Annotated in this window: 47 protein-coding genes and 1 pseudogene (2 of these 48 cut by a window edge); 16 read left to right on the top strand and 32 right to left on the bottom strand. The window is 41.2% G+C overall.

Annotated features, from left to right (window positions below):
• The 13 genes from nuoN to ndhC form a co-directional block, all read right to left on the bottom strand.
• Positions 1-1520, bottom strand: partial view of an NADH-quinone oxidoreductase subunit NuoN gene (gene nuoN, locus MWG72_RS00525; protein ID WP_005247890.1) — the 5' portion only. Its footprint begins 25 nt before the window's first position; the window shows 1520 of its 1545 coding nt (coding positions 1-1520); it begins with the start codon at positions 1518-1520; its stop codon lies beyond the left edge, outside the window.
• Between the two features lie 3 nt (positions 1521-1523).
• Complete coding sequence (gene nuoM, locus MWG72_RS00520) at positions 1524-3137, bottom strand: NADH-quinone oxidoreductase subunit M (protein WP_247143022.1); 1614 nt, start codon at positions 3135-3137, stop codon at positions 1524-1526.
• A 1-nt stretch (position 3138) separates the two neighbouring features.
• On the bottom strand, positions 3139-5034 hold the full coding sequence (gene nuoL / locus MWG72_RS00515) for an NADH-quinone oxidoreductase subunit L (RefSeq protein WP_247143021.1): 1896 nt from the start codon (positions 5032-5034) through the stop codon (positions 3139-3141).
• Positions 5031-5339, bottom strand: a complete 309-nt coding sequence (nuoK, locus tag MWG72_RS00510; protein WP_004280769.1) for an NADH-quinone oxidoreductase subunit NuoK — start codon at positions 5337-5339, stop codon at positions 5031-5033. The genes nuoL and nuoK overlap by 4 nt, the downstream gene beginning before the upstream one ends.
• Positions 5339-5857, bottom strand: coding sequence for an NADH-quinone oxidoreductase subunit J (gene nuoJ, locus MWG72_RS00505; RefSeq protein ID WP_171054322.1), 519 nt, complete (start codon positions 5855-5857; stop codon positions 5339-5341). The genes nuoK and nuoJ overlap by 1 nt, the downstream gene beginning before the upstream one ends.
• The gene (gene nuoI / locus MWG72_RS00500; protein ID WP_004280771.1) at positions 5857-6399 is read right to left on the bottom strand and encodes an NADH-quinone oxidoreductase subunit NuoI; all 543 of its coding nucleotides are present in this window, start codon (positions 6397-6399) and stop codon (positions 5857-5859) included. Before nuoI ends, nuoJ begins: the two co-directional genes overlap by 1 nt.
• Positions 6400-6417: 18 nt before the next feature.
• Positions 6418-7434, bottom strand: coding sequence for an NADH-quinone oxidoreductase subunit NuoH (nuoH, locus tag MWG72_RS00495; protein WP_004280772.1), 1017 nt, complete (start codon positions 7432-7434; stop codon positions 6418-6420).
• Positions 7435-7437: 3 nt separating this feature from the next.
• Entirely contained in the window at positions 7438-10116 is a 2679-nt protein-coding gene (gene nuoG / locus MWG72_RS00490) for an NADH-quinone oxidoreductase subunit NuoG (protein ID WP_247143020.1), read from the bottom strand.
• Between the two features lie 11 nt (positions 10117-10127).
• Positions 10128-11459 (bottom strand): NADH-quinone oxidoreductase subunit NuoF, encoded by a 1332-nt coding sequence (gene nuoF, locus MWG72_RS00485; RefSeq protein ID WP_247143019.1) that lies wholly within the window; start codon positions 11457-11459, stop codon positions 10128-10130.
• Positions 11456-11965 carry an NADH-quinone oxidoreductase subunit NuoE gene (nuoE, locus tag MWG72_RS00480; RefSeq protein ID WP_005247901.1) on the bottom strand — a complete coding sequence of 170 codons (510 nt, stop codon included), beginning with the start codon at positions 11963-11965 and terminating at the stop codon, positions 11456-11458. Before nuoE ends, nuoF begins: the two co-directional genes overlap by 4 nt.
• A 14-nt stretch (positions 11966-11979) precedes the next feature.
• Positions 11980-13767: an NADH-quinone oxidoreductase subunit C/D gene (gene nuoC / locus MWG72_RS00475; RefSeq protein ID WP_004732074.1), complete on the bottom strand. Its 1788-nt coding sequence runs from the start codon at positions 13765-13767 to the stop codon at positions 11980-11982.
• Between the two features lie 91 nt (positions 13768-13858).
• Positions 13859-14539, bottom strand: coding sequence for a NuoB/complex I 20 kDa subunit family protein (locus tag MWG72_RS00470; RefSeq protein WP_004280778.1), 681 nt, complete (start codon positions 14537-14539; stop codon positions 13859-13861).
• 6 nt (positions 14540-14545) lie between these two features.
• Positions 14546-15091, bottom strand: coding sequence for an NADH-quinone oxidoreductase subunit A (ndhC, locus tag MWG72_RS00465; protein WP_004280779.1), 546 nt, complete (start codon positions 15089-15091; stop codon positions 14546-14548).
• A gap of 572 nt (positions 15092-15663) precedes the next feature.
• Between ndhC and MWG72_RS00460 the strand changes: the two genes are divergently transcribed.
• Positions 15664-16020, top strand: coding sequence for a hypothetical protein (locus MWG72_RS00460; RefSeq protein ID WP_180180503.1), 357 nt, complete (start codon positions 15664-15666; stop codon positions 16018-16020).
• A gap of 66 nt (positions 16021-16086) precedes the next feature.
• Here the strand turns inward: MWG72_RS00460 and bfmS are convergent, their stop codons facing one another.
• Positions 16087-17760: a sensor histidine kinase BfmS gene (bfmS, locus tag MWG72_RS00455; RefSeq protein WP_005104083.1), complete on the bottom strand. Its 1674-nt coding sequence runs from the start codon at positions 17758-17760 to the stop codon at positions 16087-16089.
• 42 nt (positions 17761-17802) lie between these two features.
• Positions 17803-18519 carry a response regulator transcription factor BfmR gene (bfmR, locus tag MWG72_RS00450; protein ID WP_004280782.1) on the bottom strand — a complete coding sequence of 239 codons (717 nt, stop codon included), beginning with the start codon at positions 18517-18519 and terminating at the stop codon, positions 17803-17805.
• A 567-nt stretch (positions 18520-19086) separates the two neighbouring features.
• On the opposite strand from bfmR, the gene MWG72_RS00445 reads away from it, so the two are divergent.
• From MWG72_RS00445 to MWG72_RS00430, 4 genes are all read left to right on the top strand, one after another.
• A complete protein-coding gene (locus MWG72_RS00445; protein WP_247143018.1) occupies positions 19087-21924 on the top strand; it encodes a ribonucleoside-diphosphate reductase subunit alpha in 2838 nt (945 codons plus the stop codon).
• Positions 21925-22067: 143 nt separating this feature from the next.
• A complete protein-coding gene (locus tag MWG72_RS15615; RefSeq protein ID WP_257225578.1) occupies positions 22068-22196 on the top strand; it encodes a hypothetical protein in 129 nt (42 codons plus the stop codon).
• Between the two features lie 329 nt (positions 22197-22525).
• Positions 22526-22762, top strand: a complete 237-nt coding sequence (locus MWG72_RS15645; RefSeq protein WP_218208867.1) for a CRISPR-associated protein Cas2 — start codon at positions 22526-22528, stop codon at positions 22760-22762.
• 111 nt (positions 22763-22873) lie between these two features.
• Entirely contained in the window at positions 22874-24157 is a 1284-nt protein-coding gene (locus tag MWG72_RS00430; RefSeq protein ID WP_114541022.1) for a ribonucleotide-diphosphate reductase subunit beta, read from the top strand.
• 184 nt (positions 24158-24341) lie between these two features.
• Here the strand turns inward: MWG72_RS00430 and MWG72_RS00425 are convergent, their stop codons facing one another.
• From MWG72_RS00425 to MWG72_RS00415, 3 genes are all read right to left on the bottom strand, one after another.
• The gene (locus MWG72_RS00425) at positions 24342-25211 is read right to left on the bottom strand and encodes an HNH endonuclease (RefSeq protein ID WP_247143017.1); all 870 of its coding nucleotides are present in this window, start codon (positions 25209-25211) and stop codon (positions 24342-24344) included.
• A gap of 1 nt (position 25212) precedes the next feature.
• Positions 25213-27126 (bottom strand): AbiJ-related protein, encoded by a 1914-nt coding sequence (locus MWG72_RS00420; RefSeq protein ID WP_247143016.1) that lies wholly within the window; start codon positions 27124-27126, stop codon positions 25213-25215.
• Between the two features lie 81 nt (positions 27127-27207).
• On the bottom strand, positions 27208-27444 hold the full coding sequence (locus tag MWG72_RS00415) for a helix-turn-helix domain-containing protein (RefSeq protein ID WP_247143015.1): 237 nt from the start codon (positions 27442-27444) through the stop codon (positions 27208-27210).
• 118 nt (positions 27445-27562) lie between these two features.
• On the opposite strand from MWG72_RS00415, the gene MWG72_RS00410 reads away from it, so the two are divergent.
• Positions 27563-27805 carry a transposase gene (locus tag MWG72_RS00410; RefSeq protein WP_087551231.1) on the top strand — a complete coding sequence of 81 codons (243 nt, stop codon included), beginning with the start codon at positions 27563-27565 and terminating at the stop codon, positions 27803-27805.
• Between the two features lie 57 nt (positions 27806-27862).
• Here the strand turns inward: MWG72_RS00410 and MWG72_RS00405 are convergent, their stop codons facing one another.
• Complete coding sequence (locus tag MWG72_RS00405; protein ID WP_247143014.1) at positions 27863-28720, bottom strand: hypothetical protein; 858 nt, start codon at positions 28718-28720, stop codon at positions 27863-27865.
• 147 nt (positions 28721-28867) lie between these two features.
• Between MWG72_RS00405 and MWG72_RS00400 the strand changes: the two genes are divergently transcribed.
• From MWG72_RS00400 to MWG72_RS00380, 5 genes are all read left to right on the top strand, one after another.
• Positions 28868-29134, top strand: coding sequence for a hypothetical protein (locus MWG72_RS00400; RefSeq protein ID WP_247143013.1), 267 nt, complete (start codon positions 28868-28870; stop codon positions 29132-29134).
• Positions 29135-29372: 238 nt separating this feature from the next.
• Entirely contained in the window at positions 29373-30074 is a 702-nt protein-coding gene (locus MWG72_RS00395; protein ID WP_247143012.1) for a Tn7 transposase TnsA N-terminal domain-containing protein, read from the top strand.
• A 4-nt stretch (positions 30075-30078) separates the two neighbouring features.
• Positions 30079-31959, top strand: a complete 1881-nt coding sequence (locus MWG72_RS00390; protein ID WP_247143011.1) for a Mu transposase C-terminal domain-containing protein — start codon at positions 30079-30081, stop codon at positions 31957-31959.
• On the top strand, positions 31946-32896 hold the full coding sequence (locus MWG72_RS00385) for a TniB family NTP-binding protein (protein ID WP_247143010.1): 951 nt from the start codon (positions 31946-31948) through the stop codon (positions 32894-32896). The genes MWG72_RS00390 and MWG72_RS00385 overlap by 14 nt, the downstream gene beginning before the upstream one ends.
• A gap of 2 nt (positions 32897-32898) precedes the next feature.
• Complete coding sequence (locus MWG72_RS00380) at positions 32899-34857, top strand: TniQ family protein (protein ID WP_247143009.1); 1959 nt, start codon at positions 32899-32901, stop codon at positions 34855-34857.
• Between the two features lie 25 nt (positions 34858-34882).
• On the opposite strand, the gene MWG72_RS00375 is transcribed toward MWG72_RS00380, so the two are convergent.
• Complete coding sequence (locus MWG72_RS00375) at positions 34883-35818, bottom strand: hypothetical protein (RefSeq protein WP_247143008.1); 936 nt, start codon at positions 35816-35818, stop codon at positions 34883-34885.
• A 109-nt stretch (positions 35819-35927) separates the two neighbouring features.
• Between MWG72_RS00375 and MWG72_RS00370 the strand changes: the two genes are divergently transcribed.
• Positions 35928-39869, top strand: coding sequence for an NACHT domain-containing protein (locus MWG72_RS00370; RefSeq protein ID WP_247143007.1), 3942 nt, complete (start codon positions 35928-35930; stop codon positions 39867-39869).
• Between the two features lie 351 nt (positions 39870-40220).
• Positions 40221-40349, top strand: a pseudogene (locus MWG72_RS00365) (arsenical resistance protein ArsH); the annotation flags it as partial.
• Positions 40350-40458: 109 nt separating this feature from the next.
• On the opposite strand, the gene MWG72_RS00360 reads toward MWG72_RS00365, so the two are convergent.
• The 3 genes from MWG72_RS00360 to MWG72_RS00350 all read right to left on the bottom strand — a co-directional run bounded on the left by MWG72_RS00360 (position 40459) and on the right by MWG72_RS00350 (position 46839).
• Positions 40459-42633, bottom strand: coding sequence for a TonB-dependent receptor (locus MWG72_RS00360; RefSeq protein ID WP_247143006.1), 2175 nt, complete (start codon positions 42631-42633; stop codon positions 40459-40461).
• 391 nt (positions 42634-43024) lie between these two features.
• Positions 43025-45427, bottom strand: a complete 2403-nt coding sequence (locus tag MWG72_RS00355) for a glucose/quinate/shikimate family membrane-bound PQQ-dependent dehydrogenase (RefSeq protein ID WP_247143005.1) — start codon at positions 45425-45427, stop codon at positions 43025-43027.
• A gap of 170 nt (positions 45428-45597) precedes the next feature.
• Entirely contained in the window at positions 45598-46839 is a 1242-nt protein-coding gene (locus tag MWG72_RS00350; RefSeq protein WP_247143004.1) for a carbohydrate porin, read from the bottom strand.
• A gap of 482 nt (positions 46840-47321) precedes the next feature.
• Between MWG72_RS00350 and MWG72_RS00345 the strand changes: the two genes are divergently transcribed.
• Positions 47322-47930, top strand: a complete 609-nt coding sequence (locus MWG72_RS00345) for a DUF805 domain-containing protein (RefSeq protein ID WP_247143003.1) — start codon at positions 47322-47324, stop codon at positions 47928-47930.
• A gap of 24 nt (positions 47931-47954) precedes the next feature.
• Positions 47955-48470 carry a hypothetical protein gene (locus tag MWG72_RS00340; RefSeq protein ID WP_338149380.1) on the top strand — a complete coding sequence of 172 codons (516 nt, stop codon included), beginning with the start codon at positions 47955-47957 and terminating at the stop codon, positions 48468-48470.
• Between the two features lie 148 nt (positions 48471-48618).
• Here MWG72_RS00340 and MWG72_RS00335 read toward each other — a convergent pair whose 3' ends face one another.
• Positions 48619-49266, bottom strand: a complete 648-nt coding sequence (locus tag MWG72_RS00335) for an HAD-IA family hydrolase (RefSeq protein WP_247143001.1) — start codon at positions 49264-49266, stop codon at positions 48619-48621.
• Between the two features lie 98 nt (positions 49267-49364).
• Here MWG72_RS00335 and MWG72_RS00330 point away from each other — a divergent pair, with 98 nt between their 5' ends.
• The gene (locus MWG72_RS00330) at positions 49365-50132 is read left to right on the top strand and encodes a hydroxymethylpyrimidine/phosphomethylpyrimidine kinase (protein ID WP_035341206.1); all 768 of its coding nucleotides are present in this window, start codon (positions 49365-49367) and stop codon (positions 50130-50132) included.
• Between the two features lie 79 nt (positions 50133-50211).
• Here MWG72_RS00330 and MWG72_RS00325 read toward each other — a convergent pair whose 3' ends face one another.
• The 8 genes from MWG72_RS00325 to MWG72_RS00290 all read right to left on the bottom strand — a co-directional run.
• A complete protein-coding gene (locus MWG72_RS00325) occupies positions 50212-51270 on the bottom strand; it encodes a DUF1176 domain-containing protein (protein WP_247143000.1) in 1059 nt (352 codons plus the stop codon).
• 3 nt (positions 51271-51273) lie between these two features.
• On the bottom strand, positions 51274-53712 hold the full coding sequence (locus tag MWG72_RS00320) for an AI-2E family transporter (RefSeq protein ID WP_247142999.1): 2439 nt from the start codon (positions 53710-53712) through the stop codon (positions 51274-51276).
• 121 nt (positions 53713-53833) lie between these two features.
• A complete protein-coding gene (locus MWG72_RS00315) occupies positions 53834-54274 on the bottom strand; it encodes a YybH family protein (protein WP_005252710.1) in 441 nt (146 codons plus the stop codon).
• A 429-nt stretch (positions 54275-54703) separates the two neighbouring features.
• Positions 54704-55066 (bottom strand): 5-carboxymethyl-2-hydroxymuconate Delta-isomerase, encoded by a 363-nt coding sequence (locus MWG72_RS00310; RefSeq protein WP_247142998.1) that lies wholly within the window; start codon positions 55064-55066, stop codon positions 54704-54706.
• A gap of 134 nt (positions 55067-55200) precedes the next feature.
• The gene (locus MWG72_RS00305; RefSeq protein ID WP_004645911.1) at positions 55201-55539 is read right to left on the bottom strand and encodes a zinc ribbon domain-containing protein YjdM; all 339 of its coding nucleotides are present in this window, start codon (positions 55537-55539) and stop codon (positions 55201-55203) included.
• Between the two features lie 123 nt (positions 55540-55662).
• Positions 55663-56109 (bottom strand): SRPBCC domain-containing protein, encoded by a 447-nt coding sequence (locus MWG72_RS00300; protein ID WP_004732106.1) that lies wholly within the window; start codon positions 56107-56109, stop codon positions 55663-55665.
• Between the two features lie 243 nt (positions 56110-56352).
• Positions 56353-56742, bottom strand: a complete 390-nt coding sequence (locus MWG72_RS00295; protein ID WP_004281735.1) for a ribonuclease E inhibitor RraB — start codon at positions 56740-56742, stop codon at positions 56353-56355.
• A 261-nt stretch (positions 56743-57003) separates the two neighbouring features.
• Positions 57004-57671, bottom strand: partial view of an SNIPE associated domain-containing protein gene (locus tag MWG72_RS00290; protein WP_247142997.1) — the 3' portion only. The gene runs 265 nt beyond the window's last position; only the last 668 of its 933 coding nucleotides appear in the window; its start codon lies off the right edge, out of view — the gene reads right to left on this strand; the stop codon is at positions 57004-57006.

The following is a 57671-nucleotide window of genomic DNA, read 5'->3' as shown; positions in this document are numbered from 1 at the left end:
GTGAAAATGAACTGTTGCAATTCAGGTGACATGGCAAAGAATGCATATTTAGATACTGCAATCACTGGATCTGGGTAGACACCAATCACAAGTACCGCAAGCGCAGCAAGAAGTACCATGATACCACCCACTTTTTGGCCCCAATGATTCACCGCATCTAGACGTGGTGTTTCAGGTGGTGTCATGTAAAGCACAACCATCACACGCAGGTAGTAGTACAGACCGATACCAGAACCCAAGATGACCATCGCAGTCAGGAACCAGGCTTCGCCTGCAACCGCAGTTTTTATCACCAGGAACTTACCGATAAAGCCGGCAGTTAATGGAATACCTGCAAGAGACAGCATCATCACCGTCAATACAGCAGTCAATACTGGACGGCGCCAGAACAGACCACGGTATTCAGCCAGACTACCCGCTTCATCCGTATTGTTATACGGACTAGACATCAGCGTAACAACACCGAACGCACCGATCGTGGTTAATACATAGGTAATCACGTAGACGTTTACACTTTCAAAAGTCGCGAAACCTTGAACCTGTAAGAAATCCGTATTACGTGAACTTACGATGGCAACCAGCAAATAACCAAAGTGTGCAATTGAAGAGTATGCCAAGATACGTTTCAAGTTCACCTGGCGAACCGCCAGCAAGTTACCTGCAAGGATAGACAGAACCGCAATAATCGAAATGATGGTGACGAAGCTGTCTGCCAAAATTAAACCTGAAGACAATGCATAACGAACAAAAAGACCAATCATCGCCACTTTTGCAACTGTCGCAAGGAAAGTCGCGATTGGCGCTGGTGCACCAGCGTATACGTCTGGTGTCCATTTGTGGAATGGTGCAAGCGATAATTTAAATGCCACAGCAAATACAATTAAAGCCAGACCAATCACGACAGCCGGTTGACTGAATACGGTAAACAGTTTGCCTGGTTCAGCAACGAAACTTAAAGTACCTGTATATGCATAAATATATGCCATACCCATGAGCAGCATTGCAGACGCAGTTGCTGAAAGCACCAGATATTTCACACCCGCTTCAAGCGATTGAGAACGTTGATGTGTATATGCCAACAAGCCATATACAGGAATCGACATTAACTCAAGGCTAATAAAGAATGATGCATAGTGTGAGCTAGCTACCATTAGCATAGCACCCGCAACGGATGTCAGCATCAGGATATACAGCTCTTCACGGTTATCTTTATAGGTTTCGATATACGCGTGAGATAGCGTTGCACATGCAAGTGCAGCAACCAGGATCACAAACTGGTACAGCATCGTAAATGGATCTACGATGAACAGATTCATCACGTTGGCAGGTGCAAATACGCCCGCCAACAAAACGAAAATGATATAGAACGCAGCAAGGTTTAAACCAATCACCGTGGTGGTAGCCACTAGGTTATGGTTACGCTTGATTGCGGTCAGCAACATCACGACGATCGCAGTTAACGACACGATCATCACAGGTGCTAGAGGCATAAGCTCAGAAAAAGACATTGTGAAGTTCATGGCTTATTGGATCTCCACATTTTCAAGTTGAGTCGTTACTTGATCAGCAACTTCAACCACTTCTTGAACTGGAATGTAGCTATTCGCTAACCACGCCATGCTTGAGTTAGAAACGTCAAGGAAGCTTTGTGGATATAGACCAAGCCAAAGTAGACCAAACGCACAGATCAACAATAATGCGATTTCACGTGCATTTAGATCTTTTAACGGATTTGTATAGTGCTGCTGTTGTGCTTCATTTGGTACACCAAACAAGGCTTTGTGAATCAGGATCAGACCGTACAGACCTGCAAATACCAAGCTGATTGCCGCAAGAATGGTAAACGCCGGAAATTTCGCATAAGCACCCATCAGGATCAGGAACTCACCAATGAAGTTACCTAGACCTGGAATACCAACCAACGCCGCAACGAAGAACATCAGGAAGAATGCAAGATACGGGAATTGACCACGCATACCACCCATCAAACGCATATCACGCGTATGCACACGCTCATATACCTGACCACACATAATGAACAGTGCAGCAGATGAAATACCATGTGCCAACATCATGATCATCAGACCTTGGAAGGTCAGGATGTTACCTGCGTAGATCGCAAGTAAAACGAAGCCCATGTGTGAAATAGAGGTATAAGCCAACAGGCGTTTCATGTCGGTTTGCTGGAAAGCACACCAAGCACCGTAGAAAATACCGATTAAACCAAGAATGATTGCGAAGTCTGCAAACTGTGCAGACGCTGCCGGGAAGAACGGAATCACGAAACGTAATAAACCGTACGCCGCAGTCTTAATCAAGATACCTGCAAGATCGACAGAACCCGCTGTTGGTGCTTGCGCATGCGCATCTGGTAACCAGCCGTGTAATGGGAAAACTGGAAGTTTTACCGCAAAACCGATGAATAAACAGATCATGAATGCATAAGCCACCGCTGGCGCCTGAGCGTCAAGCGTATTCGCCACACCTAATAGATAGTTGTAGTCGAAACGGATTTCGCCAGTCATGGTATAGCCCACAGTCACCAGACCAAGGATACCAATCAGCATCACCAAACCGGCAACCTGCGTGTAAATGAAGAACTTGTTAGCTGCATAAACACGTGACTTGCCTTCTGCCCCTTTATGACCCCAAAGGGCAATCAGGAAGTAGATCGGTACCAGCATCATCTCCCAGAAGAAGAAGAACAGGAACAGGTCAATCGCAAGGAAGACACCGATGACGCCACCCAACGACCATAAAAGGTTCAAGTGGAAGAAACCAACGTTCTTTTGAATCTCGCCCCATGAACAGCCTACTGCCAGCACACCCAGGAGTGCAGTCAAGCCAACCATAAGAAGTGATAAACCATCCACTGCCAAGTGAATGTTAATGCCTAGAGTTTGAATCCAAGGCAATTTGAATTCGGCAGCCCACGAAGGTGCAGCACCGCCTAATTCATAGTTATAAGTACCAGTCTGCCAAAGGACGATGGTCAAAACCAAGGTCACCAGCATACCGATCAGCGCGATATAACGCGGCAAGTGTTGGTCGAGTTTATCGACCAACCAGCATATGAAACCTGCAATGAACGGAATGAGGATCAGAGCCGGCAAAATAATATTGTTTGGAGCTTCCATTTTATTTCCCCACAACCTGAATCACGATCAAGATCATCAGTAGGACAACTACACCGAGCCCCATACTAGATGCATATTCACGCAGTGAACCGGTTTGACGTGAACTTGTAAAGCTGTGACCACCTTTAACAAGTGCAGGAAGTACCAGCCATAGGCCATCAATTGGATCACGACCAAAGATCTTCGCGAACAATAAATATGGCTTCACGAAAATGATGTCATACAGCGTATCGAAACCTAATGCATTACGGCAGATGTTGACCAGGCCAGCACCTACAGAAGTGGCTGCAAAACGTTTGACTGCATTGTAAGCAAAAGCGAACAGCACGACACCCACTGCAAGACCTGTCAAAGCAACAGCAATTGCGATGTATTCAGCACCATGTGCACCTGCTTCAAGCGCTTCAGGAATAATGAAGGCTGGAATTTGTGCAGCATCCAGAATGCTCATTACCGGTGCTTTTAGGACGATCGCCAGACCTGTTGAAAGTACAGCAAGAATTGCCAGTGGCGCCCAGTAAGTTACACCTTGGATTTCATGATAAGGTGTGTTTTCTTTGCCAAAGAATACAACCCAAATTAAACGGAATGTATAAATAGAGGTTAAGAATGCACCTGCAACACCGACCCAGTACAGCGTGTTATACACTGGTAAACCAGCAATATGACTTTGCGTCCAGACTGCAGCAAGAATCGCATCTTTTGAGAAGAAACCAATCGTCAGGAATGGAATCGCTGCCAATGCACCGCCACCAATCGCGAAACATGCAAACAGGAATTTGTTCTTGTAGAACAGACCGCCCATCTTGAAGATGTTTTGTTCGTGATGGTAAGCCAGAATCACCGCACCAGACGACAAGAACAATAATGCCTTGAAGAATGCGTGAGTCAGCATATGGAACAGACCCGCTTGGTATGCTTCAGCACCTACCGCCATAAACATATAACCGAGCTGACTCATAGTTGAGTAAGCCAGAATACGTTTGATGTCGGTTTGAACCAGTGCAGCAAAACCAGCCACAAGCAAAGTCACCGCACCTGTGATCGAAATAAATACCATCACTTCTGGCGCAAGTTCAAAGACTGCGAACAGACGGCAGCACAGGTAAACACCCGCTGTTACCATCGTTGCAGCATGGATCAATGCAGAAACAGGTGTCGGACCTGCCATCGCATCGGCTAACCATGTTTGCAGTGGAATCTGTGCAGATTTACCTGCCGCACCCAAGAATAAGAGCAATGCTGTCCAGATGGTCAGAGATGAACTTTGCATCATTACAGTCGCCGCATTTTCGACGATGTACTGAATGTTCAAGGTACCGAATTGCTGGAAGATCAGGAACATGGCAATCAGCAGGAATACGTCACCAATACGGGTCACAGTAAATGCCTTGATTGCCGCCAGACCGTTTGCCGGGTTCTGGTAGTAATAACCGATCAACAGGTATGAACACAGACCTACGCCTTCCCAACCCAGGAATAACAACGCCAGGTTGTCACCCAATACCAGCAATAACATGCTGGCAACGAACAGGTTGAAGTAAGAGAAGAAACGTGCAAAGTCTTCTTCACCGCGCATGTACCATGATGCAAAGATGTGAATTAAGAAACCCACACCAGTGACCATGCCCAGCATCAATAAAGACAAGCCATCCAGCTGCAAGCTGATGCCCGGAGCAAAACTGCCAACACTGAACCAAGTCCAAAGATGTTGTACTACTGCAGTTGAACCATTATTCACAAAGTCCATACCTGCAATCAGTGCGAACAGTGCAGATAAACCGACTGCACCCACACCAATCATCGCTGCAACAGATTCCGGAAGCTTGTTGCGCCCCGCCGCTAACAGGACAAAACCAATGAGCGGAAATAAAATTGTTAGATATAAATAACTCATCCGCGCATCTCACTAGCAGCATCCACATCCAGGTGATGGAAGCGATGATAGAACTGAAGGACGATCGCAAGACCAATACAAGCCTCTGCCGCAGCAAGCGTCAGGATCAGGATAAACATGATCTGACCATCTGGCTGTGCCCATGCACTGCCCGCCAGGACGAACGCCAAAGCAGCAGCGTTCATCATGATTTCAAGGCTCATTAAAATAAATAGTAGGTTGCGTCGCACCATTACACCGTAAAAACCCAGTGCAAAGAGAATAGATGCAACGATCAAACCATGCTCTAAAGGGATGTTGCCCATTATTCTTTTTCCTCTTCTGCATCTGGTTCACGTTTACCCAAATGGAATGCAGCTACCAAGGCAGCAAGCAATAACATCGCGGCAACTTCAACCAACAACAAGTATTGCGTAAAGAGTGCTTGACCCACTGCTTTCGGGCCCACCATTTCTGTACCCATTACCAGTGAAGCTTGTGTGTAATCAGAGTTTAATACCCATACCAGCACCAAACCGATCAGGAAGCTCATCAACGCCGGATAAGCCCAAGCCGATGAAGTCAACCATTTACGTTCTTGTTCAACGGTCTGCTCACCCAGGTTCAGCATCATTACCACGAACACGAACAACACCATGATCGCGCCCGCATAAACGATCACTTCCAGCGCACCAGCGAATGGCGCACCGACGATCAGGAACATGCCTGCGACTGCAAGCAATGACACGATCAGGCTTAATAAAGCATGTACCGGATTCGCGTTAGTAACAACGCGAACCGTAGAGACAATGGCCACAAGGGCCATTAAATAAAATGGCCACATCATGGTAATAGACTCCGTACATCAACAGGTGCACTTTCACGCTGTGCTTGACCTTTGTCCTTGCCTGCAACTGCCATACCGGTTACACGGTAGAAGTTATAGTCAGGATATTTACCAGGACCAGAAATCAGCAGGTGTTCTTTTTCATAGACCAGGTCTTGACGAACATATTCACCAAGCTCGAAATCCGGGGTCATCTGAATCGCAGTGGTTGGACACGCTTCTTCACACATACCGCAGAAAATACAACGCGAGAAATTGATACGGAAAAATTCCGGATACCAGCGACCATCTTCACGTTCTGCTTTTTGTAGTGAAATACAGCCTACCGGACAGGCAACCGCACACAGGTTACATGCCACACAGCGTTCTTCGCCATCAGGGTCGCGCGTCAATACGATACGACCACGGAAGCGTGGTGGCACGATTTCTTCGGCCGGCACTTCCGGATATAAAATGGTGTCACGTTTACGTGTTGCGTGGCTGAACACCATCCACAACGAACGAACGATTGACCCGAATCCAGCTAGAAATTTAAACATTTTGTTCTCCCTGCTGTCTTAGGCCTGATTCATCAGAATCACAGCACCAGTTACCAAAAGGTTAACCAACGCCAATGGCAAGCAAATTTTCCAACCAAAGTTCATTACCTGGTCATAACGTGGACGCATTAAAGAACCACGCGCCAGTACAAACATCATTACAAAGAATGCTGTTTTGATAATGAACCAGAATGCTGCTGGAAGGAACGGAATATCAAGGTTGAATGGCGCAAGCCAGCCACCGAAGAATAAAGTCACGATCAATGCAGAGATCAGTACCACGTTGACGTATTCCGCAACGAAGAACATCCCCCATTTCATACCGCCGTATTCGACATGGTAACCTTCTGCCAGTTCCTGTTCTGCTTCTGGTTGGTCAAATGGGTGACGATGCGTTACCGCCACACCTGCAACCACGAAGATCAAGAAACCTAGGAACTGAGGAATCACAAACCAGACATCTTTTTGCGCTTCAACGATTTCACGCATGTTGAATGAACCGGCAATTGCCACCACACCCATCAACGAGATACCCAAGAACACTTCATACGAAATGGTTTGAGCTGCAGAACGTAAACCGCCCAGTAAGGCATATTTGTTGTTTGATGACCAGCCACCGAACAGGACTGCATAAACTGCAATACCCGCCATTGCCATAAAGAACAACAGGCCGATGTTCATGTCTGCTACACCTAAATAAGGTGATACAGGAATAACCATGAACGACAGCACCGCAGTTGCCATCGCAACTGCTGGCGCCATACGGAACGTCAATTTGTCAGCAAACTTAGGTGTCCAGTCTTCCTTGAACATGATTTTCAGCATGTCGGCAACAATCTGGAACATACCACCCGGACCAACACGGTTCGGACCGTAACGGTCTTGCCACAAGCCGAGTAAACGACGTTCAATAAAAGACATCAACGCAGCGATCAGTACTACAACCAGCAAGATCACAATCGCTTGAATGACTGAATAGGCAATTGGCCAGTTTTCAGCCCACAGCGGCGTTTGACGGATTAATTCTTGTTCCATGAATTACACTCCTACCGCGACTGAAACAGGCTCTGCAAGAGATACCGTCGGTGCCAGACCGATTGGGTAGCCAATATAACCTGTTGGTAAATATTCAATCACTTGAACTGGAAGAACGATTGACGTCTCACCTGCTTTCACCGTGATTGTCTGACCATCTTGAACATTCAGGCGCGCTGCATCCTGCTCACCCACTGCAAATACCGCTTCAGGAATACGTGTTTCCATCGCTGGTGTTTTTACCGTGAATTCACCTGAACCAAAGATATGGTGCATTGGTACCAGACGGAAGCTTTCAGCATTGACCAGAACAGGTGCCGGTGCAACGAATGTACGTGCCGGACGTTTTGCCAAACGGTCGAATAAACGAACGCCTGAATCACCACCTTTCAGTGAACCACCTACAGTTTCCTGGAACTTGTTCCAAGCTTGTGGCGAGTTCCAGCCTGCAGACCATGCAAATGGAACCAGTGGAGATGGCGTCTGGTCTCCTACATAACCTTCCATCGAGAACGTTAATGCAGAGTCTTTATCTGTAGGCTGTTTCGGCTCATGTACAGACAATGGCGAACGCATTGAAGTACGACCTGAGTAACGACGTGGTTCACGTGCCACTTTCAAACCATGTACACGGAAGCCCGCATCAGGTGCAACATCCTGAATGCCCTCAAGCGCAGGAACGTTCTTCGCCACTGACTCGATTACGTCATCCAGTAAAGTCCAAGAAATCGCTTTGCCTTTTACGCCTGTTTCCAGAGCGTGTAACCAGCGCCAAGATTCCTTGATCGCCAATTCAGGATTGTAGTAGCTTGGGTCATACACTTGGTAGAAACGTTGTGCACGGCCTTCTTGAGAAACGACAGTACCATCACCTTCAGCAAACGAAGCGGCAGAAAGTACGATGTCGGCTTTCTTCACAGTTTCAGTTTCAGAGTGATCCAGAACGATCACTTCTTTGCCTGCAAGTGCGGCATCCACTTGTGCTGCTGGTAAACGACGATAAAGGTCATTTTCAACAATCACGACAGTGTCGTAGTCCTGAGCAAAAGCTTGCTCCAGGCTTTGACCACCGAAGATTGCCATACCCATCGAGTTCACTTCAGGAACCGTCAAGGTCAGACCTGCATTACCCAGATTCTGTGCAACTTGTGCAGCAGCTTCCATAATGGCAGGATCTTGCAAGCTTGTACCCGAGATGACCAGTGGTTTCTTCGCAGCTTTTAAAGTGTCCGCAATGGTTTGTGCAAATGCTTTGGCATCGTCATCTAAACCAAGAATCGTTTCACCAGCAACTGCTGCAGCAACTGCAAAACCTAAACGCGCGATGTCGTTTGGAGAAGCAACCACTTCACCTTCGGCAACATCAGACAAACGGGTTTGTGTCGCAGCCAGGATGTAAATCGGAGATTTCGCATCTTGTGCAATACGTTGTACCGGTTCAGCCAACCACTCTTGCGTACGGCGCTCTGCCGCCATCTCTTTGCCTTTATTTTTCGCAGCCTGGCGAACAGATAAAGCCATACGTGGCGCAGTTTGTGTGAGGTCTTCACCCAAAATTAACACAGCATCGTAGCTTTCAATTTCACGCATGTTCGGGTTGTAAACACCCTCGGTTTGCATGATAGAAGCAGCAAGTTCAACCAGGTTTTGCTCTTTTTGAGATAGACCTGTTGAGAAGTTCTCTTGACCCACCAACTCACGAAGTGCGAAGTTCGACTCAAGTGATGCACGCGGTGAACCAATACCCAATACTTTTTTGCCCTGGATATTTGCAATGACCGTGTCTAGTGCTGCATCCACTGAAACAATTTCAACAGTTGCACCTTGACGGAATTGTGGTTGACGCGGGCGGTCTTCACGGTTCACATAACCTGTACCGAAACGGCCTTTGTCGCATAAGAAGTACTGGTTGACTTCACCGTTATAACGGTTTTCTACGCGGCGAAGTTCGCCATAACGTTCACCCGGAGAGATATTACAACCTGAAGAACAGCCTTGGCATACGCTTGGCGCATACTGCATGTCCCATTTACGGTTGTAGCGAGCCGAATGAGTTTTGTCGGTGAATACACCTGTTGGACATACTTCAGTCAGGTTACCCGAGAATTCAGACTCTAAAGTGCCTGATTCCGGACGACCGAAGTATACACGTGATGCGTTGGCATACACGCCGAAGTCCGTACCACCTGCGTAGTCTTTGTAATAACGCACACAACGGTAACACGCGATACAACGGTTCATTTCGTGGGAAATGAATGAGCCAAGCTCCTGGTTGTAATGGGTACGTTTGGTGAAACGGTAGCGACGACGGTCATGCTGCGTCATTACAGTCATATCTTGTAAATGACAGTGACCACCTTCTTCACAGACTGGACAGTCGTGCGGGTGGTTGGTCATCAAGAATTCAACAATCGAAGCACGGAAATCTTTGGCTTCTTTGTCTTCAATCGAGATGTAGGTATTGTCAGATGCAGGCGTCATACATGACATGACCAAACGGCCACGCGTATCTTCTGGATTCGCGTACTGGGTCACGGCACATTGACGGCAAGAGCCGACAGAACCTAAGGATGGATGCCAACAAAAGTATGGGATATCAATGCCAAGACTCAAACATGCTTGTAGCAAGTTTTCCGAGCCGTTGACTTCATACGATTTGCCATCGACATGAATTGTAGCCATAGTCGAATTCCTTAAGCTTGTTCTACGTTGCTGGTTTGAGCGGCGGCATTCACAACCTTCGCTTCAAATTCGCCACGGAAATATTTGAGTGCGCCCATAAGCGGCTCCATTGCACCCGGTGCGTGGGCACAGAAAGTTTTACCAATCCAAAGCTTACGAGTCAGTTCTTGTAAGTGATCGATATCTTCTTTCTTACCTGTGCCATCTTCCAGTGCTTTCAGCGCTTTCACAGCCCAAGGTAAGCCATCACGGCAAGGCGTACAGAAACCACATGATTCGCGTGCAAAGAATTCTTCGAGGTTACGTGTCGCTGAAACTATACATTGGGTTTCATCTACCACCATCAATAAGCAAGTTCCTAAACGCGAACCTGCTTTCATGATGCTTTCCGCATCCATAGGAAGATCAATATGCTCGGCAGCCAGGAAGTCAGTCGATGCACCACCCGGTAACCATGCTTTCAGTTTTAAGCCGTCACGCATACCACCAGCATGGTCTTCAATCACTTCACGTGCTGTCGTACCAAATGGAAGCTCCCATAGACCCGGGAATTTCACTTTACCTGATGCACCATAAATCTTGGTGCCTGGATCTTTCGACTTACCAGCAGATAAGTTGATGTACCATTCAGGACCACGCAGCATGATTGCCGGTAAGTTGTTGTAGGTCTCTACGTTGTTCACAATCGTAGGACGACCCCAAGCACCTGCAACTTGCGGGAATGGCGGTTTAGTACGCGGGTTGGCACGGCGACCTTCAAGCGAGTTAATCAATGCAGTTTCTTCACCGCAGATATAACGACCCGCACCGGTATGCACGTGTAACTCGAAGTTCCAGCCTGTACCGAGGATGTTATCCCCCAAATAACCTTTGGCACGAACTTGCTCAAGTGCTTCATTTAAGTACTGAGCAGCTTCGATGTACTCGCCGCGGATAAAGATATAACCGTGTGTTGCTTCAAGCGTATAACCCGCAATCAGCATCCCTTCGATTAATTGATGCGGAAGATCTTCCATCAACAAACGGTCTTTAAAGGTACCTGGTTCCATCTCATCGGCATTACAAATCAGGTAACGTGGACCTGAGTTGTCGTTTGGCGCCATCAAAGACCATTTAATGCCTGCCGGGAAGCCTGCACCACCACGACCTTTAACAGTCGCTGCTTTAACCACTTCCAATACATCTTTAGGCGACATGGTCAGTGCTTTTTTAAAGCCTGCATAACCTTCAAGCGCTTCGTAATCATCTGCATTACGTACGTTGGCTTGTTTGCTTAAACGCCATGTTAATGGATGCGTTTCCGGGTTACCGTCGCCATAAATTGGTTTTGGTTCAGTATTCATACATACTTCTCCAACAGCTGTTTCACCGAAGTCACTTCAACCAGACCATGCGTGTCTTCATCAATCATTAAGGTTGGACCTTTGTCACAGTTGCCCAGACAGCAAATTGGCAGCAAAGTGAAACGACCATCTGCAGTCGTTTGACCAAAAGAAATGCCTAATTCGCGCTGGAATGCTTCTGCCAAAGTTTCCGCACCCATCAGGAAACACGCAATCGAATCACATAACAAAATTACGTGACGACCGACCGGCTGACGGTAAATACGGTTATAGAACGTTGCCACACCTTCAAGGTCTGCAACGCTCATGCTGAGCATTTGTGCGATGGCATTCATTTGCGCATCATCTACCCAGCCATTACGGCGTTGTACACACTTCAGCGCATCTAGACACGCTGCACGTGGGTATGGGTAGTGCCCCATGTGATGTTCGATATCGTGAATTTCGTCCGCAGTCAAAATTCCTTCAACATTCACACGTGGCTTTTTATCAGTCAAAATCATCATAATGCGTTTACCCCTTAGCGATCCACGTCAGCCATTACGACGTCAATGGTCGCTAAATAAATGATTAAGTCAGACATTAAGCTGCCGTTAATCACAGAAGGCATTTGCTGTAAATGCGTGAAGGTTGGTGTACGGATACGGGTACGGTAACTCATAGTTGACTTGTCTGAAGTCAAGTAGTAGTTCGACGCGCCTTTCACCACTTCCGCCATCACAGATGCTTCACCCGCCGGCATTACAGGACCCCAAGATACGCTCAGGAAGTGCGTAATTAAGGTTTCAATATCTTGTAATGTCTTGTCTTTTGGTGGTGGAACAGCCAGTGGATGGTCTGCTTTATACGCACCAGACGGCATATTATCTAAACATTGTTTGATAATTTTCAGTGATTCTTCGATTTCACGGTAGTGAACGATGACACGTGCATAGGCATCGCCTTCGTACTCAACCGGCACTTCGAAGTCATAATTTTCATAACCGCTATATGGGCGGTATTTACGTACGTCAAAGTCGATACCTGTAGCGCGTAGACCTGTACCTGTTACACCCCAAGCCAATGCAGATTTTGCATCGTATTGCGCAACATTACGGGTACGACCCACAAATACTGAGTTTTTCAGCGCTGCAGTATGATATTCCTTCAAACGTTTCGGCATCCAGTCCAGGATTTCACGAATCAGGTGCTGCCAGTTGTTTGGAAGATCGTGTGCGGTACCACCGATACGGAACCATGCCGGATGCATACGGTAACCGGTGATCGCTTCAATTGCGTCATAGATTTTCTGACGGTCAGCAAACATGTAGAAGACTGGCGTCATACCGCCGGCATCCTGAATCGCAGTACCAATGAACAGCAAGTGGTTATTGATACGGAACAGTTCAGACATCATCACGCGGATACATTGCGCACGGTCAGGTACAGTAATACCCGCCATTTGCTCTACGCCAAGCACGTAAGGCATGTTTTGCGCACAACCACCGAGGTAGTCGACACGGTCTGTATACGGAATGAATGAATGCCAGGTTTGACGTTCAGCCATCTTTTCCACACCACGGTGGTGATAACCGATGTCAGGCACACAGTCTTTCACTTCTTCACCGTCCAGCTGCAAGATCACACGGAACGCACCGTGCGCAGATGGATGGTTCGGACCCAAGTTCAGGAACATGAAGTCTTCATCGGCATTGCCGCGCTTCATACCCCAATCTTCAGGGACGAAACGAAGATGTTCCTGTTCGTAGTCCTGTTTGGCTTTATCTTGCAAATACGGCGTATATTCAGTCGCACGTGCAGAATATTCTTTACGTAGCGGATGACCTTCCCAATAGGTTGGCAACAAGATACGACGGAGCATTGGATGCCCTTCGAAATTGATCCCGAACATATCGTAAGCTTCACGTTCGTACCAGTTGGCATTTGGCCAAATATTGGTTGCCGTCGGAAGATTCAAATCGCTTTCAGCTAAGGCAACTTTAATACGAATGTCAGTATTACGCTCGAGCGACAACAGGTGATAGAACACGGTGAAGTCAGACGCAGGTAAACCGTCGCGGTGCGTACGCAGACGCTCATCTACCGCTGACAGGTCGAACAACATCACGTAAGGACGTGACACTGTACGCAAGAACATTAAAACTTCTTGTACACGTGCGCGCTCAACCCAGACTGTCGGGAAATCCTCGAAAGTCGTTTGCACAAAGAAGTTCTCACCAAATTTGGTTTTGAGTTCTTCAATGATGGCAAATGCTGGGCGTGAATCAACAGGCGTTGATTCTGGCATAGCAATGTCAGTTTCAGCCATTGGCTTGGCTTCCTATTTAATACAAATTCAGTCAACCTAAACGACAATTACACCCATAGCGGGTGCACAACAAAACAACCTGTCGTTTAAATTATTTAATTTCATCCATAGAGCGTAAGTTCTTCACAGCAACACGCTGGTCTTTCTTACGGTCACGTTCCGGCATCATCTTTGGCTTATACACTGGCTTAAGATCATCACCGATCACCGCAGAAAGCGGACGACGCTCTAGTTGAATCTGGTCTTGCAACAGCATCAATGCCTGAATCAAAGCTTCAGGACGTGGTGGGCAACCTGGAATATACACATCGACCGGGATGATTTTATCCACACCTTGTACGACTGAATAAATATCGTACATACCACCTGAGTTGGCACATGCACCCATTGAAATGACCCATTTCGGTTCAAGCATCTGTTCATACAGACGCTGAATTACCGGCGCCATTTTCACAAAGCATGTACCCGCCACAATCATTAAGTCCGCCTGACGCGGTGAAGCGCGGATAACCTCGGCACCAAAACGTGACAAGTCATGCACGCCGGTCAAGGTCGTTGCATATTCCACGTAGCAGCAAGATGTACCAAAGTTAAATGGCCAAACTGAGTTTTTACGACCCCAGTTGACTGCTGTATGTACCACATCCTCTAAGCGAGTCATGAATACATTTTTATTCACTTCTTCTTCTAGCAACGGATCTTCTACAACAATACGTTCCTGAAGTGGATATTGGTCAGCATTCGGATTCGCACGGGTTAATGTATATTTCATCCCGTCTTACTCCTTATCAGATAATTGAGTTTGTGACTTTTTCACAAAACCAGATGATTGAGCCGGGATTTGACCCGTTGGATCCATCACCAATTCTTCAATCGAGTTGAAGCGCGTAATTTCTGCAAGATCCATATTTGGCGAACCAATCTTAGCTTTAATTCCTGCTGCCTTACGTCTGTCTGAAGGTGCCCAATTGAGTGCGCCTGTCGATAATTCGTAAATCAAACCAACAAGTAAAACTATGATAAAGATAGCTGCAGTTGCAAAACCAATCCAACCTACCTCACGAACAGAAACTGCCCATGCATATAGATAAAGTGCTTCTAAATCAAACACCACAAAGAAAATTGCAACTAAATAGAACTTTGCAGACAAGCGGATACGAGCTCCACCTGCGCTAACTACACCTGACTCAAACTGCTCCTGCTTGGCACGGCCCCATGATTTACCCCCGAGGAGTAATGGGACAGTCAGCATAAAGACGCATAAAAATGTAACGCCGATCACGAAGGCAATAATTGCCCATTCGTATGGAGTAATAGCACTCATGCGGGGATAACTCCTGGCAGGCCTATTTGTTAACAAAGAATGTATGTATTGGCCTTCAAATACACCAAACACAAAATTAATCCCGCCAATTGTACCTGATTTTGGATTTCACTTGCTAGTTTATAAGCCTTAGTCTTTGGGATGATTTTTTAGACATTTCAGCATTTAATTTGACTTTAATCATTCAGAATTCGTTTTAATCGTTTTCCCAAATTAAATTTTAATTATCTATTAATTTTTCTATAAATAGCGCTGCCAGAAAATAGACTGATCGATGAGCTGCTTTTCTCGCCCACCCATTTAGATATAGTCCTTTTCACTATTGAATCCAAGTTAAATCGGATAAAAACTTATTTTAACAACTATTTTTTCTTTCAAACTATTTGATTTAACTTGATATTTAATGTGATTTTTTACATCTAACTGTTGCTTTACCCCCTGCAGCTACTTGGTAATCTTGGATTGGCAATTGTGTCTTTTTGCAACATGCTCAACGGACTGATTCAGAATATGTTATTTCTATTTCTAAACCACATCATGACATTAATAAAGTAACAATAAGGAGTCCTTGCATGTCTCTACGCTTTTCCCATCGACCTAATTATTTTTTATTTGCTCAATTACTGGTTCGCCATATAGAAAATTACATCCAGAAAAATCCTAATATAAACCAGGCAGCTTTTGACTTACGTGACATCCATGCACTTTTTCAAGAAGATCATGCCTCCTCCAGCATCAATCTGGATGGCATTATGAATATCGCTGACGAATATAAAGTCGAAACCTTATCAGGCGACCAGAAACTGATTCAGCGCTATAATGTCGATGCGAAAAACACCAAACTGTTGATCGACTTTAACCCTGAAGCGCTACAAAGCTTAAAAGAGGGCAAATCACTCATTGAACCTGATGCGACCATTCAGGAATAAAATCTCTTCCAATAAAAAACGATGCTGATGCATCGTTTTTTTATGACCAAAATCATTTACACAATATCAAGCTAAATGATCACTCGCTTCCTCTGGCTTTTTTTCCAGCATTTTGCGCTTACTCTTCTTGACATAACGTTGTGCCGGCCAGGTCATGGTAAAACGCGCACCACCCAGCGTCGGACTTTGATCCACCTGAATCGTGCCACCAAACCAGTACGCAATCCGGCTGACAATCGACAAACCTAAACCATAACCACCCGACGCACGGGTACGGCTATCATCCAGTCGGGCAAAGGCTTCAAAAATGCGGGCACGATCTATTTCTGGAATCCCCGGCCCGTCATCTTCAACGCAAACATAGGCCTGACCATCCTGATCCAGACCGCCGCTAATCAAGATTTTATTATCGCAATAACGTACAGCATTGCCGACCAGATTCTGAATTACACGATGCAGATAACGACGCTCCGCCTCTACTGTGACCGCAACAGGCATTGGATGTAATTCGATGATTTTCTGGGTTTTCAGCGCTTCAGTTTCTTGTGCCACCTGATTCAGTACGTCATACAGATCGATTTGCTCAAACTCAATCGACGGCATGCCCTGTTCCAGCTTGGCATAGGTCATGATCTCATCAATCAAGGTATTCAGCGCTTCAATATCTTTATCAATCTGTTCCACCTGTTGCAGACGATAATCGTAGTCATCTTCATCCGCCATCATTTCCACACCAAAGCGGATTCGTGCCACCGGTGTACGCAACTCATGCGACACCGCACGCATCAACTCACGCTGCGCTTCGATCAAACGCTGGATATGATCTGACATATTGTTATAGCTAGACGCCAGTGTAGACATCTCGTCACTGCCTTCCACAGGAAGACGCAATGACATATTACCCGATTTCATTTTGTTTAAGGCATAGCTGACTTCACGCAACTTACGCTGCATCGGAACCAGAAGACCATAAACACCCAGACTCAACACAAAAAGGCTTAATAAGGTAATACCGGTCGCCAACTGGAATGGCATCCAGTTAAACAAGGGTACCGGCCCCATGACCAATACTTGCGAGGTCGAACCAGGAATCGGTGAAATAATTGAAATTGTGGTACCACGAATAGAGGCATTGTCGCGGTATAAAATGATGCTGTGATCCAGACGCAGACGTCCGATTTGCTCGGAGTCTAAAGGTAGATTCTGGACATTTTCGATAGAAACCGGATAAGAAAAATAATCCTGAATACGAGCCAGATATTCTTTTTCCTGACCTGGATAGTAGACCAGATAGTCCAGGATAAAGACTGGTAAGGCCTTCATCTGGCGCTCAGTAATACTGTCGGCCTTAATATAAAGGTAATGACCCGGGTCATCGCGCAGCCCAACCACAATATAGGCAATACCTGATTCGGCGTCCCAACGCACCACCGCTTTTCGTTCGGCAATACGGCGCCCTTCAGCACGGGTAATATCGACCTTACTGGCTTCTACATAATGGATAGGTAATTCCAGCAAATCGGAGGCATCAGAAACCCAATCCATCTTTTGCTGGAGATTTGGCTGGCGTGCGACCCCTTCACTGATGATATATGCCATACCATCAGTCAGGGATTCGCGATATTCTTGCGCACGCTGATAGTTGATAATCTGTACCAACAAATAGCCGAACACCGCCACCAAGACGACAAGGATGACGAGTCCTGCGTATATACGCAAAAATATACTGTGTTTAAACACCTATAATTTATCCTGCTTGTTCAAGCAACAAACCACATTTGCTTAAAGACCATTGGTCTCTTTAACAAAAAGATAACCCTTACTACGTACTGTTTTAATACGCTTCGGATTTTCTGGATCGTCACCGATTTTTGGACGGATACGAGAAATACGCACATCGATTGAACGGTCTTGGCCATCATATTCGATACCACGTAAACGCTCGAAAATATCTTCGCGAGAGAGAATACGGCCAGCATTCGATGCAAGCAACCATAACAGGTCATATTCTGCGCTGGTAAAATCAACCAGATCGCCATTTAAGGTCACTGAACGACCGCCGTTGTCGATGACCAGATCATCAAATTCGATGCGCTGTGCCACTTCATCTTCAGGTACCTTATCAGTACGGCGCAATAATGCACGAATACGTGCCAGCAATACACGCGGCTGAACAGGCTTAGCGACATAGTCATCTGCACCCATTTCCAGACCTAAAACCTGATCCATGTCTTCAGTACGCGCAGTCAACATCAAAATCGGCTGATGATAATGTGGACGCACTTCACGGCAAATGGTCAAGCCATCAGCACCTGGTAACATTACATCCAGCACCACCATATCTGGCTGCTCGGCAATAATCCGACGAATGGCACGGTTACCATCCGGCTCTACCCCCACCTCAAGTCCGTTACGAATGAGGTATTCTTGCGTTAAACGAGCAAGACGCTCGTCATCTTCAACAATTAAAATCTTGGGTAACTTTTCTTCTTGGCTCATGTATTGCCCCTTATTTGGTGGATCTACGCTATAGGCGTATCCTTTTGAAATCCAATAGATACGTTTTTAATATGCTTGCAATATACACACGTTTACATTGTAAACAAGATAGCGTTCACCAAACTGATACATCAAGATAGCATTTTGTAATATTTTATCGTGCATTTTTTGGACAATTATGCTTGAAACAGTGGCTTAGATCTGATTTTCGATTTACACAACTATTACATGGACAAAATATGATTGCTTGATTCAGCACTTTTTAGTTATCCACAGTGTTATCTATAAGCACTTTCTTTTGACTTTGTTATGCTATGCCTTGCCTGATAAGGCTTATACAAAAATCAATAAAAATAGCGATATTTTTACAAGGATTAAAGCACAACTTAAGAAAAATATTTAGCTAAATGTCAATATTGATCTACCCTAAATTTTCCCGTATCTTGTGTTCAATTAATTTTAAAACCACTAGGTCTTGTGTTTATTCCTCAAACACTGTGGCATGAATTTTGCCCAGTTCAAACGGTCCATAAACATAAAAATAGATGACAATGGAGCTATGCTAACATGAGCGTAATCACTTCAACTCCTGGTCAACTTCAGGTGATTAAACGCACCGGTGATGTTGCCGCTTTTGATGCAGAAAAAATTTCTGTCGCAATTGGTAAAGCGTTTTTGGCGGTTGAAGGCCAACAAAGCGCTGACTCGAGCCGGATCCATGATCGTATCGAGCAACTGACGGAAATGGTATTAAATACCTTTAAACGTCGTTTACCTTCTGGCGGAACGATTCATATTGAAGAAATTCAAGACCAAGTTGAACTTGCGCTAATGCGTACGGGCGAACAGAAAGTTGCACGCTCTTATGTCATTTACCGTGAACAACGTTCTGAAGCACGTAAACAGTTAGGTGCACATCATCACCCGACCCTGCAAATTACCGATGCTGAAGGCAAACTCAAGCCACTAGATTTAAGTGCTTTAACTGCGCATGTTACTAAAGCAGCAGAAGGCCTTGAAGGGATTGATGTACAAGCCATTGTCGATGAGACTGTGAAAAACTTGTACAACGGCGTAAAAGAGTCTGACATCTCGACCACGATGATGATGGCGACCCGTACCCGTATTGAGCAAGAGCCTAACTATACGTATGTGACTGCACGTTTATTGCGTGATGACCTGGTTGCGACTGGTTTGAAATTCCTGGGTCTACCTGTAGATACAGTTGAAGGTGATGCGCTAGAAACTTACCTGAAAAAAGGGATTGAGCTTGAGCTGCTTTCTCCAGAATTGCTGAACTTTGACCTGGCGAAACTGGCTGCTGCGATTCAACCGGAACGCTCTAACCAGTTTACTTACCTAGGTCTGCAAACATTATTTGACCGTTACTTCATCCATTCAGATGGCGTACGTTTTGAACTTCCGCAATTGTTCTTTATGCGTGTTTCTATGGGCTTGTCGCTCAATGAAGAAAACCGTGAAGACCGTGCAATCGAGTTCTATAACTTATTATCTAGCTTCGACTACATGGCTTCGACGCCTACCCTGTTTAACTCAGGTACGCTTCGTCCACAATTGTCTAGCTGCTACTTAACAACCATTGATGATGACCTGTATGACATTTATGGCGCAATGCGTGATAACGCAATGCTGTCTAAATGGGCAGGCGGTTTAGGTAATGACTGGACGCCAGTTCGTGCCTTGAACTCATACATCAAAGGTACAAATGGTAAGTCGCAAGGTGTTGTTCCGTTCCTGAAAGTGGCGAACGATACAGCTGTTGCGGTGAACCAGGGCGGCAAGCGTAAAGGTGCAGTTTGTGCATACTTAGAAACTTGGCACCTCGACATCGAAGAATTCCTTGAACTGCGTAAGAACACTGGTGATGACCGTCGTCGTACCCATGACATGAACACTGCGAACTGGGTTCCTGACCTGTTCATGCAACGTGTATTCGAAGATGCAGAATGGACTTTATTCACGCCTTCTGAAACGCCTGATCTGCATGATTTGACCGGTGCAGAATTCGCTGAGCGTTATGCGCACTACGAAGCGATTGCCAAAGAAACAAACATGTTGCACAAGAAAATCCGTGCAAAAGATTTGTGGCGCAAAATGCTGTCTATGCTGTTTGAAACTGGTCACCCGTGGATCACCTTCAAAGACGTATGTAACCTGCGTTCACCACAACAACACGTTGGTGTAGTTCATTCTTCTAACTTGTGTACAGAAATCACTTTGAACACCAGCAAAGAAGAAATCGCAGTATGTAACTTAGGTTCGATCAACCTGGTACAACACGTTCAAGGTGGTGTTCTTGATCGTGAAAAACTGGCACGTACAGTTAAAACTGCGGTTCGTATGCTCGATAACGTGATTGACATCAACTACTACGCTGTTCCACAAGCACGCAACTCGAACCTGAAACACCGTCCGGTTGGTATGGGTATCATGGGCTTCCAGGATGCACTGTATGAGATGAACCTTGCTTATGGTTCTGATGCTGCGGTTGAGTTTGCTGATGAATCGATGGAAGTGATTTCGTACTACGCGATTTCAACATCTAGCGATTTGGCTGTTGAACGTGGTACATACGAAACATTCAAAGGTTCATTGTGGGATCAAGGTATCCTACCAATCGACTCGCTTGATCTGGTTGCGAAAACTCGTCCAGAACACATGTTCGAAGTCGACCGCACTCAACGTCTGGACTGGGACACTTTACGTGCCAAAGTTCAAAAAGACGGTATGCGTAACTCGAACGTGATGGCAATTGCTCCGACTGCTACGATTTCAAACATTTGTGGCGTGTCTCAATCTATTGAGCCTACATTCCAGAACTTATATGTGAAATCAAACCTGTCTGGTGAATTCACCGTGATTAACCCGTACCTGGTGCGTGCACTGAAAGAACGTGGTCTTTGGGATGCGGTGATGGTCAACGACCTGAAACACTTCGAAGGTTCTGTTCAGAAGATTTCCCGTATTCCTGAAGAGCTTAAAGCGATCTTCGCGACTGCGTTTGAAGTTGAAACTCGCTGGATCGTGGATGCTGCATCACGTCGTCAAAAATGGATCGACCAGGCGCAGTCTCTGAACCTTTACATCGCTGGTGCAAACGGTAAGAAACTGGACATCACCTACAAGATGGCCTGGTTACGTGGCCTTAAAACGACTTATTACCTTCGTGCATTGGGTGCGACTTCTGCTGAGAAATCAACCATTAACACTGGCGCATTGAATGCAGTTAAACCTGCAACTGTTGCGGCTCCTGCTGTAGCAGCAGCTCCGGTGGTTGAAGCGCAAAAACCTGAAGCTCCTGCAGAGGAAGAAGGTTTTGCGCAAGCGGCTCCAGTACCAATGGCATGTTCGATTGACAACCCTGATTGTGAAGCTTGTCAGTAATTGGCGAGTTTCTAGAATCCCCCTAAATCCCCCTTTGTAAAAGGGGGACTTCCAGAAATCAAAATAGGTGGATGGAAGCCCCTCCTTTATTAAAGGAGGGGTTTGGGGAGGATTTAGAATTTAATACAAATAAGGAAACCTCAATGCCCCATATGACCCACAACTACATGTTAGGACTTGCGGCATTGCTGATTTCCTTTGGCATTACTTTTTATTTACCAATTGCTTATTTCTGGCTCAAAGTTCGCCAGCAGCGTAAACAAAATAAGTAGTTTTCTTTAGACGAATTACTTCTTTTGATTATGTAGCAATACAAAATCAAATCTAGATTGAAGGTTACGAAAGATAAAAAGTAATTAGAAATTTAGAAAAGATTTGAGAAAAATGTTGGGGATATTGCAGTATCCCCTCCATCAATCTCAGATAACCGAGAACACGGTTGACTGATAACTTTCAGCAAAGAAAGTAACGAAATCTTCGTTCACTTTGAGTTTTGAGTCAACTGTTAATTCTCATTTTTAATCTAAAACATTGTTTTTAGGAGCTTTAAAAATGCAATGCAATTTACAGTCTTACTTATCCAAAGTTAAAGGAGTTTTCAATGCACTACATGTGTTTAAGTTACGATCTACACAATAAACCACGCTCAAACTATTCCAAGATTTATCAAGCTCTTGGACAATATGAGCATGAAAGATTACAGAAATCGATTTGGTTGCTACATACAACAAAATCGAGTGATGAAATCATGAAAGATTTTAGGCATTGTGTCGATCAGAGAGACAGACTAGCTGTTTTTCCAATTGACCAAAATTTGTTAAACATTTTAAAGGAATAGGAACCCCCGCCCATTTCATTAATATATGAAATGGTTTTGAAACAGAGACAGGTTTATAATCTTGTCTCTATTTCAAATGAGGTTCACCTTTTTATACTTAAGGAGAATCCCATGTCTATCCTAAGTTGGGACGATTTCGAAGATGATTCGCAAAAACCGGCTGCACCTGAACAGCAGCCTGCGCCCGTCGAGCCGCAAAAAACGTCTAATTCACAGATGGTATCTGATGCAGGCAACGCATCGCCGGATGTGGCAGCTGCACAACCCCTTAGAGCCACTCAAAACCGAGGATCAAATCCAACCGATTCGCTGGCAAGAGCATCTGCTTCCCTAGAGCAACTTGATGTAGCTCCAGGCCTGGAAGAGCTTGAAATGGGTGCGCAGCGTGTCCAGGTTGACGACAAGGCAATGATCAACTGTCGTGCTGACTTGAACCAGCTTGTTCCATTCAAATACGAATGGGCTTGGCAGAAGTATCTGGACGGATGTGCAAACCACTGGATGCCGCAAGAAGTCAACATGAACCACGACATCGCGCTGTGGAAGTCTGAAAATGGCTTGACTGAAGATGAACGTACCATCGTGATGCGTTCACTCGGTTTCTTCTCAACTGCCGATTCACTGGTTGCAAACAATCTGGTACTGGCGATTTACCGTCATATTACCAACCCTGAATGCCGTCAGTACATCTTGCGTCAAGCGTTTGAAGAAGCGATTCACACACACGCTTACCAGTACTGTATCGAGTCGCTAGGTATGGATGAAGGCGAAGTCTTCAACATGTACCGTGAAGTACCGTCAGTTGCACGTAAAGCTGCGTGGGGCCTGAAATATACCCAGTCTTTAAGTGATCCTACTTTCAAGACAGGTACACCTGAAAACGACCAGATTCTGCTTCGCAACCTGATCGCGTTCTATTGTGTACTTGAAGGTATCTTCTTCTACTGTGGTTTCAGCCAGATCCTGTCTATGGGTCGTCGTAATAAGATGAATGGTGTTGCCGAGCAATTCCAGTACATCCTGCGTGATGAGTCAATGCACCTGAACTTCGGTATCGATATGATCAACCAGATCAAGATCGAAAACCCGGGTCTATGGACCACTGAATTCCAGGAAGAAATCATCCAGATGATTCTTGAAGGCACTATGCTGGAAATCGAATATGCACGTGACACGATGCCACGCGGTGTACTCGGTATGAATGCTGGCATGATGGAAGAATACCTGAAGTTCATTGCTAACCGTCGTCTGGCGCAATTAGGCTTGCCTGAACAGTTTGCTGGTGTGAATAACCCGTTCCAGTGGATGTCAGAAATGATGGACTTGCGTAAAGAGAAGAATTTCTTCGAGACGCGCGTAACAGATTACCAAACTGGCGGTGCGTTAAGCTGGTAAGGTTTAGCTCGTCATGCGACACAAGGTTTGTCAAAAACGACACATGGTTTGGCATAAGACGACGCATGGTTTGTCAAAAAAATAGAGCCCTTAGGGCTCTATTTTTTTGATTAAAATTATTAAATATAATTTCTAGATTATTAATAATATTAAAGCAACATGAGTAATATTTATTTTATTTAAATCATCTATACCCTTTGTCTCTGCAATACTCCATGAATGCTAGACTATCACATAAAGTTAATTTAAGAACATTCTCATAGTGATTCATACCTAATCTTGATTGCTCATAAGTAATTGTGGCTTTTGCACACTCCAAAGAATCTTTCAGACTTAATTTTATTAAACTACCGCGTATTGTATTTTCAAATTCAGAAATAATTTGATTCGCCTTTCCTTGGAATCTATTTAACAACTTAAGATTATCATAGTGATTTTTAATTATATTAAATAAAATAGCATCTATATTATGAGTGTTTTTAAGAAAATACTTAACTGAAAAAGTATTATTAACATATTTCAAATCAACATGTAAAAACTGTTGATATGGTAATTTATGAAGATATAAATTTATAAATTCAAAATTACCATCCTTTATCCACTTATTTGATTTATAGCTATTACATTCAGAACAAACCGGTATTAAGTTCTTGGGATGTACAACAAACTCTGGAAAACTTTCCTTCGGAACAATATGATCTAAAGTATTAACATCATTAATTGTACAGTATTGGCAAGTGTTTAGCTCATAATCATTTGGCAAAGAAATTATTGCATTTTTTAACTTTATAAAAGGTTTCGAACCATATTTATAGAGTTTTAATAAATCATCTTTCTGATTAGTATCAATAGAAGACAACGGTACCAAATAAAGTAAATCATTACTGGTAAAAGCAGCATCATATACATGATATGCACTTTTTAAGACTGGAAACAATAATGTAATACGATCTTTATAAAAAGGGAATTGCTCTCCTTTTCCCCTTTTTTTTGAATTAACAACTTCCTGTAAAAAGGAAATGCTGTCACCATTGTATGAATTCAAATTAATCATATCAGTTCGATACCATACTTTTCAAAAGAACTGTAAGATTCAAGCTAAGCGGTATATTATTTTCTCGTAAAAGTTCTAAAATTTCTTCAAATGAATATCCTTTTTTTATCAATATTTCCAATTCTTTTTTGAATTGTGAATCAGTTTCTCTTGACCCAAAAATATCTTCCGTTATTTTTGTTAAGTTTTCACCAAAAGTTTCAATTGCGGGATGTTTAGCATTTAAGATATTATTTTCATTTCTTATGACATATACATTTTTCGATAATATACCTTGAACAATAATTGGTGAATGTGTAGCTATAATACAAAAAGATTGAAATTTTTTTACTAAAAGATGAATACTATTTATTAATTGTGAAATTGCATTAGGGTGCAAATGTGTTTCTGGTTCATCAAATATTATTAATGAGTCATATCTTATATTAGCTAAAATCTCAGTGAGGATATATAAAAATATAGCTTGCCCAGAACTAAATGTTTTTAATGACTTATTAATTTCTACTATATTTAACTTTTGCTCAAATACTGTAGAATCCCATTCAACCCAAACATCAACTAACTCTTTTGGAAAAAAATTTTTTATAATTTCAATCCAACTACTAAATCTTTTATTCTTTTGAACTTTAACTATTGATAAAAAGAATCTAGCATTTAGTTCATTTTCTGAGAGTATCGACTCTGAACTTCCTTTTGAATGTCTTAATCCGCAATAAATATAATTAATTTTAGATGAACTTTCAGGTATTACAAATTTATCAAATACACTATACGAAACAGCTATCACTTTACTAAAAAGAGGTAGCTTAGGTGCAAATAATTCAAAATTACCATTTGCTATATCAAATGGTAATTTTGAAACTAGTTGCGTTTTTCCAACTCCATTATTTCCTATAAGTGCATATATCCTATTAGGAAGAATTGAACTATCATTAAAGTTAAATGCAATTCTTAATCCATCCTCATCTGAATACATTGGTTTAAAATTGTATTCAAAAGAATATAAATTACTTAAATCATAATTATCTATACGGTATCTTGCCTGTCTTAAGAGCTGTTCTTGCTCATCAAATCTAATAATACTATTTTTAAAATCGCTAAAATTTTCAAACTCTTCGCATATTTGAGGAAAAAATGCAATATCATTTAATCCTTTTAGAATGGATAAATAATTTTGCTGGAAGATATTTTTCAAATTCCTATAAAAATCAAAATTCTGCCCCAATGAACAATATTCATTATTTAAAGTATAAAATTTCTCCACTATTTCTTTTGTTGTACTGTTAGATTGCTTTGAAATAATTTTCAATTTACCTATATCTTTCCTCATATTATTAGAAAAATAATAGAGAAAAAATTCATTCTTATTACCATAATCATCCCATGTGGTCGGACTCAGTAAAAAATATGAATTATGTTCATGTTTAGTATTACTAAAGACAAAAGGAATTTTATTATCAGCTAAATCTTTAAATTTATTATCTTCATCTAATTCTTCAATTTCAAATATTGATAACCCGTTATCATTAATACCTTTTAAACGATATTCAAGTAAATCATTTTTTAAAATTGGATTTAATGTATGATAAAAAAATTTTATATCATCATCATTCTCATTAACCTCAGGTGAAATTACCTTATTGAGTAATCCAATTAAAATCTCATCAGAATCAATAAAATTAAACCTTTCCAACAAAATATAATCTAATTCCCAATCATTATTATTAATATAGTGCTGTATTAGATCTCCTCTTGCATCCTTATAACGTGGATCAGTTGAAGGTAAATTTTTTAAGTCTAAAATTTCATCAAAAAAAACTATAGGATCAATTTTTTTAAAAATCTTAATTTCTTGCTTTGCAAGTAGTCTTAAGATTTCTAATTTTCTATTTCGTTTTAATTGAAAATTCTTCATAACTAAGCGATAAGTTTTTTTATATTATTTCAATAACTAATATAAATTTCAAGACATTTAAACTTGCAAGATTTTCTAATTTTAATTATATAATTTTATTTGATTCACAAATTCCCCAATTTCTACATTTAAAGCTTTGAGCCAATCCACCAGTTCAATTACATCAAGTCTTCGTTCTAAGGTTTCTACTTTAGATACATACGATTGATGCTTAACTAAACGTTGGGCAAGCTCAACCTGAGTCACATATTTGGACTCACGCAGTTCTATAAGTTTCTTAATTAGGTCTTTATACCTAGGATCGTGTATTGAGCGCATGGCTCAATATCAGTTACAATTAAAAATATCCCAAAATAGGATATTTTTAATTTAATCCTATCTGTTTATAGAATTTTTCCTTTTGGGTAATCATTAAAAGATAGTTTAGGAATTCACTGTGAAGCAAAAATTTTCTGTAGCTAAAATCAACAGTATTGTTAAAAAGAATTTAGCAGGTGCAACTGTCGAACAAATTTGCGAAGAGTACAAAATCAGTGTAGCAACTTTCTATCGTTGGAAGGCAAGTTATATAGATATTAATGAGCAAATTCTTATTCGTTTAGATAAATTGGAACAAGAAAATTTAGCTCTCAAACAAATGTATGCTGAAGAAAGACTGTCTAAACGCCTAGATATGTAAAATATATTCATAAAATCCCACATGTGTAATACACAGATAATTTTCATGCGAAGAATTTTAGATAGCCTCTACTGTCATAATAGTCGATTCTTCAAAGAGATTATGAAACCTCACCTTCTCAAGAAAATCGGATGAGGCCTTAACGTCTTCTTTCCAAGTATTTTCGGCCAATTTTTCATTATCCATCGTTGAAAATTGGCTCCTTAATATTTGTAAATCCATTAGAAAATCATCTTTGAAGCTATCGCCTAATATTGATTGCTTAGAATCCGATAAAGAAAACACCTGCGAATTCATCAATAAAATTAAACTTTCACTAAAATGTGAATACGGCTTTTGAGAACACACAATAAGTAAAGTTCGATAAATAGCTCGACTGATATTGATAATGCTACTAGTGCCATCGACTCCCATTCGATAAAAAATTACCAGTGCAGCTAAAGCGTCTAAGCTAGCTAATCGCTCCAGCTGTATGAGTTTTTTAGGCGATAAATTCTCAACTAACGTCCTATCACAATCATATTTATTGGGTTTATAAAGAATCCGTTGAACTTCCCACGACAGTTTTCCAATACCGTCTTTTAAAAGTAAATCTAAATTTATTGAATTTTTCATGGCTTGCCAAAGTACATGATTAATTATTAATGAACTACCTTTTACGACTGCTTCAGCTTTATTTATAAGTTTTGGATGAGGAACATTTGAACCATTCTTATAGTTTCTCCACTTCCGATCATTATCAGTTACATATCCATTCACTACTCTGATTTTATCAGGCTCAATCATTTTTGCTATTTGAGAAGGCAGTTGTGCATCTAAACCAAGTTTTATGTGCGAATACCATAGTGCAACCCGTATTTGATCGATTACATCCCTTTTATTAACTCTAACTTTTCTAATATTTTCGTTTTTCAAAACACAATCCACAAAATTCAAATAAACTTTTTAAATATCAATTATTTAAAAAAATATTTCCGGAAAAAGTTTATTAATTTATTCAACTTGTACACATATAGACCTAAGTATAAGCTTTTGTTGAGACAGGTTACTACCAGGAACTCTATGGAAATCCATCCCATAGTCGATGCCTCTACAATAGAAAAAGAGTTATTCGACCGTTACGGCCCACTAATGACAGATGATGTATTACGAATCGCTTTAGGTTACAAATCCACGGAAGCCTTTAGACAAGCTTTAACTCGTAAAACAGTCCCAGTTCCTGTTTTTAGTATCCCAAATCGTCGTGGCAAATATGCCTTAGTAAAGGATGTTGCTACATGGCTAGCAAATCAAAGAAACTCAATTCTAGATTCACAAGATAACCATTAAATTCTCAATAGTCTGAAACAACCCTGGAGTGACTATGAAAAGTTAGAAAAAAATTAATAAAAAACGGACCCTAAAAGGATCCGTTCGTGACTTTATATAGAAGAATATAAAGACCTGAGAACCCAAGTATCTTCTCTATATCGTCACCAGTCAAGTAAGTGCTATTCGATCGCAATAGTACAGATTAACTCATTCTCAAAAATTTATTGAGAATAGGATTACTTCTGGATGAACAGATATGCCCTATCAAGCAGTATTTTCAAAAACCGATATTCAAACAAACATCCTAGAACAAATCAGGATTGCCTTTGAATCAACAGCAAATGTAGCAGCTACACTTCATGGGAAACGCAAAATCTATCAAGGAGCATTCGGTCGTCGAACCTCTCTCTTCCCGAGTAAAAAGTGTTGTGGATCAATACCATTAGAAAGCCGGCTTGAACTTGCTCATGCAGTCTCCTTAGAAAAGGATCCAAATATCTTAAATTATCGCTCACAAGCATTAAAAATTTTACTGATCAATGAACAGTATTGTTTTCCAGATTTTTTGATTCAAACCAAAAAAGGTAATTATGAAGTTCACGAAGTCAAACCATCTATAGCATCATTATCAATAGATGAATTAAACCGCTTTGCAATACTTTCTGACCTACTACACTCCATTGATATTACTTTTAAGCTAATCGATCACACTGATTTACCCAATGAATCAGAGATATCTCAGCTACTTTATTGGTATCAAAGAGGGCATCGATTCAACTGGAATAATTTTGAAATTAATTACGCATTAGAGCAATTAACGCTCAAAGAGTTTGATAACTCAACTCAAGTCTACAGAACACTTGAATCAATTGGCCTCAAACCAGAACTAGCTGATTATTTATTTTTTCATCAAAAAATTACTATTAACTCAGATAAACAAAAAAGCAGAGAGATCTAATAACATGAATAACTCTCTTTTTATTCCACAGCCAGGTTTTCGTTTTTATTTTAAAGAACATCCTGACTATATTTTTGAAATCGGCTCTGTAACCTATAACGCTATACGATATGCAGCAATTGCTGGTGGAAAAACATTTTCAATTACCCCGAATGAGTTTGAAAATCGCTACAAAAAAGGTGAAATCTTATGCGTCTTTGCACCTGATAAGCTGATGATCAACCCTAAACACAATTCAGAAATACATCGTAAAGAGCGTTACGTCCTTAGTGCTCTTCAATTTCTAAAATCTCCAACGAGCCCTCAATATTTATCAAAATTAATAGAACAGATTTCCACTGAAATTAAAGATCCTCATCCTCCTTCCTGCCGTACTGTCGCAAGATGGGTTACTAAATATAAAAGTTTTTCGCAGAACAAGCTGTGTTTACAAGATAAATATATAGGCAATCATCACTTAAGATTCCCACCTGAGGTTTATCAAATTCTTAATCAAGGGATTAATGAAATCTATTTGAAGCCCGAATACAGAAGTAGTAAAGATGTACAAGCCTATATGCTAGGTCAATTCATGGAGCAAGGTATTTCATTAGATCAGTTACCGACTCTTAGGAGTATCCAACGACATATCAAGAAACTAGACCCTTATATTGAATTAAAAATAAAGAAGGGATCTAGAATAGCTAAGAAAAAGTTTCAATCTGCTGGCAAAAGTATTGTTAGTCCTTTTGCTCTTTATATGGTCGAAATCGATACACATTATTTAGATATTATTATCATAGATCCCAAAACCAATACCGCTCTAGGACGACCATTTCTAGCTTGTGCAATTGACGTTTATTCAAGAACAATTGTAGGTACATATATCAATATGTATCCCCCTAGTGCTGCAACGACACTAGAAACTATTAAGGATATGGTTACTCGCCCGAATCATAAATTACCAGGAGGTATTCCGAGTATTATCATTCCAGATAATGGAGTTGAGTTTAAAAATAATTCACTCGCTAGAGTATGCGAACAGCTTAAAATTACTTTAACTCCATCTCAAGTCGGTACACCAAATAATAAACCGCATATTGAACGTTTTTTTAGTACACTGACTCATGGAATTCTCCAAAAACTCCCTGGAACAACTTTCTCAAATCCAATAGATAAGGGGGAGTATAATTCAAGTAAAGTTGCTCAACTAACTTTAGAACAATTAAAACAATATGTGGATACATGGATCCATGATGTCTATCACAAATCTATTCACCATACGACTGGTCGCTCTCCTATTATCATGTGGCAAGATGCAATCGAAGATATTCGGCCCAGTTTTCTCACAGATATAGATGCGAAAATTTTATGCCGCAGACCAGTTGAAAGAAGCATTAATCACGGTCAAGTCAGAGTAGATGGTCTTAGTTATTTTTCTCATGCGCTAACGACACTACAAGCGCAAGGCATAAAAACAGTTACGGTACTGATTGACGATTTAAATTTAAATGAAGTTTATGTTGTAGACCCTAATAATAAAGATGTCGTTATTCAAGCAGATTCAACCAATCCAGACTATACATATGGCTTGTCACGAGTAACCCACTTCGAAGTTCAAAAACTAAAGAAAGCCCAAACTCGATCTGACAAACAAAGGATTGGACCAATGTCGGATTTATATCACCTGTATAAACTTATGCACGAGATACAACATAATCTCGTGAGAAAAAAACCAAGATTAAAGCCTCTTAGCTTAGAACTTCCCAAGCAACTAAAAAGAGTTGAAGAACAACTTTTTTCGGAAGAGAAAGATATTTCTGAACAACCTGTTTCCATTATAAATACACCAACACCAATTGAGCAGTTTGGTTCTTTGGAGGTATTTAAGCATGGAAAAATTTGACAATCGATTTGAAAGAATTCGATCTATTAACAATATTGTCATTACTTCAACTGAATTTATGGCAGCTTTCACGGGTATACAAGATTGTGTCCAAAGAAGTATTTCCTTTAGTGAACCAGTTGGAAGCATGCTACTGGCAGAGGGAGGATTAGGAAAAACAACCTTGTGCAAAGCAATTTTAAGCTTGATGCCACGTTCCGAAAAAATAGCAAAGGATCATAAAAAATTCATTATCCCAGTATGCTATGTCGAAGTACCCTCACCTGCCACCGTGAAGTCATTAGCCATAATGATGCTCAAAGAACTGGGAGATCTTACTTGTGAAAATGGATATGGTACGACTGAATACCTAACAAGTAGGCTCATTCATTTATTAGCTCAATGTGAAACTAAGCTCATATTTTTAGATGAGTTCCATCATTTATTTGAGCGTAAACCTACGTCTACAAGAATGAATCGGACTACAGGGAATTGGATTAAAACTTTAGTGAATAGAACTGGGATCAGTTTTTGTTTAGTTGGTTTACCAGAGTTCGTACCACTACTTCAAATTGATAGCCAAATTGCACGTAGATTTCCATTCATCTACCACCTAAACCCATTAACTGTTGATCCATCACAGAGTGGGAGTATGTTTGCATTTCTTGCCGAGGTTTCAAGAACTCTCAATAGGCAAAATATCTCCTTCATGCCAGCACTAGATAGCCAACTTGTAGGTATGCAAATTCAATTAGCTACGAAAGGCTATCACTCATACATCATGAGCCTAATTAGAGAAAGTATTGCGCATGCTTTAAACGATGGTCGGCAAGTCATTAACTCTAATGACTTCAGTTATGCCTGGAAATTAGGTATCACGCTATACATTAGTAAACAAAGTAAAAATCCTTTCGAAATGAATATTTCTCAAATCATATCATTTATGAAACAAACATAATTATGCAAAATACTCTTTTAATACAAGCTATTCCTTACGAAGATGAATCGCCAATCAGCTTCCTACTAAGAACCGCTAAACTTAATGCACATAGTTCAATCTCTAATTTAGTAGGGAAAGAAAACTATCAATCCATCCTTAAAGCATCACTAAATTATCATCTTGCAGATGAAGCTCGCTTTAGCTTAGTTTTAAGTGCTTTAAATATAGATAGTGATTACTCACTTTTAGCTTTTAAAAGATCAAAGCCAACGAGTAGATCTCCAAGAACACTAGGAGCAATTGAAATCCCCCATGAGTTGCTAGAATTAAACAATATACGTTACTGCCCTGTATGCCTTTCTGAAAAGACGTATCTAAGAAAATTATGGATGCTAAAACCTATCTATGCATGTCCGATACATTCTTGCTTTTTAATTGATTCTTGTCCCAATTGCGAGAATCCAATTACATCAAAAGCTGGTGTTGAAAACTGTGCTAGTTGTGGTTTTGAATTAGATAAAGCTCCACTTAAGGAAGCAAAAACAATAGAAACTGTATATTGGTTTATAGACGTTCTAAATTTCAACTCCAATAAATTATTCAAACAGTTTGCAGCTTGCTGGAATGCTTTTAATGAATTCTTTAAGTTCGATGGATCTAATACTGATTTGAAAGTTTTCCTTTCTGTCTATGAATATTTTCATAATCCTGAAATTTCAGCACTAAAACTCAGTGCTCTTATTAATTCTAGAATCAATTACTCACATCCTAGGGTACAGTTAATACCGTTTTTAAAATATGAGATTTTTTTCAAGAAGCACATCAAAATCGTTGAACAAAATGCTAACGAATACAAAATTAGTGAAAATAGTATTGCTAGAAAACTGAGAAATCATGAGATAAAGTATATTTTGAAGGTTTCTCGTTTTGAACTTGAGAAATTGATTGAAAACGACTATTTAAATTTGGGGAAGAAAGAGCTTTATCATGGAAGTATCTCGAGTATAGATATTGAGCGCTTTATTATGGGCCTCAATAACGAGGATAAACCTGCATTCGATACAATAGATGCAATAGCAATTAGTAATGACCACATTGATCTAAAACAGGTTTCTGAAATTTTAAAAATCAATTATGAAACTGCTAGAAAACTAGCAAATATGGGTTGGTTCAACTCAGCAGAAAGCTATCTAGATAAAGCCGATCCAAAAAAATATTCAAAGAAAAAACTTCATGAATTCGATAGAAAATATATGCTGATCGCACTTTTAGCGAAACAGATCAATGCAAACCCTACGAATCTTGTAGAAAAATTAGCATCAATAGGTATTTCGCCCGTTCATGGACCTCATATTGATTCGACACCAATTAATATTTTTTTAAAGACAGATGTTCAAGATATAAATTTAAAAAATTTAGACATGATTCAACACTATCCAACACGAACAGGTAGGCGAAAAGATACGTTAGAATCGATAACCACCAATGTGGATTATTACTCGTTAAAAGATGCATCTGCACTTTTAGGAATTAGCTCGAATAAAGTTGCGGTACTTGTTCAAAAAGGGATTCTTAGAAAAAAAGAGAACAGTCCTATATCTGTTCAAATTGAAGCTTGTTCCTTATTAAATCTTAAGAATAAATTATTAAGTGATGAGTTTATTTCTTACTTAGATGCTGCAAAGCGATTGAACTGCCCTATAAATTGGATGAAAAAATATTGGGTCGATACAGGCTTCTTAGACATTAAAGATTTAGTCTATTGGAAGCTTATTTATAAAAATGAGCTTACTGAAGTTTTAGATTTAAAAGAAGAATTCATTACTGGTGCTGAGGCAAGCTCTCTTTTAGGTATGCGCCACTCCCATGTCACTAACTTACAAAAGCAGGGTCTCATAAAGCCTCACTATTTTGGAAAAACAGATAAAAAAGTAAGACTTTTCAATAAAAATGAAGTTTTAAAGTTTGTAACACAGTAATTTGATGATGTTCTTCAGATCCCATCTAGTTCGTATGTTGGGATCTTCTTATAATTAATAGAGCCTCATTAGGAACTTCAACTTTAACTTTTATTTTAACTTCATTTCCATTCCGGTCTTTGGTTGTAGTTATATATTGAATTAAAGCATTCTTGCCAACTCCTTTTAAAAGGATTTCACCCCCTTTTATTTCAATATATTCACCTTTTTTTTGCCCAATTTTTGATTCTGGAAAAAAGTCTTTAAATCCTGTTTTAATATAGATTAAGCTATTTTTTTCATCTTCCCTTACAGAGCCTAGTGCAATATTAATAAAAATATTCTTCGTTTTTTCCGCATAAAAAATATATACAGAGCTAGGGAAAATTAAAATATAAAGCATCATCATCAAAAGCTTTATATTATTATTGCTATTTTCATCCTCTTTTAATTTTGTATTATTCTCTCTCCAATCATCTATAAATTTATCAATAAATATTTTCAAAAGAATACTTAAAAATACCATTATCAATAAGTTTATTGATTTTTCATTGTAAAAAGCAAAAACAAAAACAAAACCGAAAGAATAAAGTAAAAACTTAAAGATACTTTTCCCTGTTGTATCTAAAATCTTATTAAAATAAAATTTCTTCAAGAAAAATTTTCTTAAATTAATAAAGCTCAAGGACCTAAAAGAAAATATAAATTTGAAGAAACTTCGAACGACTTTTATAAAAAAAATAAAAATACTTCCTAGTGCATAATGTGCGCCCAAAAAAAATGCATAGACAAATAAAAATTTTATAGTAATTAAGAAAAATAAAAGCCCATCGCCTAATGATAAGTCCGTAGGAAAGTAATCAATATGCCAAAAATATAAAAGGATAAGACATATACCTGCACCTATAGTAAATTTAGCAATAAACCCACTATTATCGACAAGTAGCTTAATTTTCTGCAACAAAAAAAGAGTAAAATTCACTTATTCTCCATTTGTATTTTCCTTTCAGATCAATTTTTTAATCAACAAACTATTCATGCTAAGATTATGAGAAGTCTATTAACTATACAATATTTATTAAATTTAGATCATGATCCCGAGAACTCTGTGGTATCAATTTGATGATACTCAAAAAAAAATTAGTCAACATGAAATACTTGAAATAACTAATTCATTGGTTATTTTAGGTGAAGCGGGAATGGGGAAATCTAGCCTTTTAGAATGGCTAGGAAACTTAGAAAATTACGCATATTGTACTGCACGTCAATTACTAAATCGTGCTAACCCCCGCCCTCTTCTTGGTAAAAATAGCATATTAGTTATTGATTCACTCGATGAGGTAAATTCAAAAAATGATGGTGATGCCGTAGATGGAGTATTGCAAAAGCTTGAATTTTTAGGATATCCAAAATTTATTTTAGCTTGCCGTGCAGCAGATTGGAAAAGTGCTACAGGCATACAAGCTATAAGAGAACAATATTCAGAATCACCTTTAGAACTTCATTTAAATCCTTTTGCTCAAAATGATATGGCTATATTTCTTGAACAAAACTTTAGCACCCAAAGAGCTCAAGAAATTATTACTCACTTTACAGCTAAGAATCTGGATGATTTGCTAGGAAATCCTCAAACTCTTAGTTTAATTGCTAAAGTTGCAATTCAGGGACAACTACCTGAATCTTTAACCCAATTATTTGAACAAGCTATAGAAATTTTAAGAGCAGAACATTCGGAATCTAAATCTGAAGCACAACTGCCAAGCGAAGTTTCACTTGATGCAGCAGGAGCTGCTTTTGCCAGTTTAATCCTGACAGGTAATGAAGCTATTTCAAGAAAATCAATTATAAATTTAATTGACGGTGAACTACCAATAAGTGAAGTTAAACAACTTCCTGGCACTGAAAAAATTGATCTAGTTTTAGGCTCACGCCTTTTTCGATCTAATGGCGTAGAACGTTTTACTTACATTCATCGTCGAATTGGTGAGTTCTTGGGAGCAAAATGGCTAGTAAAACTAGCTGATACTAACCGAAAACGTAAGCGTCTTCTATCCTTGTTCCATAGTCATGAATTTGTTCCGAGTAACTTACGTGGTTTACATTCATGGTTACTGAGTGACCCTACTTTAGTCTCAAGTATTATTAAAGTAGACCCTATAGGTATTCTTGAATATGGTGATGTAGGAACCATAACAGTAGAGCAAGCTCAGACTCTACTAAATAGTATTCAAGATTTAGCTGAAAATAATCCTAGTTTTTATAACTTTTATAATAGAAATGGATATAGCATTCGAGCCTTCACAACGCCAATAATCTTATCTCAAATCCAGAAAATTATAATTCAACCTGATACTCCCTTTGGCTTTAGACTTTTTCTAATAGATGTTATTAAAGGATATCAACTTCCAAATGATTTTATCCAAATATTAACTAACCTTATTAATGATTCCAAAATAGAATTTGCAATACGTAAATCAGCTGGTGAATCTTTAGCTATTCAAGAACAATTTATAGATTGGCCTAGTATATATACGTCCCTATTTCAATTAGGTGATGAGTCATCTATTAGATTAGCAATAGAGCTATTAGATGATACTGGCTACAACAAAACCAATGATGATTTAATTGCTCATCTAGCTATTTCATATTTAAAAATGAATAGTAATACTGTCGGACCATTGTGGTATTTACAAGAAAATCTACCTTTAGAACAAATTGAAAATATCCTAAATTCTTTTATTATCGGAGTTAAAACTTTAGATAAAAATGATTATTCAGAAATTAAAAGTGAAGCCAAAAATTTTGCATACCGATTAATTCTAAGATTTATAGAAAATTATGATATCACTCCTAAAAAGCTATGGGGTTGGCTAAAACCTTTTGGGAAGGTATTTGGATATCAAGATGAAAATGTTAAAAAGCTAGCAACATTTTTAAAAAATGATTACAAATCAAAGCAAAAATTACAGTATATGGTTTTGCTAGATTTACCATCTGAAGAAAATATTTGGCAAAGAAGCATGTATCTTTCAAGCCGATCTTCTGGTTTAGCTCTTACTCCTGAAGATCTAGTTTTCATCCTTAAACAATTATATTTAATAAATTCTACAGATGCTCGTTGGAAAGACATTGTTCAATTAATACGACATGATGGTGAAATTGGCAAGGAAGTAAGAGATGCTGCGTTACCCTTTACTCTTAATAACAAGAATGATCAAAATTGGTTAAATCAAATTTCCGTCGTTGAATTAGAAAATTGGCAAATTAAATATCTTGAACGCAAAAAACAAACCGAAGTCAAAAAAACTGCTGATAGAGCCAAGCAAAGATTATTTTATATTCCAAATATCGACCGATTACGCCAAGGTGAATATGAAATAATACTTAAACCAGCCAAAGTTTATTTATGTCAGTTTACTGATATTAGTAAAGAAATACCGCCACATGAACGCATATCTGATTGGGTGGGAGCTGATATTTCTGAAGCATGTATGGATGGCTTTGAAGCAAACTTAGTTAAGAATCCACCTGATGTTAGTGCACAAGATATTGCAATTATTTTGCCTCAAGGGCAATTCTACCCAGTAGGTTATATTATACTAGTCGCATTAGCTGAACGTGTTAGAAATAATAAATATTTTCTTGATCTACCAAATGAAAGACTAATAGCTGCTTACCTTCTTCTATCACATCGTCGGTATGATGAGATTGCTGGAATCAATAATCTTTATACATATATTATTGAAGAACTTCAAAAAAGAGGAATTTTCAAAGAAGCAATACAAACTTTTTATGAACCATACTTTATCGCTCAATGCTCTCATATTGGTGGGCTATCACAATTTATGAGAAAAGCAGAATATGCTGAATTAGGTACTGAATTAGCAACAAATTGGTTGAGTAAATTTAAAAATCTTAATATCGAGGATGAAAAGGAACTTGCTGATTGTTTACTACACAATGGAAAATTTGAAGAATTGAAACAGCTTGTTCCTTCCTTAGATTTATTAGCTGATGAAGAACGACTAAAATACTGGATAGCTGTCAGCATACTTATAAATTTCAAAGAAACAATCAATAGTCTAGGAAATCAACCAATTGATAAAAGTTTAATTTGGACTTTACGAGATAGAATAACTGGTCGCTACAGAGAGAATCATTATAAAAATCTATTAGATACCAATCAACTTGAGTGGATTATTACAACTTTCCGCAAATTATGGCCAAATGTAGGTCAACCTATAGGAGGAACATTTGGGGATACAAATCCTTGGGATGCTTCTGAATTCATGGTTCAGCTTATTAAACTATTAGGTAAAAACTATAGTGATGAAGCTTGTAAAGCAATGGAGCGTTTAAAAATATCATCTTTCGACGAATACACAGACTTAATTAAAACAGTACAGTATGAGCAGAAACTAATTCGTAGCGAACATCTTTATGTGGCACCTACTATAAATGAAATCAAAGCAGTCATAAATAATGATGAACCCCAATCGATCTCTGATCTACAAACTGTCATATTAGATGAGCTAAGTATTGTCCAAGCAAAGATTATAAGTGATGATGCTGAATCTTGGCGTGGATTTTTCAATGACCAAGGTAAGCCTTTTGATGAAGAACGATGTCGAGATCATCTAATTGGTTTACTTCGCCAAGGTGAGAAAAAAATCACATATGAACCTGAAGCACATGTATCAGGTGACAAAGAAGTTGACATCACTTGTGCTGTAGGCAAAATTCGTCTACCAATTGAAATAAAAGGTCAGTGGCACCCTAACCTTTGGACTGGAGCAGACAATCAACTTAATAAATTATATGCCACTGATTGGAGAGCCGAAGGTAGAGGTATTTATCTAGTACTCTGGTTTGGAGAGAGATCTGATAATAAAAAATTAAAAACACCAGGGAGAGGTAAACTCAAACCTACTACCCCTCATCAACTACAAGAAATGCTGGTATTAAATAGTCGACCAGCTCAGGAAGGTAAAATTAATATAGTAGTTCTTGATTGCAATAGAACAAGACTTTGAAAACACATTTTCAAAAATTGTCATAGGTTGTGTCGTTTTATCCAAAAAATGACATAGGTTGTGTCGCTGATCAATGTCATTATGCGTCGCAACTACACTCAAGTCATTGAAGTTAATAAACTCGAAATGACAAACAATGTGTCGCATGACGTAGCTTAAAATGACACGACATCTGTGATTTTAACTTTAAATAAAAAGCCACCCTTGCGGTGGCTTTTTTATGATCTGATTTATCGTCTTCAATTCTGGGATTTATTTCAACCGCTTTCCTGCTTCATCAATAATCATTTCCCCCGTCTTCTTTGCTAAAAGCTGCGCGCTGCGGAGCAGAAAAAATATCTAAAACAACTTCTGATAGAGGAACTTTACGAGTTCACCCTCCTCACTCGCGGTCAGTCTGCTGATCTCACAGATCGATATTCTGAACGGGTCGAAAGTGCTGAAGAATTATCAAAACGGGTGAATCAGCAGACAATCTAGTTTTATCTCAAATCCGCTGATCAACTTTTCAAAACTTAAATATTAAAAAATCACGCTTAAAAAGCGGGATTTTTTATTTTGAAAATTTAGCAGCAATAAACCATTTCAATTAAAATTCTTTTGTCACACTCAAACCAGCGCTCCAGTTCCGCCCTTCTGCCGGCTCAAAGAAACGGCTATTGCTTTCATTGACAATCACCGAACCTGAATAGTCTTTATCAAAAAGATTATCGACACGTGCAAAAGTTTTGACAGACCAGTCTTTCATATTCCATTTATAGCCAACATTGGCACCAGCAACAGTATAGCTGGGTGCATATTCAGTATTGGTATCATTGACATAAATTCGATCTGAATAACGTACATCCAAACCTGCACTCAAACCATTTTCAGGTTTCCAGCCCAGACTTAAAAATGCCTGATTTTTGGCAATACCGGGAATATAGTTTCCTGATTCAACTCTCGACACTGCAATATTGCCATTCTGATTTAAAATTTCAGGAATATCAGCATCAAAAGTTGCATCTATATAGCTATAGCTGGCTTGAGCAGTGAGATCACGCCATAAACTTTTATTCCAGGAGAGTTCAATACCTTCTCTTAAAGTTTGATCTGCATTACGGAAAGTAGAGCGACCATTGTCATTACCTGCAGAAACAATGTCATCCTGAGTCGTGGTATGGAATACTGCAGCAGTAAAATCACCGAAACGATTAGCAGATTTTAAGCCAAGTTCATACGTTTCACTTTCTGCTGCTTTTAAACTAAAGCTCCGGTGTTCTGCAGTATTTGCAGGATAAGACATTTCGGTAAAGGTGGGCGTTTCAAAGCCTTGTGCATAACTGGCATAAGTCATCAGCTCAGGTAAAATCTGCCAGCTTAAGGCCATGGATGGTAATAATTTATCATAAGTGGTTTTACCTGAATTATCACCATTCACATCAGTAATATAATGATCTTCTGATTTAAAATGCACATTGCTATAGCGCAGGCCGGCATCTAAAGTCCAATCGGGAGCAAAATGATAAGAAGCTTGCAAATACGGATCTAAATTCCACAGGGTATTATCTTCATCTCGACGCAGTTCGCCTTTGACTCCCAAGCGATCACCTAAAAAGTTTTGATAGCCTTTACGGTCTTCGGTCATGGCATCTACGGCGACACCTGCAATCAGTTTAGTATTTGGTAGAATATCTTTACCCGTCCAGCGTAAATCTGTCCCATAAAAATTACGGTCAAAATCAATGACACCACCGGGATGATTTCGGGCTAGTTGAACTGTATTAGGTTTACAAATATCAGTATTTTCTTCATATGCACACTTTGGAATCGACTGATATTGCGTGACTGCGCGCTGTCCCCAGTAGGCCATGCCATACAGTTCATGCTGGTCATTGATCGGCTTATTCCAGGTCAAACCTGTTTGCAGTTGTTCAATTTCTTTACGAGCATTGTATTTGGTGACATTACCAACCACTTGCTTCGGATTGGCTTCCCATTGTGGACGAGTTAAACCACCTGGATCATCTGCAGCAATTTTAACGTAGTTATTCATCCAGTTGATTTTAGAACCATCTTCCAGATCCCAGGTTAGCTTGGCATTGCTCAGGATTTTATGCGCGCCGCTATGCTCCCGATAGCCGTCGGTATCAAAATAAGATGAGCTGATGATATAAGCTGGTTCATTGGCATTTTCTGAACCGCCTTGCAAAACCAGCTTGGTCTGCCCTTTGTTCTGGCTCCCTGCAGAATGCCCCAGTTCAATCGAGTCAGCACCTTGCCCCTCTCGCGTGGTGGTTAAAATCGTCCCTCCGGAAGAGTTACCATACAGCGAGGAAAATCCCCCACCCAATACTTCAATATGGTCCAGACTGTTCAAATCAATATTCGAGGTTTGTCCTTGTCCATCCGGCATCGTTGCAGGGATTCCATCCACATATAAACGCACACCACGCACACCGAAACTGGAGCGTGCGCCAAAGCCTCGCATCGAAATTTGCAGGTCTTGGGCATAGTTTTCACGATTATTTAACTGTAATCCTGGAACGCCTTTTAATGTTTCCGAAAGGTTCACATTCAGGCTGTTATCTTGTTCTTGATTCAGATAATACACTGACGCCGGTGTGGTCAATCGCTCCCGATCGGTACGGGTCGCTTGAATGACAATCGTGTCTAACCTTTGGACTTCTTGTATGTCATTTTCTGCATAAATATGCTGACCTACGCAAGCAATCAGGCATGACAAGGTCGATCTCACGAATGGAAATTTCGGGCTTTGATACATAAATAACAGACCTTATTTGAAAGTGGTTTAATGCGGCAAATACCTTATCGAGATGGCGTACATCTCATGATTCAATTCATTTTTTTTAAGCATCGATATCCAGTAAATGCGCTGATTCGATGACATATAGTTCGCTCAATGAATAGAAATATTTTGAGCTTAAAAATTCTGTGTTCGATAAATTCAGACTTGATTAATCCTTTATCTGAATTGCGCTTAAAATCAGCCATATACAAAGCATATTATTTTAATGCGATCTGAATGAAATTGAGCTTTCAGAAACAAATCAACATCATTTCTCTGTGTCCTTAAAAATGGATATAGGCATTCAACAATACATAATAAAAAAGCCTGACGAATCAGGCTTCTTCATACTTAATTAGAGATTCAACTATTTATTGTCTGGCAAGGCATAAGCCACCAGAGAGTCACCCATTTTAGTCCCAAAGGAACCATGACCACCCGCCATAATGACCACATACTGCTTTCCATTGGCTTCATAGGTCATTGGTGTAGCCTGGCCACCTGCAGGTAGACGGCCTTTCCACAACTCATCACCGTTGTTCACGTTAATGGCACGGATGTAGTTATCTTGAGTTCCACCCACAAACATCACGTTGCCCGCAGTTGAAATAGGGCCACCCAACATCGGCACACCCATTTTGAATGGTGGCAATGGAATGCCCGGCATACTGTCACGAATGGTACCGATGCGGCGTTTCCATGCCACTTCATGAGTATTTAGATCCACACCTGCAACAAAGCCCCATGATGGCTGTTTACACGGCAGTCCAAATGGAGACAGGAACGCACTGATTTCAACGCCATAAGGCACACCATACATCGGTTGAACACCTGCTTCTGTACCTGCACCCTTAGCCGTCTTAGGACGGTTCGGATCTTGAGGAATTAGTTTTGATACAAATGGCAGGCCAATCGGGTTGGTTAATGCAATTTGACGGTCCGGATTCACTGACATACCACCCCATTCAAACACACCCAGGTTACCCGGGAAGACCAGCGTGCCATTTTCAGAAGGTGGGGTATAAATGCCATCGTAATTCAGTTTGTGGAACGCAACACGGCAGACCAACTGGTCAAACATGGTCGCACCCCACATCTGTTTATCGGTCAATTTATCTTGTGGCGCCAGATTAAAGTCAGAGAAAGGTTGAGTTTTAGAATAGAACTCGCCTTTGGTCTGAGGTCCACGCTTCACAGATTGTGGTACCGGTTTCTCGGTAATCGGTACAATGGCTTTACCATTACGACGATCCAGCACAAAAGCATTTCCGGTTTTGGTCAAGACATAAATGGCTGGAACCATATTGCCGTTTTTGTCTTTAATCTCGGTCAATGTCGGCTGTGAAGGCACGTCCATATCCCACAAATCGTGATGGGTAGTCTGGAAATTCCATACCAGCTTACCAGTCGTCGCATTCAGGGCCAGCATCGAGTTGGCATAACGCTCGTCCAGTTCAGTCCGGTGACCACCATAAATATCCGGGGTACCGACACCCGTTGGTACGTAGACGATATCCAGCTCTGCATCATAGGCCAAAGGTGCCCAAGCGTTTGGAGAGTTGTGTACAAATTTTTGACCCGGTGCAGGAATCAAATTCGGATCTTCAGCGCCTGTGTCAAATACCCAAAGCAGTTCACCGGTATTCACGTCATAACCACGGATCACACCCGATGGTTCTTCAGTTGAATAGTTGTCGGTAGTTGAACCCGCAATAATAATGGTGGTGCCGGTTACTACAGGCGGTGAGGTTGGAATATAACCGCCCGGATATGGGAATGGCATATCTTTTTGCAGATCGACTTCGCCATTTTTACCAAAATCAGAACAGACTTTACCGGTGGTCGCATTGACCGCCACTAAACGCCCATCATTGACCGGTAAAATGACTTTTTGTGGACATTCAGCAGAGCTGCTTTTTTTCGCAGCGAGACTGCTTTCAAAACCAGCCGTATTGTTGACATCATAATAAGACACGCCACGACAGGTTAAATGCTGATAGGTATGATCAGCTTTCAGCTTTGGATCATAGGTCCATTTCGCCTTACCTGTTGCCGGATCAAGCGCAGTCAATTTCTGGTGAGTGGTACAGATGTACATGTTGTCACCCACCTTGATTGGGGTAACCTGATTGGTGGTTTCACCCGAGTCATTTTCAGTCTTGAATTCGCCCGTGTGATATTCCCAAGCCACCTGCAAATCTTTGACATTTTCAGTATTAATCTGCTTTAACGGTGAATACCGTAAACCGGACTGGGTACGACCATAAGCAGGCCAGTCTTCATCTGCCACACCGGGAATTGGCTGGTGAGTTGCAGGCTGCTGGGATTTTAATTCACCGCGAATTTCTTGCGGGTCATTAAATACAGCATAAATCATGACAGCGATGGTAATGGCTAATGAAGCACCCAAGGCAATTTTCGCGGTTTTAGCATGATCAAAGCCACGTGTTACCGCCGGAATAAGCAGCGCTAAACCAAACAGACCTAAAATATCCAAACGCGGCGCAAGTGCAAAGAAATCTGAACCGACTTCCCACAGCCCCCACACCACTGTCGCCAAAACGAATATGGCATAAACAAGGAGTGCAGCACTTTTTCGTTTATACAAGAGAACTGCGGTCGCAATAAAGAGAATACCTGCAATGATGTAGTACCAAGACCCACCCAGCACTGCAAGATAAATCCCTCCAATCAGCAGTCCTATACCGAAAACAGCGGCAATGACCGCTAAAATCGTTTTCAGTACTGAACCTGATGATGAAGTATTCATATTGAACACCTATAAAAGTTTTTTTGAAAGTCCATGCACATGACAGGCATGAGCACCCTTATTGTTAAATTCTGAGTTATAAATACATCAATGTCTTAAGCAGGCATTGCCCATTACTGCAACAAAGCACCTAGAGATTCAATAGTGTATTTGCAACTAAAAACTATATTTTAAAATGACGTATTAAACTTGATTCCGCCCACCCAGACATTTTCACCATCTTTATATGCACCGACGTGACGCACATATTGCACATTCGGGCGAATGGTGAGCCAATTAGTGGCATGTAAGCCATAATAAATTTCTGCATCGATTTCTTGATGACGGTCAGCACTGACATCGTCATTCATGTTGATGCGTGCAATACCAAATGCGATTTCATCTTGAGGGCGTGAATCCATTGCACCCTTATAAACCAGCCCGATATTTTGCATATCACTGACATTATTGGTTTTGGAGTCATGCACTGTCGCATTCACAAAGCCGGTCAAACCACGCGAAGTATCTCCGTGATGTGCAGTCAATTGTTGCTTGGCAACAATCCAGCCCCCATGGTGATGATCGGTTTGATCTGGATTGGAAATGACTTCAGCTTCCGCCGTGCTGTAGTAATAACCGGCGCGGTATTCACCTGGCAATTTTTGTGTGCCCAGTTTAGGCGTCCAGACCACTTCTGCAGGAAGCATTGCCCCTTTGGAGCCGTCCGTACTCAGATTAAACCCTTTACCACGTTCCAGATTCTCAGGGTTGTATTCATAAACACCGACCTGGGCATAAAATTCAGGGTTAATGTTGTATTTGACTCGTGCAGCCCATTGGCTTACCGGCCAGTTGTACCACTGATCGCCAACCCAATTCCCGACTTGTGAACCGCATAGGGCCAGATTCTGGAAATCGCAGTCAAAACTGTTGAAGTCTTCGCCTTCACCAAAGCGTCCGACTTTCACATCCAGTTTTTGTTCCAGGAATTTTTTCTTGATCCATAAATCAGTCAGACGCCAGGTTTGACCACGGCCCCAGACCTCTTGCACTGAACTCAGATGGTCGTTTAAAGCAGCAGTGCTTTGAGACAGTGACTGACCATTACGCTGGGTGACAGTAATTTGCGCTTCGGTATCTTGCCAGCCTGCAATCTTTGCCAGATCCAGATGTGCCCCAAAAACAAACTGGTCCGCATATTCAGTTCTATGGCTTGAAGATCTTTGCGCATCAATCAGGCTTGCCATTTCACCCGTATAACCAAAACTGAAATCATAGCCCTGATTTTGGAGCGCTGTACGTTGCCCGTTCCAGTCACCGAGCATCCACGGGCTTTCCGAACTGAAAGCAGCTTCAGCATGCACAGTGGTCGTGGTTAAGATGAAAGAGGCACAGCAAAGGTAAACGGCCTTCGATAATGGGGAGAGATACATTGAATGTGATACCTTCATCACCATAGGAAGCTTTTTATTATACGCCTGTTGATTTTAAAAAATCGTTAATAATAGATAAAAAGTATGAATAAAATGTTATATTTATTAGTATTATTATATGCTTTTTGTAAATTTAAAATTTATAAGTATCTGTTTATCATCATATTAAATTTAACAACATCAAACCATAGTTCCAAAGAAAAATTTGATATTCATCAGATAGATTTAGCTTTAATTTCTTATAAAAGATTCAGAGATAAATCAGCGCCATTACTATTTAATTTTCTTCATTTCAAAGCATGCAACGCCATATTTTTTGTTGATTGAATACTGAATCACTATTGCGATAAGGCTTTTAAAAACATAAGAAAATTACTGTCATTCCACTATGATTTTTTAAAAATTAGATTATGCTAAAGTTATTCTGATAAGAAATTGCGTCGCTTTAAAAAAATAATCTAGCTTAATAGACGAGAACAAGCATGAAAGGTTCAATCCTTGATTTTTCTATTCAACACAATACCGGTTTTATCTCGGGGGATGATAATCAGCGCTATAGCTTTAATGGCGCAGACTGGCGTAGTGAGCGTCCACCTTCACGCGGTGATCGGGTCGATTTTATCGTCAATACCGAGGGGGAAGCATCTGAGGTTTATTTAGCTTTAGGCAGTTCTATTTATCTGGGAGAAAAAATTTCCAGTCAGCTCGGCAAATATTCAAATCTGGATCAAGCCGAGGAAAATTACAGCAGCATTGACTGGTTTGTAAAATGTCTGACCAACTATGCAAACTTTTCCGGCCGCGCACGCCGTAAAGAATTTTGGTTCTTTATGCTGTTTTGTGTAATTTTAGGCATTATTGCTGAGGTCATAGATACAGTTTTAGGCACTAAACCGCTGGTGAATAGCCTGCTCAATCTGGCACTTTTAGTCCCAAGTCTGGCCGTTGGCGCGCGTCGCTTGCATGATGTAGGGCGCTCTGGTTGGTGGCAATTACTGACGCTTACCGTGATTGGCATACTGGTACTGATCTGGTGGTGGGCAACTGAAACCAAGAAACAAAACAATGAATATGGTGCTCCTGCCAAATAACCGAACCTTACAAATCCCGTCTTGATGCGGGATTTGTTTATCGATTATTTAATGACTAAATATCAGCAAAATCAGACTTTATCCATGCTGCAAGATCAATTAGTGAAATTTCCAGATGCTGTATGGGTGCAAATCTATAAAGATAAAATGCAGCTGATGAATATAGATGGCACGATTACGCATACCCTGCTACCCGATGTGCCCTATGCCCATCCGCGGAGTATTATTGCCGACTTTGATGCAGCCGCGGTGACGCTGAAACGGCTGTTACCCTCCTCAATGATGAAGAAACTATTTAGCTCTATAGCACTGCTGCAAATTATGGATCTGCCTGAAGACGGTTTAACCGAAGTTGAAAAGCGTGCGTTACTCGAACTCGGTTATGAAAGTAGCGTGCAAAATGTCATCCTGTTTGACCATGCAGGAAATGCTCTGACCAAAGCCAGAGTTCCCCCCCAACATCGAATGACGATCATCAACATTTTACTGGTGATCATCATTATGGTGGTGCTGGCATCGACCTGGTTTTTGACGCTTTAAATGTTCATCCAAGAGCAAAAATCCCGCACGCTGCGGGATTTTTATTGAGATAACCATCTAATAAGAGAATTGATCTCTATAGATGAACCAGCTTATAGACATCGCCTCTCTAAAAATCAGCTCAAATAAAATAAGCAAAAATTAGGGTTTATTTAAAATAATCTAATAACTGATTAAAGCGGTCAATTTTATATTTAGGTTGTGCCACTTCTAACTCTTCCTGACTGCCATAACCATAACTTACCGCTATAGTCTCAATACCATTGTGACGGGCGCCAAAAATGTCATGCTCACGGTCACCCACCATCAGGCATTGATCGGCCTGTAATTTTTGCTGCTCTAAAATATACTGAATCAGCTCAGCTTTATTGGTTCGCTCGCCATTCAGCTCACTACCATAAATGTCGGTAAAATACTGGGCCAGATCAAAATGTTCCAGAATCTGTTTGGCATACACTGTCGGTTTTGCTGTAGCGACAAACAAGCGATAACCACGGCGTTTCAGTTCTGCCAGCGTTTCTGCTACACCCTCAAAAACATGATTTTCATAGAGACCCTTGACTGCAAAGCGCTCCCGATAACCCATCAAGGCCTGTTCAGCCAGAACATGATCGGCCTCAACATTTAAAATTTTGGCAAGCGAGGCTTTTAAGGGCGGACCAATAATCCAGTCGATATTGATCTCGTCACTAATCGGATGACCGATCTTTTCCAGACCATAGCGTGCAGACGTCGTAATCCCCACTTTCGGATCGGTTAATGTCCCATCCAGATCAATTAAAATATTCTTAATCACCGCCCATCCCCTCTCATTAGTACCGATATAAATTAATATCGAGAGTTCATTCAAATTTGCCTATACTAATGCAATTTTAGTGAATGAAGGACATCATTTTGCGCCCTACCGTACTTTGCTTTTCCGGTTTAGACCCTTCAGGTGGAGCCGGCCTTCAAGCAGATATTGAAGCCATTGGTCAAAGTGGTGCACATGCGGCAATTGCCTGCACAGCCCTCACTATTCAAAATTCACAGCAGGTTTTTGGTTTCGAAGCCACTTCCAGAGAATTGCTGTTGGCACAGGCCAATGCGGTGGTCAATGACCTGCCCATTCGTTGCGTAAAATCTGGCATGTTAGGCACCACAGACAATATCGCAGCACTGGCCGAGTTTCTGGCTGCACATCCAGATTATCTCTATGTGCTGGATCCGGTTTTGGTCGCGAATAGTGGCGGTTCGCTGGGTAATCAAGAAACGCTGGTCAAAGCATTTACCCAGTTGATTCCATTAGCCACTATCTTAACGCCGAACACGGTTGAACTACGCGCCCTGACGGGTGAGCAAGACCTCAAACTGGCCACTCAAAAATTATTTGAAATGGGTGCACAGGCAGTTTTGGTCAAAGGTGGCCATGAAGATACGCCAGATTACATTCAGAACAGCCTATATATCGCAGGTGAGCTGGTCAACGAAACTCGCTGTCCACGTCTGCCAGGTGAATATCATGGTTCTGGTTGTTCATTGGCCAGTTTCATTGCCGGACGTCTGGCCATGGGTGATCAGTTGAAAACTGCGGTACAGCATGCTGAAACCTGGTTATTTGGGGTATTAAAAAATGCTGAAATTCCTGTTCCGAATGGCCAAAGAATTCCAAAGCGTTTTTAAGGTCACACCTCTTAAAATCAAAACTAAAAAAAGCCTGAGTCATTCAGGCTTTTTTATCGCTGCTATTTTATAAACAATACTATTTGGCCTGATAAATGACTTTGCTTACGTAGGTCGGTAAATTCCAAGCACCACCGGCGAAGCCTTTACATTGCACGGTCAGACTACTGAAGCTTTTGACAAATTTCTTGCCATTCCAGGCCCATTCGTCCTGACTCAGACAATCACCCAAACCACGTACTTTATGCCCAGAAAATATCTGGCCTTGGCTAAATGTTTCTCCCGAGGTGGTTACTAGCTGTTTCAGTTGCTTATTTTGATCCATCAGCCAGAAGCCACTACCCATATTATAAGCCCCGCGCCAGCACGGCACCTGAACCAGCTGATTCTGGGCATTAATGGGATAAATGGTCATGACATCATCATTGAGAAAACGCTGGCTAAACAGCAAATCACATTGATCCTCGTTGGTGGTGGCTTTCAGTTTTCGAATCATCTGCTGACTGGCTGCCGTATTCAGCTTCGCTTGAGCGATTTTGCCTGACTGATATTTTGGTATCTGAATTTTCGGTATCGCTGCAGCTTTGAGCACCGCCTGATTGGATTTTTTCCCCGGCCTGATCAAGGCTGAGGGCGTATAAAGTCGACGATGAAATTCATCCATCTTGAGTAAAACGGCACTGGCGCCGGAAGTCGACAGGTTCCAGCGTGATTGCGCATTTTTAAATATCACTGGACTCGTTCCCTGCACTGCTTTCAGCAAGGCACGCGTTTGACTGCTATTGAGTTGCCCTATTCCTTCCCGATTGAGACCAATCACGTCATAAGGTGTGCTGGCAATTTGTAGCTGAAGCTGTCGTGTGGGTGTGGCAGCAGCTAAGGGTAAAATCTGGACTTGGGCTTTGATAACACTGTTTACACCCGCAGCACGCTCCAATAAAACTGAAACTGGCTGATCAATATCTTGATCCGATTGATAACCGGCAGCGCGGCAGGTGCCGGTATTATCACAGGAAATTTCCCAGTCTTTATGTAAAAAATGCAGTCCCTGAATAGCAGCCAGACTCCATGAACTGATACTGGCTAGACCAAATGTGATACTCATGATTTTGATGCTGTAGATCCATTTTTGTTTCATCATTTAGTCCTTATTTAAAACGCTTGCCGAGGTAGCAGGCTGCATCTGCTCAATCTGCTTCTGTTTATCTTTTTTCTTGCGCTCATTGCTCAGGGTCGCCATTAAATCCTGCGCCAAAGCCTTAAGCAGAATCATATCTTCGGCCTGCATCTGTCTCGGTTGTTTATCCAGCAGACATAGACTCCCAAGCGCAATTCCATTTTTATCTTTTAAAGGCACACCAGCATAGAAACGGATATGATGCTGTCTTAATTCTGACAGATGTGGAAAGCGCGGGTCACGCTGCAAGTCTTCTATCACCAAAGGCTCATTCTGATAGAGCAAATGGGTGCAGACTGAATCCTTGCACATTTGTCGGGTTGCAACAGGCTCCTGAGTAAAAGGACTGATTGGAATATACATTTCATGCTGATTCAGCCAGGAAATTTGTGCGTAATCAACGTCAAAGGCTTGACGGGCTTCTTCAATATATTGTTTATAAAGGGTCTGATGACGATGATCCAATAACCCCAATTCATTTAAAGCCTGCTGCCGTTCTTTTTCATTCTTGATCTCCAGATTCTCAAACCAGCTTTCGCCTTCATTCAAGGTATAAGTTTCGATAGTCAGAATCAGATCATCGACATTATTGACCAGTGCCTGCAGCTCAAAACGTTGTTGCAGTTCATCCAGAAGCTCCAGCTGCATCACACTCCAAGTCGCAAAAATGATTTTCAGCTCAGGATATTGCTGCGCCAGTCTATATTTCAGCAACCGAATCTGTGCCGCAGGCGCATGATGAAAAATAGACACACATAAAATCTTGATCGAAGCTGGTAATACAATACCCTTTCCTGATTCACTCGATTGAATCAGCACATCCAGATCATTTCGGGCAGCAATATTTTTGAGATTTAGGGCATGCGCCAACATGGCAGAAATCTGGGTGTCAATTTCCCAACGCGCACCAACACAATAAACTTCGGGCTGCTCGGCACTCATCTTACTCGGATAGGCTTTTTGAAACGCATGATTAAAGAACTGCAAGCCCTGATAAAGACGCAACCGGTGTTCGGCAGTGACATCGGTATCATGTCCTTGAGAATAAATCCGAATGGCTGGAATGGCCACTTCGCCATAGAACATTTGTACCCGACGGGCCACCTCCTCTGCACTGGGCTTTTTCGGTAATTGCGCACAGATGTAATCATTGGCTACCCGCATTGCATCATTGACTTCATCAGCCACCAGTCGCTGGTAAAAGCGTTCGGAGGGTGACAATACTGGCGTACTGCCAAGCAAGGTTTTGACAAAACCCAGTGCCGGTACATAATTGGACAAAACCAGCAGGCAGGCAGTCAAAGGCGTCGACAAGATCAGCCCTACCGGTCCCCAGAGGGTGGTCCAGAACGTAGCAGCCAGAATAATTGCCAAGGTAGACAGGCCGGTACTTTCCCCATAGAGCCACGGTTCAATCACGTTATTGCTGATCAGTTCCAGCACCAGTATCAAGCCCACAGTCCACAGCACCATGTCCCAGCCCGGATCAACGGCGAAAGCCAGTGTAATCGGGAAAATAGCTGAAACGATCGGGCCAACATAGGGTACAAAACGCATAACCACCGCGACCAGCCCCCACATGATCGCTGCCGGTACGCCAATCAATAACAGACCAATCGCCATGGGAATGCCATAAGTGACATTGACCAGCAGCTGCATGCGCAAATAGGTTCCGATACTCTTGCCGGCATCATCCAGCGCATCGGTGCCGATATTCAGATTACCACCCAAGAGTTTCAGAAAGCGGTCATGCAGGTCTTTACCATTGAATAAAATCAATACCATAAACAGGAACACAATCCCGATAATCGCCAACGGATTCAGGATTTTATTCAACCAGTCCAGCGCAGCCTCTTCACTCGTTGGCTCTAGGCCCACGACTTTGACATTCTGCACATTCGGGTCTTCTGTTTCCTGTTCTTGGGTGTCTATCGAATTTTCTACCGTGTCAAAGGTCTGGATCGCACCGTCCCACATACTCGGTCCCTGACGATAATTTTCGAGCATTTTCAGTTTTTGCTGGATGGTGTCCTGATATTGTGGCAGTTCCTGACTCAGCTTACCAAGCTGCATCCCCAGATAAGTTGCAGTGCCGCCCAGAAATGACAAGGTCAGGCACATGACCAGGCCAATCGCCGCCCATTGGGGACAGCCCCAGCGCTTTAAGCGAGAAACTAGAGGAGAAAGTAAAAATGCCAGCAGAATGGCCAAAGCCAGCGGAATAAAAATATCACGGCCAAAATACAATGCCGTCATGACTACAGCAGCAATTACAAAGCCTGCCATCATTCTGAGTGCATGTTGGGTGCGCTGCCGCTCGGACTGATCCGGCATCAATACTTCAGTCTGTTGTTGCAGGTTGGCCTGTCGTGGTTTTACTTGACTGTTCTTGTTGTTATCCACCTGAAAAGTCCTAAAATATTATTCCTTCAACATAATTTAGGACTTTCTATATTTTTGTTACAAAGGTATTCCTGTAATCATTTGCAAAGATATTTCACTTAAATCTTTTCAGGTAAATAGATTAACTCACGCTTTTGATCCGGCGCATTTTCCGGGTTTCGAGTTGCACAGGGACTGAAGTATGTTGATGCAGCAATTGCCATTTGCCCTGCTGCTTGCTCAGGCACATGCTGACCCGACACCAGCCCAGCTGGAAAATCGGTTCAATCACCGCATAACTCACCCGTACATAACCATCGACTACAGCCAGATCAGAAGTGACATGAATATTAAGATCTTGGCGTTCGATGCGTATGCCTTCCGGTATAAATGCCCGATATTGCTGCCAGAGTGCCTGATAGGCTTCTACACCTTTCACTTCCATACTGACATCGACCAGACGGATATCGGGTCGGCATAATTGAACAATATCCTGAATTTCAAGTCTGGCTACGGCATTATCCCACTCCTGAAGAAATGCCATGACTTCCTGAGCCAATTTTTCATCCCCAAAAACCTGCATAAAATTTCCTTCAACCGGACAAGTCAGACCTGAAATCTGAGATTCAATCAACTCACCGGATTTCTGATCTTTTTGTTCTTATTATTTTGCCTATGCTAAAGCGTTATTCTCGCTTTGCTCTTCCCACTGCCGGATTGGATACAGCTCACCTGAAGATTATTTTTTAAATTATTTTTATTTTAATCAGGATGAATATGCTGTTTCTAGATTGGATGATTCAAAAATCAGCAGCGATTAAAAGTTACTTTAGAACTTTTATCGCATGCCTGTAAATGACATAAAGCGTCATTTAAAAATAGAAATAATTTTAGATCTGAATAAAATAGCGAGCTGTTACAGACCAAGTCGATCTGTTTATAAATTTCGTATGGCATTGATAAAGTTTCAAGGCATTTGATCCATGTCATCTCAGCAAATAAAAGCCATCATTCAGATAACAGCTTTACGATAAGTCTGCTTTGGCATTTCAATGATTTCGACACGAAGCTGTATTTTTAATTCAGGTTGTGGCGCAATATATTGCTGCATGAGGTCGAGCACCAATTCGGAAATTGCCTGACGAACTTCGACACTGCGCCCGCTCAACAGTGAAACTTTAGCATGCACATAGGCCTGATCTGTAACAACATTCAGTCCAATCACATAATCCTGCTGCATAATCGCACGACTTTTTAAATCATTGGGATCGGTGACATGGCCGGCGTTAAAAAGTGCCTGATGAATCGCGACCAATAAGGGTTTGATCTCGATATGTTGCAGATTGTCAGAATATTCCAGATGCAGGTGCGGCATTAAAGGGATCTCAAATCGAAATGTGAGGATCAGGCGACAGGAAAATGATCAGCCCCGAATTTCAGCAATAATGAGAATAATACGATTAATCAACCGTATTATTCTCTCGTCAGAATTTTAGTCTAAGGCTAAATTTAAGCTTTCTTGACATATTCGGATTTCAATTTCATCGGGCCGATCCCCTCGATTTTACAATCGATATCATGCCCATCGGCAGCATCAGGCAACAAACGGATACTTTTGACTTTAGTGCCCACTTTCACCACTGAAGATGAACCTTTGATTTTCAGGTCTTTAATCACCGTTACACTATCACCATCTGCCAGCACATTGCCATTGGCATCCTTAATGATCACTTGTTCTTCAGTGACTTCACCTTCTTTCCACTCGTGTGCGCATTCAGGACAGATCAGTAGATCACCATCTGCATAGGTATATTCAGATTGACATTTTGGACAGTTTGGCAGACCCATAAGAACCTCGAAAAAAGAGAAAAATTAAATAAATGAAACAAATAAGCTCACAGTATAGCATCTTTGTCAGGCGCGCTGATGGAGAGGACATTGGGATGAAACCAACACAGGAGATCCAAGGAATTAATTGTCTGAAATCTGCGGATTAACCAGCAAAGACAGGAGTTGCAGTGATTCCTGCCAGCTCAAATGACACACCGCCGGCGGCACCACATCCGGATAACCTACCTGAATAATATGCAAACCGGTACCGATTGACACTTTTTCAAAGATGATCGTCACCTCTATTTCACCCTGCAAGTCGGGGGTAGAAAACTGATCGGTATAGCGCAGCAGCTGATTGGGAATGACCTCATGATAAATGCCATGAAAATGATGCTGGGTTCCGGTAGAAAAATTGGTAAAGGTGGTTTTATAGCTGCCGCCGGGTTTGACTTCCGCATGTTCTACTTTGGCAATAAAGCCATGTGGTGCCAGCCATTTGGCCAGTGCATCCGGATGCACAAAGGCACGATACACCCGCTCCGGTGGTGCGCTGAACACACGATGCATTTTTAAGGTGTAACTCATTTTTTCTTGTCCTTTGTTCTTATTATTTTTTTATTGCGGGATATTCCCTGCATTTATTGTGACTAAATCATCAGCCTGAGTTAAGTACTCATCTGAGTTATTTTATCCAGTTTTGAGCTGGCGATATATAATGAGTATGTATCTATACTCAAGCTCAAGTCTTCGTATAACAATTAAATAGAGCAATAAAAAAACCCGGCAGCACCGGGTCTCTTATTTTAAATGCTTTAAATACAAGCATGCTCAGCTACTACGCAGGCTGCTCTCTTCGTCATCCAGCTCATCATCATAGACATAGGCCATACAGCCCCAACCATCATATTCGCCCTGAAATTGTGCAGCGATTTTGCTGAACCATTGTTCCAGATCCACGATATCTTCGTAGGCAGGCTCCATATACACATAAATTGTGATGATCCATTCCAGGGTATCGCTTTCTTCGTCCTGAAACAGGCTGATTTTTTGCTCTTCTTTTAATAGATGCAAGGCACAACGATCTGCCTGCGCTTCATCCGCAAAGGCAATCGAAAATTCAATTTCATGTGCCTCTTGCAAGTCGTCGCCATCCTGATGCATTTGCCACAGTACATTGCCATTTTCATCGTCCGGGAATTGATTGTAATCACGTGACATAGAAGTATCCTTATTATGATGCTGTTTTATTCTGCATTTAAGATTAGCTGATTTTTGTACAATTATCGAGATACAGACAAAAAATATTATCTTTTAACCATAAATAAACATATGATTTTTATAAATATAAAAATAAGTAAGAGGATCAATATAGTCAAGATTCCTCAAGGCCAAAAATCCTGAAAAATATCAGGATTTAAACCAACTTATGGCATTCAGAATACTCTGGTAAAAATCTTCTAGACCTATGAATGTCATGATCTACGCGATGTGTGGATGCAGATGATCCTGTTCCAATTGCAAAACCAGCGCAGCAAACTTGAGTTCTTCTAAACGCAGATCAAGATAGGATTCTTGAATCATCGCCTGACTCAGTGCCTGCCCGGTATAATTCAGCAAGACATAATCATCCTTTAAGGCTTGCAGCATCTCGCCCAGATTTTCTGTGCTTAATTGAGTGAGATATAAATCTGCCTTACAGTTGAAAGCCCGACTAAGGATTTCAATAGTACTTCGACGGCGATTGTCGTCGACATAATTACAGCTCGCCACCTGCTGTTTTTCTACAGCCTGCTGAATTCTGTCACGGACATTGCATAAATGCCGAACCGCATCCGTTTCACTATAACCGTCAATCAGCTGCTCTAAAACCTGTGTTGCGGGAAGCTGCAAGCCGAAGCGCTGGGCCTGTATTTTATGCTGTAAAGCACTCAATACCTCTTGCAAGCGATGCTGTTGTTTAGCCTGTTCATAATAACCGTGCAAACTTTGTCGAGCCTGCTGTTCAACTTCAATTAATGCTTGCGCCTGAAACTGGGCAAGATAATCTTTTACTCTTGCGATATAGGCTTTGAGATCATCGATCATGATCGAAGCATCCAGCTTGGTCGCTTCAACAAAGTTTTCGGCCTGCAAAGTCCGGTTAATAA

Source organism: Acinetobacter lwoffii, from assembly GCF_022967985.1.
Classification (GTDB): Bacteria; Pseudomonadota; Gammaproteobacteria; order Pseudomonadales; family Moraxellaceae; genus Acinetobacter.
Note: the sequence above shows the minus strand (reverse complement) of the source record. Positions and strands in the feature narration are given on the sequence as shown.

What these genes read in the sequence shown, in the direction of transcription:
- nuoM (WP_247143022.1), bottom strand. Translation starts at nt 3,137, where the DNA reads ATGGAAGCTCCAAACAATATTATTTTGCCGGCTCTGATCCTCATTCCG.
- nuoL (WP_247143021.1), bottom strand. Translation starts at nt 5,034, where the DNA reads ATGAGTTATTTATATCTAACAATTTTATTTCCGCTCATTGGTTTTGTC.
- nuoK (WP_004280769.1), bottom strand. Translation starts at nt 5,339, where the DNA reads ATGGGCAACATCCCTTTAGAGCATGGTTTGATCGTTGCATCTATTCTC.
- nuoJ (WP_171054322.1), bottom strand. Translation starts at nt 5,857, where the DNA reads ATGTGGCCATTTTATTTAATGGCCCTTGTGGCCATTGTCTCTACGGTT.
- nuoI (WP_004280771.1), bottom strand. Translation starts at nt 6,399, where the DNA reads ATGTTTAAATTTCTAGCTGGATTCGGGTCAATCGTTCGTTCGTTGTGG.
- nuoH (WP_004280772.1), bottom strand. Translation starts at nt 7,434, where the DNA reads ATGGAACAAGAATTAATCCGTCAAACGCCGCTGTGGGCTGAAAACTGG.
- nuoG (WP_247143020.1), bottom strand. Translation starts at nt 10,116, where the DNA reads ATGGCTACAATTCATGTCGATGGCAAATCGTATGAAGTCAACGGCTCG.
- nuoF (WP_247143019.1), bottom strand. Translation starts at nt 11,459, where the DNA reads ATGAATACTGAACCAAAACCAATTTATGGCGACGGTAACCCGGAAACG.
- nuoE (WP_005247901.1), bottom strand. Translation starts at nt 11,965, where the DNA reads ATGATGATTTTGACTGATAAAAAGCCACGTGTGAATGTTGAAGGAATT.
- nuoC (WP_004732074.1), bottom strand. Translation starts at nt 13,767, where the DNA reads ATGGCTGAAACTGACATTGCTATGCCAGAATCAACGCCTGTTGATTCA.
- MWG72_RS00470 (WP_004280778.1), bottom strand. Translation starts at nt 14,539, where the DNA reads ATGAAATATACATTAACCCGTGCGAATCCGAATGCTGACCAATATCCA.
- ndhC (WP_004280779.1), bottom strand. Translation starts at nt 15,091, where the DNA reads ATGAGTGCTATTACTCCATACGAATGGGCAATTATTGCCTTCGTGATC.
- MWG72_RS00460 (WP_180180503.1), top strand. Translation starts at nt 15,664, where the DNA reads ATGTCTCTACGCTTTTCCCATCGACCTAATTATTTTTTATTTGCTCAA.
- bfmR (WP_004280782.1), bottom strand. Translation starts at nt 18,519, where the DNA reads ATGAGCCAAGAAGAAAAGTTACCCAAGATTTTAATTGTTGAAGATGAC.
- MWG72_RS00445 (WP_247143018.1), top strand. Translation starts at nt 19,087, where the DNA reads ATGAGCGTAATCACTTCAACTCCTGGTCAACTTCAGGTGATTAAACGC.
- MWG72_RS15615 (WP_257225578.1), top strand. Translation starts at nt 22,068, where the DNA reads ATGCCCCATATGACCCACAACTACATGTTAGGACTTGCGGCATTGCTG.
- MWG72_RS15645 (WP_218208867.1), top strand. Translation starts at nt 22,526, where the DNA reads ATGCACTACATGTGTTTAAGTTACGATCTACACAATAAACCACGCTCA.
- MWG72_RS00430 (WP_114541022.1), top strand. Translation starts at nt 22,874, where the DNA reads ATGTCTATCCTAAGTTGGGACGATTTCGAAGATGATTCGCAAAAACCG.
- MWG72_RS00425 (WP_247143017.1), bottom strand. Translation starts at nt 25,211, where the DNA reads ATGATTAATTTGAATTCATACAATGGTGACAGCATTTCCTTTTTACAG.
- MWG72_RS00420 (WP_247143016.1), bottom strand. Translation starts at nt 27,126, where the DNA reads ATGAAGAATTTTCAATTAAAACGAAATAGAAAATTAGAAATCTTAAGA.
- MWG72_RS00415 (WP_247143015.1), bottom strand. Translation starts at nt 27,444, where the DNA reads ATGCGCTCAATACACGATCCTAGGTATAAAGACCTAATTAAGAAACTT.
- MWG72_RS00400 (WP_247143013.1), top strand. Translation starts at nt 28,868, where the DNA reads ATGGAAATCCATCCCATAGTCGATGCCTCTACAATAGAAAAAGAGTTA.
- MWG72_RS00395 (WP_247143012.1), top strand. Translation starts at nt 29,373, where the DNA reads ATGCCCTATCAAGCAGTATTTTCAAAAACCGATATTCAAACAAACATC.
- MWG72_RS00390 (WP_247143011.1), top strand. Translation starts at nt 30,079, where the DNA reads ATGAATAACTCTCTTTTTATTCCACAGCCAGGTTTTCGTTTTTATTTT.
- MWG72_RS00385 (WP_247143010.1), top strand. Translation starts at nt 31,946, where the DNA reads ATGGAAAAATTTGACAATCGATTTGAAAGAATTCGATCTATTAACAAT.
- MWG72_RS00380 (WP_247143009.1), top strand. Translation starts at nt 32,899, where the DNA reads ATGCAAAATACTCTTTTAATACAAGCTATTCCTTACGAAGATGAATCG.
- MWG72_RS00370 (WP_247143007.1), top strand. Translation starts at nt 35,928, where the DNA reads ATGATCCCGAGAACTCTGTGGTATCAATTTGATGATACTCAAAAAAAA.
- MWG72_RS00360 (WP_247143006.1), bottom strand. Translation starts at nt 42,633, where the DNA reads ATGTATCAAAGCCCGAAATTTCCATTCGTGAGATCGACCTTGTCATGC.
- MWG72_RS00355 (WP_247143005.1), bottom strand. Translation starts at nt 45,427, where the DNA reads ATGAATACTTCATCATCAGGTTCAGTACTGAAAACGATTTTAGCGGTC.
- MWG72_RS00350 (WP_247143004.1), bottom strand. Translation starts at nt 46,839, where the DNA reads ATGTATCTCTCCCCATTATCGAAGGCCGTTTACCTTTGCTGTGCCTCT.
- MWG72_RS00345 (WP_247143003.1), top strand. Translation starts at nt 47,322, where the DNA reads ATGAAAGGTTCAATCCTTGATTTTTCTATTCAACACAATACCGGTTTT.
- MWG72_RS00340 (WP_338149380.1), top strand. Translation starts at nt 47,955, where the DNA reads ATGCGGGATTTGTTTATCGATTATTTAATGACTAAATATCAGCAAAAT.
- MWG72_RS00325 (WP_247143000.1), bottom strand. Translation starts at nt 51,270, where the DNA reads ATGAAACAAAAATGGATCTACAGCATCAAAATCATGAGTATCACATTT.
- MWG72_RS00315 (WP_005252710.1), bottom strand. Translation starts at nt 54,274, where the DNA reads ATGCAGGTTTTTGGGGATGAAAAATTGGCTCAGGAAGTCATGGCATTT.
- MWG72_RS00310 (WP_247142998.1), bottom strand. Translation starts at nt 55,066, where the DNA reads ATGCCGCACCTGCATCTGGAATATTCTGACAATCTGCAACATATCGAG.
- MWG72_RS00305 (WP_004645911.1), bottom strand. Translation starts at nt 55,539, where the DNA reads ATGGGTCTGCCAAACTGTCCAAAATGTCAATCTGAATATACCTATGCA.
- MWG72_RS00300 (WP_004732106.1), bottom strand. Translation starts at nt 56,109, where the DNA reads ATGAGTTACACCTTAAAAATGCATCGTGTGTTCAGCGCACCACCGGAG.
- MWG72_RS00295 (WP_004281735.1), bottom strand. Translation starts at nt 56,742, where the DNA reads ATGTCACGTGATTACAATCAATTCCCGGACGATGAAAATGGCAATGTA.